Raw genomic sequence first — 41,949 nt, 5'->3', positions numbered from 1 at the left:
CGGTTCCCGCCAGAAGAACCCGCGCAGCCTGGCCGGCCGGTGTGAGGACCGCGACTATCGCGTCGCCGATCTGGCCGGCGATCAGATAGTTCCACCCCCCGGCGATCGCGCCCGGGATGCCGGCGATGACCGGACCCAGGGCGGCAAGGTTGCCCGCTCCGGCTCTCAGCAGATACCGGAGATTGGCGATCTGGTTCTGGGTGACCTTGATGATGATCGGCGGCGGTTCCGAGACGGCGAGGCGCCCGATGTCGGCCAGGTTGCCTGCGGTGTTCCCGATGAATTCGCCCCAGGTCCGGAAAGGATTGACAAATGCGGTCGAAATGACCTGGGTGGAAACCACTTCCGTCGCCGCAATCGGAGGTGGAGTCGGGGGTGGATTGAGGGGAGCCGTGCTGACACTCCCTGCGTAGAGGGCGCCGGCGGTGAGGGCGGCCATCCCGGTCGTGAGTAAAGGGCTCAGGGCGCGACGCATAGGGATTCCTCGGGCGAGTGACGGTGTGGATGCTCGGTCAGGTCGCCCGGAATGTGCGGCAGCATGTCCGAATTGTCGGCTCAGATCTATCACAGCGTGACCAGACTCTTGGCTCATTCTCAGGAGTCGGTGTAGCGAGTCGACTCGGGTGTGGGACCGAACGGGCTCGTGGATGGTCGGCCCGGGACGGTTACGGCAGCGCAACGACCAACCGCCTTATCCCTGCTCATTCGGCCGACGTGGGCTATGTTCAGTTTTACGACGCCGGACGTACTTCTCGCTCTGTGCGGGCATTCGCCGGCGGCGCGAAGGTGGCGGATGACGATGTCGTCGCCACTCTCGAGGACCGGCAGACGGGCGCCCAACGACCCGAGAAGGCGCTCCCTGCGCTACGCACCGACCTGCGGTGCACACCGGACCGACAAGGGAGCGAAACATGTTCCGCGCGGCATGGAATGAACAACACAAGCCCGTGTTCGTGACCGCCTCGGCGATCATCATCGGGCTGATCATCTTCTCGGTGATCTACTCGCAGAGTGCGGCCGATGCATTCGACAAGCTGAACACGTGGATCACCGACGGCGTCGGCTGGTGGTACATCCTCGTCGCCACGGTATTCGTGGTCTTCGCCGTGTACTGCGCGTTCAGTCGCATCGGCACCATCAAGCTCGGACGCGACGACGAAGAACCGGAATTCGGTGTGCTGTCGTGGTTCGCGATGCTGTTCGCCGCGGGTATGGGCATCGGCCTGGTGTTCTACGGCGTCGCCGAGCCCCTGTCGCACTATGTGAATCCGCCCGAGGCGCTCGGCGTCGCGGCGCAGACCGATGCGGCGGCCAACCAGGCGATGGACATCACGCTGTTCCACTGGGGTCTGCACGCCTGGGCTATCTACGTGGTGGTGGGTCTGGGCCTGGCATACATGACTTTCCGCAAGGGCCGTCCGCTCGCCGTGCGTTGGCTGCTCGAGCCGCTGCTCGGGCGTGAACGTGTGGAGGGGTGGATCGGGCACCTCGTCGATGTCGTCGCGATCGTCGGGACGATGTTCGGCGTGGCGACTTCGCTTGGCTTCGGCATCCAGCAGATTTCCGCGGGTCTGGAGTACCTGGGCTGGATCGAGATCAACAACTGGATCACCGTCGTGCTGATCGCGGCCATCACCGGACTGGCCATCTTCTCCGTCGTCACCGGCGTGACGAAGGGTCTGCGCTGGTTGTCGAACATCAACATGGCCGTCGCGGCGCTTCTCGCGGGCTTCGTGCTCATCCTCGGTTCGACATTGTTCCTGCTCCAGTCGTGGGTACAGAACATGGGCAGCTACATCGCCACGCTGCCGGACTTCATGCTGCGCACCGCACCGTTCTCCGACGACGGCTGGATGGGCGGGTGGACGATCTTCTACTGGGGCTGGTGGATCAGCTGGGCGCCCTTCGTCGGCATGTTCATCGCGCGGATCTCGCGTGGCCGCACCATCCGTGAGTTCATCTCCGGGGTGCTGTTGCTGCCGACGTTCATCAGTGCGATCTGGTTCACCATCTTCGGGGATTCGGCCATCCTCCAGCAGCAGCAGACCGGTGACATGACCGTGCCGGGTGCAGACGGTCAGCCCACCGTCGACGCCAGCACCTCGTTGTTCCAGTTGCTGGACACATTCCCTATCGCGGCAGTGTCCAGCGTGATCGCCATCGTGGTCGTCGTGATGTTCTTCGTGACCTCCTCGGACTCCGGCTCGCTGGTGATCGACATGCTGGCCACCGGCGGCAAGATGGAGACCCCGTGGGTCACCCGCGTGTACTGGGCGGCACTGGAAGGCGTCGCCGCAGGCGTGTTGCTATTGGTCGGTGGCACGAGTTCATTGACCGCGTTGCGGACCATGTCGATCGCCACCGCGGTGCCCTTCTCCATCGTCATGGTGCTGACGGTCTTCTCGCTGCTTCGTGCGTTCCGCAACGACCTGGCGATCCGGCCGCAGTACCTGCATCTGGCACTGGCGGACGGGCAGCGCAGGCCAGGTGAACATCCCCACGAACGGCATGGGCCCCCGATCGCAGCGACGTTCGCGGGGCTACCGGGAGGCGTTGCCGAACATCACGACACACTGCTCGTGGCCGCGCATGAGGTACCGCACCACGCCATCTCCGTTGATCCCGACACCGGCTCCTTCGCGGTCACCAAGGAGATGCGGTGGGAGCAAGCGGACGAGGCCGAGTCGCCGTCGAGCCCCGGCGGCCAGGAGGAGCAGCCGCCGTCCTCGCAGCCCTGAGTCCTATGTGAGTCCTACGGCCCGTCACCCTGGCAGACCTGCCGGGGTGACGGGCGTTTTCACGCGTCGATGCCGAGCGCGTCGGCCAGTTCGTGAAGTTCGGCCTCCATCTCCGGGACCAGCTGCCAGACGTCGGGCACCAGTTCGCGATCGGCGGTGAACCCGAAGTCGAGCCGATCGCCGTAGCTGAGCAACGTGAGACTCAGGCCGACACCGTCGAGGAGCACGTTGACCGGATGCTGGGAGACCACCGGCGCACCGGCGCAGTACAGCGGAGACGCCGACCCGGGGACGTTCGAGATCGTCACGTTGAACGGCGGATTGATCCAGCCCGCGGCGGTCGTCATGGAGATCACCCGCGCGGTGCGCGCGAAGAGTGCCGGCGGCACGGTGTGGTTGGCGTCGCGGAGCAGCTGCGCAGGGATGGCGCGGTGCCGTTCCTTCGCCGACCGCATCACCTCGCCCGCCCGCTTCAGCCGGGCGAGGACATCGGACTCATCGGTCGGGATCGCGACCATGAGCGACGAGATCTGATTGCCGTAGGTGTTGGGTTGCGCGGAATCCTTGGTCCGAACCGACAACGGCACCAACGCGACCAGGGCGGTGTCCAGGTCGTCGCCGCGGGCGGTCATGCGCCGGCGCAGTGCCCCGGCGGACAGCGCCACGACGACATCGTTGACCGTCGTACCCGGATTCGCATCCTTGACGGCCTTGATCAGCGGCAACGAGAGGGAACCGTAGGCGAACCGACGATGCGGCGAGATCTTGCCGCCGAAGGAGACCTTGGGGGCCTGCGCCGCCGCTGGTCGCTCCAGCGTCCGTCCGTCGCGGTTACGCGTGGCGATCCGGGCGGCCCGATCCGCGGCACCCGAGAGCAAGCCGGTTCCGGGCAGACTCCGCATCGTCGGGAGCTGATCGATGTGCCGTAGCGTCGCCGGCAGTGCCTTGATCATGCGGACCGGCTGCATCGGCATCGACAGCACCGCGCGGCCCAGCAACTCCAGGTCGCTGGGGTCGTGGCCGGCACCGCCGCGCGGGACATCGGCGTCGGTGGCCTCGCGCAGCCGCCTGTGCGGGGTCGGTTCGATGATCGCGCTGAGCAACTGGATTCCGGATACGCCGTCGATCGCACTGTGGTGCAACTTGGTCAGCATCGCGACCTGGCCGCCCTCGACGCCGTGGATCAGATGGACCTCCCAGAGGGGACGGGCCCGATCGAGCGGGCGCGAGGCGATCTGGCCGACCGCCTCGGCGAGCTGTTGCGGGGTTCCGGGTGCCGGGAGTGCCACCTCCCAGATGTGCGAGTCGGGATCGAAGGACTCGTCCTCTACGAAAACCGGGTAGTCGAGGCCGAAAGGCACCTCGCGGACCCGCCAGCGGAACGGCGGCAGATTCTCGATCCGGCTCGCGATGTGGTCGCGGATGAGCGCGCCGTCCACTGGGGTGCCGTCGACGGTTGTGCCCTCCAGGATGGTGAGCTGGCAGACATGTGAGTGAGTGCGTCCGTCCTCGACGGCGAGGAACTGGGCGTCGACGCTGCTGAGTCGTCTCATCGGGTGGCTCCCTGAGTGCAGATGGCGGCTTTGGTCTTGTGCATGGATTGCAATTCCTCGCCGAAGGCAACGGCGAGCCCGGGCAGGTCGTCGACGATCTTCCGATCACCGACCAGGCCGATGTGCAGCCGGTCGCGGTAGCTGTACACGGTGATGTTCAGGGCGAGGCTGTCACTGATGGTCGAGACCGGGTACTGCTCGTGGACGGGGTGGCCGGCGAGATAGATCCCGGACCGAGGTCCGGGCACATTCGAGATCAGCACGTTCGCGGCCGGGGCGAAGGCTTCGCTGGACGCCATGCGGGTGACCATGCGCATCGCCGGCCCGAAGACGACCGGCGGAACCAGGTCGTTGGCATCGCGCATCAGTGACGCCGGGACGGTGTCGTTGCGTTGTTTGGCGTCCTGCATTCCCTGGCGGCAACGCTTCAGTCGGAGAAGGGTGCTGGCTTCGTCGGTGGGGAGTTCGGCGATCATCGTGCCGACCTTGTTGCCGTATCGTCCGGATTCCTTGGCGGTGCGCACCGACACCGGCACGGCAGCGACCAGAGGCTGGTCCGGCAGTTCGCCGCGTCCGTCCAGCCAGCGCCGTATGGCACCGGCGCACAAGGCCATCACGACGTCGTTCACGGTGTAGTCGAGGTCGCGGCGGATCTGCGTGATCTCGTCGAGCGGGAGGCTGGTCAGCGCGACGTTGCGATGCGGCGTGATACGGCCGTTGATGTGCAGCCGAGGTGCCGTGATCGACGGTGCCGGGGCGGTCGTACCGGATGCCCTCCCGAGCAGGGAGACGTTACGGAGCATGCTGCCGATCGGACGGATACCGGGAATCGACCGCAACGTGGCCACGTGGTCGAGGTTCGTCAGTGTGCGCCCTGCCGCGCCGATCGCGTTCAGCTGTCGTTGCGGTGTCGCCGCGATGCCACGGGCCAGGAGTTCGAGCTGGCCGGGTGCCCGCTCGGCACGGGGACGGGGTGCCGGCGCGATCGCGCGGCCGGCCGCGGTGTCGTCGAACAGCACGGTCATGATCTCCGCGGCGGACATCCCGTCGACGGCCGCGTGATGCAGTTTGATCAACAGGGCCACTTTGTCACCGACGAGACCGTGGATCAGGTGGATCTCCCACAGGGGGCGGGACCGGTCCATCGGATGGGCCGACAGCCGGGCGACCTGGGACTCCAATGCGGCCTGATCGCCGGGTGCGACGACCGCCAACTCGCGGACATGGAAGTCCAGGTCGACGTCACCGTCTACCCAGTAGGGGTGACCGAGGCCGAACGGAACCTCGGCCAGACGCCACCGCAGTGGCGGCAGCAGGTGCAGCCGTTCGGCGATGAGATCCTGGATGTCGGTGCGGGTCAGTCGGGTTCCGTCAGGGCCGGTCGCCGACAGGATGGAGAGACTCGAGACGTTGGCGGTGCTTCGGCCGTCCTCGGCGGCGAGGAAGAACGCGTCGAGGCTGGTCAGGGAGCGCATGAGACCTTCCGGATCGGTGGGGGAGGGTGGAGGTCACTGTGTGCCGTCTTTCACTGAGATGCGCACTGTGATGTAGATACTGTGCCGGAAGGTACGGAGAAACTCTTGGCATTAGAGGACAGGCCTTTGACTACAGGGGACGATTGTGCGACCCGACACGCCGAGCGGCCCGGAGTGGGCGGCTGAGACCTGATCGGAGGCGCCGATCAGTCAGCATGGTCACCCATCCGAGGTCGTGTCGGCTCCGAACACCGGGTGCACAGGACCCCGCAGCGGGTCGTAACCACGGACTGGTGTGGAGGTCGGCGATGCGTTCGATGGATGTGGGGTCGGATTCCGAGATGGTCGAGTCGCTGGCCCGCGCTCGCGGTGCCGAGGACGTCGGTCTCGTCGACGACATCATCGCGAATCGGCTCGACCGGCACGCGCATGTGCTCACCTCGGTTGGCGACGAGCTGTCGACGGTCGTGGCGGTTCTGCGCGACGCCGCGGCACGCGGAAAACGACTCCGTGCCTCGTTCTGCCTGTGGGGCGCCCGCGGCGCGGCCGACGGAGAGCTCGTCCCAGGGGCGGTCGAGACCGCGGCAGCCATCGAGCTGTTCCACCTGGCCGCTCTGGTCCACGACGACATCATGGACAACAGCGATGCCCGCCGCGGCCTCCCGACGGTGCATCGCAGGTTTGCCGACGAGCACACGCGCGACGGGCGGCACGGCGACCCCGATGGCTTCGGCTCGGCCGTCGCGATCCTGGCCGGGGACATGTGCCTGGCGTGGTCGGACGATCTGCTCGCCACCGCGGTTGTCGACATCGACCGGGATATCCGGCACGCGACCCGGATGATCTGGTCGCAGATGCGCGACGAGGCGTTCGCCGGTCAGTACCTCGACATGCTCAGCCAGACGATCCCGGCCACATCGATCACCCGGGCGCGGACCGTCCTACGGTTCAAGAGCGCGCGCTACACCATCGGCCACCCGCTGGGTATCGGTGGAACCCTGGGAGGTGCCTCTCCCACGCTTGTCGGGCAGTACGACGCCATCGGCCTATCCGCCGGTGAGGCGTTCCAACTCCGCGACGACCTGCTCGGTGTCTTCGGCGATCCCGCGATCACCGGCAAACCGGCGATCGATGACATCAGGGAGGGCAAACGAACTCTGCTGGTGGCACTGGCCGAGAGGAGCGCGAGCCGGACGGAACGTCGCCTGCTGGCGGACTGCCTGGGCAATCCGAACCTGACCGAGGACCAGCTGTCCGCGGTGCGCGAGGTGCTGTCGGCCAGCGGTGCGGTCACCGTGGTAGAGGACCGGATCGCACGCCTCGCCGACGAGGCGTTCGCGACGGTGGACGAACTGGAGGTCGACCGGGTCACCCGACAAGCGCTGACATGCCTGATCGATCGATGTCTGTGGCGTCAGTCGTGACGGCCGGTGGAAGCCCGCACGCCCGAGAGTCGCCGCGCCACGCCGGGGACCGGCCCGGGGCCCGGTTTCGGCTGCACGCCGCGCCGGCCCCACCACACCCACCACATCATCGACTGGGTGACCACGCTGTAGCCGAACAGGAAGTCCTCGATGGGCGCATGGCCGATTCGCCACCCGACGATCGCGGTGTCACCGTAGAGGAACACGCCGCGGGAGGTGAGCCATTCGTTGGTCAGAAACTGGAAGAACAGCACGATCGCGTAGGCGGTCCAGTACGATCTGCGCGTCAGCAGCCGTGTCCGGAGAATCCACAGGTCGGCCGCGACGGTCACGGCGACACCCAGCAGCGAGGCAACGGTGTGTGTCATCAGGAATCGTTCCCCTCGGATGCCGGTGTCTGTGCGGTTGGCTGCCGTGTCCGCGTCGAGTGGTCGGGTTCGTCCCCAACCCGCCAGCCCTTCACACTGCGCACCGCCTCGAGTGTGAGCACGGAGGCGATCGGGACCACGACGAAAAATCCCCACTCCTCCAGCGGGAGTCCGCCGGGCAGCACGACTCCGAGTGTCTGGGTGAGGTCGAAGCTCCAGTGCCCCGCATGTGTGGCCGCGATGTCCCAGGCGACGAAGGGAACCGCCACGCATACGATGGTGAGGACCAATCGGATCGGCTTGGCGTACACCCTGGTGCGCAACGCCACTTCGAGCGGCAGCGTCGTCGCGAGGACGAAGACCAGCATTGCCGCATACGTGAGTTCCCGCATTCCGCCATTGTTGCCGAAAACATCGCCGACGAAAAGGTCGCCACCGAAGAAAATGACTCCGAAAACTACACGGACACAAAATGATTGCGAGACCGGGCGATGACTTCACCGGTCGTTCAGCTGCGCGTATGGGGTGTCGACGACGTCCTGCCCGCGCTACGACGTGTCGCGTTCGGGCGCCGTGGGCTGCGGGGAATGCCCGGACTGCGTTTTGCGAAGCTACTCGGCACAGGGTCGGCGCGCACCTTCACGCTCCGCGACGCCGACCTGCGGCACTGGGCGCTACTGACGGTGTGGGAGGACGACGTGTCGGCGAGAAGCGCAGAGCAGTCAGATTTCCTGCGCGACTGGTGTGCGGCCGCGCGCTCGCAGCTGACGGTGACGATGCGGCCGCTGACATCGCGGGGGTGCTGGTCGGGAACCGAACCCTTCACTCCCGCAAACCATCTCGGGTCGGAGACGTGGTCCGGACCGGTGGCCGCGATCACGCGCGCCCGGCTACGGCCCACCCGGATGATCGCCTTCTGGCGAGCCGTTCCACCGGTGGCGGCGGAGCTCTCCCGGCAGCCGGGGGTGCGTCTTACCCTCGGTATCGGTGAAGCCCCGATCGGCCTGCAAGGAACGTTCTCACTGTGGGATTCGGCGCAGCAGCTCACCGATTTCGCATATCGATCCCCCGAACACGTGGCGGTGATCCGCCGCACGGCGGCGGAACGGTGGTACGCCGAGGAGCTGTTCGCACGGTTCGCGGTGCTCGACGTCGAGGGCAGCTACGAAGGGGCGAGGTGATGAGTTCGATCGAAGGACGCCGGACGTGGGGGAGAGCGCCATCCGGTGTGCGGGCCATTAGGGGCACCCCGCGGCTGCGGGTCGTCGCGGGGGTGCTACTCGGCACGAACATCCTGCTGCAGATGGCCTTTCCGTTCACCGCCGGTGGGACCCTCGCGATGACCACGATCAGTGTGTTCCTGCTCGCCGGTGCGGCGCTCACCGATGCCGCGGCGAGCGTCGGTGTGCGTGCCGCAGTGGCGCTTCTGGCCGTCGCCGGTGGCGGCGGGCTGCTCGCCGAGGCCGTCGGTGTCCGGACCGGATATCCCTTTGGCGGCTACGACTACACCGGAACTCTGGGCGCGGAGGTCATCGGAGTGCCGGTGGTGGTTCCGCTGGCCTGGGTCATGATGTCGTGGCCGGCCCTGGTCGTCGCGCGCCGCCTCGTCGGTGGACGCGCGCGCTGGGCAACGGCGCTGGTCGGCGCCTGGGCGCTGACCTCGTGGGATGTCTTCCTCGATCCCCAGATGGTCGATCTCGGTTACTGGCAATGGGATCGGCCGTCCCCGGCGCTGCCCGGAGTCGAGGGTATCCCGCTCACCAACTTCGCAGGGTGGTTCGTGGTGTCGCTCCTCATGGTCACCATTCTCGACCGTCTGGTACCCCGAGACCCTCGCCCGCCGACCCTGCGGACCGACGCCGTGCCGGTCACGGCATACCTCTGGACCTACTTCTCGTCGGTGATAGCGCACGCGGTGTTCTTCGGTCGACCCCCGGTCGCGCTGGTGGGAGGCGTCGTGATGGGAATCGTCGCGGTGCCGCTGGCGATCTCGGTGTTCCGCGAGGTCCGGGAGGTCCGTGGTGCGCGCGCGTAGTCTCGGGCAGGCCGCGGTGTGGGCGGGAACATGCATCGCGTTCGCCTCCCTCGCGCTGACCATCGACAACGCCCGCCGCATCCGCGTCCCCGACCGCGACGTGATTGCCCAGCCGGAATCCTTGGCGGTTCTGCTGCCCGTGCGCAACGAGATCGACAATGTGCGACCCTGTCTCGCAGCGACACTCGCCGCCGTCGAACGGTGGCCGGGGCCGGTTCGGGTGATCGTGGTCGATGACGAGTCCACCGACGGCACCGGCCGTGCGCTCGCGGAGATCTCGGCCACCGATTCGCGTGTCGAAGTCCTCACCGGTGCCCCCACTCCGGACGGATGGCTCGGAAAGCCCTGGGCCTGTGAGCAGTTGGTCCGGCACGCGGACTCCACCGGGGACCCGCCGGAGGTGTTGGTCTTCGTCGACGCCGATGTCCGTCTGCGGCCACATGCGCTGGTCGCCACCATCGCGCTGATGCGGGCGGCCAACCTGGACCTCGTGTGTCCGTTCCCGCGGCAGGTCCTGGCGGGACCGGCCGAGCGCCTGGTGCAGCCGCTGCTGCAGTGGTCGTGGATGAGTACGCTTCCGCTGGGGCCGGCCGAACGCTCGGCACGCCCGAGTCTGTCGGCGGCCAACGGCCAGCTCCTCGCGGTGGACGCCGCAACCTATCGGGCGGCCGGCGGGCACGCCGCGGTCGCCGGGGAGGTCATCGAGGACATCGCGTTGTTGCGTGCCGTCAAGGCCGCGGGAGGACGGGGCTTGGTGGCAGAGGGGAGCGGAGTCGCGGACTGCCGCATGTACGACGGGTGGCGAGAGATCCGCGCCGGCTACCGCAAGTCGCTGTGGACGGCGTTCGGGTCGACCGGCGGCGCCGCGGCGGTGATGGCGGTGATGGCGCTCGCATATGTGGTCCCACCGATCGCAGCAGTGCGGGGCTCCCGGATCGGTCTGATCGGATACTTCTGCGGCGTCGCCTCCCGGGTGGCGGTCGCTCGACGCACACGCGGGCACGCGTGGCCGGATGCTCTGGCGCACCCGGCGTCGGTGCTGGCGCTCGTCGCACTCACCGCCGATTCGCTGGTCGCACGATGCCGGGGCACTTTGCAGTGGAAGGACCGTTCGCTGGGAGCCCCGGGGTGAGCCGGATCGTCATCGTCGGCGCGGGCGTCGGAGGACTGGCGGCCGCGGTGCGTCTGCAGGCACTGGGACATCGGGTGACCGTGTTCGAGAAATCGGACACCGTCGGAGGCAAGCTGGGCGTGCTCGAACACGACGGCTTCGTCTTCGACACCGGGCCGTCGCTGGTGACCATGCCGCAGGTGTTGGAGGAGTTGTTCGCCGACACGGGTCCTCCGTTGTCGGACTCTCTCACGTTGCGCCGGCTGCCGATCGCCGCCCGCTACCGTTTCCCCGACGGTGCGCAACTGGACATGCCGGGCGACATCACCGAGATTCCCGCGGCGCTCGACGCCGCCCTCGGCAGGGGGCGGGGTGCGCAGTGGTCGCAGTTCCTCACCCGTGCCGAGAGGATCTGGGACGTGACCCATCAGCCGTTCCTGGAATCCCCGATCAGCATGCGGGACATGCTCGTCGGGGCGGTGCTCCGGCCCGCGGACGTCGCGGCCCTCGCGCCATGGCGAACGCTGCGCGCTCTGGGCCGCCACTGCTTCGACGACCCGCGGCTGGTGATGCTGCTCGACCGGTATGCCACCTACACCGGTTCGGACCCGAGACACGCGCCGGGCGCGCTGGCCGCGGTCCCATGGGCCGAGCAGCGCTGGGGATCGTGGTACGTCGAGGGCGGATTGGGAATGATCGCCGTCGCGCTGCGCGACCGTCTCGTCGCTCTCGGCGGCACACTCGCCCTCGGCTGCGAGGTCACCGAAATCTCCACCCGTGCAGACGGACACGTGGACGGGGTGGTGGCTGCCGACGGTTCCCGACACCGCGCCGACATCGTCGTCGCCAATGCCGATGCCGCACAGGTGTACGGACGACTCATCCGCACCACACCGGCGCGGCGCGCGGCGCGCGCACTTCGCCGGACCACGCCGTCCCTGTCGGGTTTCGTGCTGCTGCTCGCCGTCGACGATCCGCCCGCAGGCCAGCCGCACCATCAGATCCTGTTCCCGTCGGACTATGACGCGGAGTTCGACGCGGTCTTCGGTCGCGGAGGTGCGCCCCGGCCCGTCGACGACCCGACCGTGTACATCTGTGCCGCAGACGATCCCGCAGTCGTCCCCGGAGCCGGCACCGCTGCCTGGTTCGTCCTGGTCAATGCTCCGCGCCACGATCCCGGTGGCGGCACCGACTGGGACACAGAGGGTCTCGCCGATCACTACGCCGATCGGATCCTGCAGATCATGGCCGAGCGCGGCGTCGACGTGCGCAACCGGATCCGGCACCGCATCGTGCTCACGCCGGCCGAGTTGTCCCGGCGCACCCTCACCCCGGGCGGCTCCATCTACGGCACGTCGTCGAACGGCCCACGCGCTGCGTTCCTCCGGCCCGCCAACGCCTCCGACGTCCCGGGGCTCTACCTGGTCGGCGGGTCGTCCCATCCGGGTGGTGGTCTGCCACTGGTGATGCTCTCGGCGAGGATCGTCGCCGACCTCATCGGCCCCTCCTGAGCCGACCGATCATCCGGCCGAGGACGGTCCCGGCGAGTGATCCCCGCGCAGGCGTTTGCGGATCAGTTCCGCGCTGATGAGACACATGGGCAGACCGATCCCCGGTCGGGTGGCGCCACCGGCGTAGAACAGGCCCTCCACTTTGCGAGATCGGTTCGTGGCCCGCAGGAATGCGCTCTGCCGCAAGGTGTGTGCAGGGCCGAGTGCGCCGCCTGACCAGGAATTGAGGTCCGTGACGAAGTCACCCGGACCCGTGGTGCGGCGGACGACGACGCGGTCGGCGAGGTCGGGGATGTCGGCCCACTTCGCGACGAGTTCGATCGCGCGATCGGCGGTCTGCTCGACCGACGGGTCGCCCTGTCCGTCGATACCGCCGCGGCCGAGAGCGGGGTCGGGCGGCACCGGCACCAGGATGAAGAGGTTCTCGTGGCCCTCGGGTGCCACCGAGGAGTCGGTCGCGGACGGGCGACACACATAGAGTGAGGCGGGGTCCGGTATCGCGGTCGGGGTTTCGAAGATGGCGTCGAAATTGGACTTCCAGTCCGCGGTGAAGAACAGCGAGTGGTGCCCGAGCTCGGGCAGCGCGCCACGAACGCCGAGGAAGACGAGCACCGCACCCGGCCCGGAGACCCTGCGATCCCACCATCGCTGCGGGAAGGTCTGCAGCGCCGGTGATAGCAGTCGTGTTTCGATGTGGTGCAGGTCTGCGGCCCCGATCACCACGTCCGCGTCGATCGTGCGCTCGGAACCATCGACTGTGCGCTGGGACGCGTCGATCGTGCGCTGGGACGCGTCGATCGTGCGCTGGGATGCGTCGACTGTGCGCACGCGGACCCCGGTGACCTCGTGGCGCCGCCGCGAGAGCTTCCGCCCGAGGTGCGGCCGGGTGAGGATCGCGGTGGCCTCCGACGAGGTGTGCAGACGTGCCCCGTGCTGTTCGGCCAGCCGCACGAGGGCGTCGACCAGCCGGCTGAAGCCGCCGTCGGGGTAGCGCACCCCGTCCTCGAGGTCCAGCCAGCTCATGAGGTGGTACATCGCGGGTGCGCGTTCCGGGGAGGAACCGAGGAACACCGCCGGATAGCCGAGGATCTGGCGCAGCCGGCGGTCGGTGAAGCGGGCGGCGACGAACCCCTCCAGACTCTGGCCGAGCAGTACCGCCAGCGTCCGGGCATGCCTGATGACCTCCGGGCTGAGGAATGCTGCGGGTTGGTCGAAATTCGTGTACAGAAAGCGTTCGACCGCGATGGCGTAGGCCTCGCGTGCCGAATCGAGGTAGGACCGCAGTGCCGCCCCCGCACCTGGTTCGATGGCGTCGAACATCGCACGGTTGGGTTCGGCGCCGCCGCGCACGTCGACGCTGTCGGGATGATCCTCGAAGAACACCCGGTAACCGGGATCGAGGTGAACGAGGTCGATCTGCGCGTCGGTCGAGGTGCCCAACAGACCGAAGAAGTGGTCGAACACCTGAGGCATCAACCACCACGACGGTCCCGTGTCGAATCGGAACCCGTCGCGCTCCCACGAACCGGCGCGCCCACCGAGGTCGGCATTCTTCTCCACGAGGTCGACGGTGTGACCGTCGGCGGCGAGCAGCGCCGCGGTGGCGAGTCCGGCGACACCGCCGCCGATCACGACCACGCGTTTCGGACTCGGGTTCACGCGGGTGTTCCTTCCGACGGGAGCGTTCGGGGGCAACCGCGGCGCCACGCGGCGGCCGCCGCGATGCGGGCCTTGACCGGTGTGGGCACCCGGACGCGATTATCGGCGGCGTGCGCCGCCGGTGTGGCGCGCAACCGTGTCGACAGTTCGGCGAACAGGTCGTGGGCGGTGCAGACCGCGATCCGGCTGCCGCGCGGGAGCCGAGGGATCGTCTCGGCCGCGGCGGCGAGGTCCTTGTCGATGTCGTCGAGCCATCGGACCCAGGCCGCCTCGGAGGGATTCTTCGGGTCGAGTCCGGTGAGGTATCGCCGGCCCAGATCACCGCAGTCGACACCGAAGTCGCGGAGGAAGTTGACCTTCTGGAAGGCCGCCCCGAGATGGCGGGCCCCCACGGCCAGCTCGTCGTAACGGGTGTCGCGGTCGGGTTCGGCGGCGAGGAAGGCGCGCAGGCACATCAGTCCGACGACCTCGGCGGAACCGTAGATATAGGTCGCCAGGCTGGCGTCGTCGTGGTCCGTGCGGTCGATATCGGTGCGCATCGAGGCGAAGAACGGCCTGGTCAACGACGTGTCGATGCCGGTGCGCCGGGCGGTTCGGACGAAGGCATGGACCACGAGGTTGGTGCTCGATCCGCGGTCGAGGGCGTCGTGCGTCTCGGTCTCCAACTCGTCGAGCGCGACACGCCGGGCCCGACCATCCTGGTCGGGCCGCGGGGCGTCGACGATCTCGTCGGCCACTCGGACCAGGGCATAGATGTTGCGTACGTCGGTGCGGATCGAATCGGCCAGCAGTCGCGAGGCCAGGCCGAACGACGACGAGTAGGAAGTGATCACCAGCGCAGCGCTGGCCTCGGCGACCCGGTCGTAGCGCTCGTACGGTGCTGCGAGGTCCATACCCCTCCCACGGCGCTTCACAGTGCTGCCCTCCGGGGATAGGCGTCGGCCGCCGGACCCAGGGCGTGCACCTGTTCGACGAACCACGGACTGAGCAGCCAGGGGGTGCGGTGGGCGATCGCCCAGATGTCGTCCACCGACGCCCAGGCGCACTCCATCACCTCGTCCGGGTTCGGTTCGACGTGTCCGAGTGGCCTGGCCAGGAACACCGGACAGATCTCGTTCTCGACCACACCGCCGGCATCGACTGCCCGGTACCGGAAGTCCGGCAGGATGGGCCGGACGTCGTCCACGTCGACGCCCAACTCCCGCCGCGAGTAGCGATGCAGCGCGTTCTCGGCGGTTTCTCCCGGTCGGGGGTGCCCGCAGAACGAGTTGGTCCACACCCCGGGCCATGTCTTCTTGCCGAGCGCCCGTCTCGTGATCAACAGTCGCCCGTTCTCGTCGACGAGGTGGCATGAGAACGCATAATGCAGTGGCGTGTCGGGCCCGTGCACCGCTACGCGGTCCGCGGTGCCGCAGGCATTGCCGTCGTCGTCGACGAGTACCACCAGGTCCTGGTCCATCGTCAGCTCGCTCCATCCTCGGTCGGGACGTGGTTGATCTTCTCCGGAATTCACCAGGTCTTCGTTGCCGACGCCAACTCGGATGGGACGGATCGGTTCATCGCGAGTATCGAGGCAACTTCGGGCCTCCGTGCCCAGGATTCCGCCAGGTCTACGACTCTGCCAGGTTCCGACCGAAGGCGTGCATCACCCAGAGGTGGAAGGGTGCCTGCGTCACCCGGTATATGGGCCAGGGCAGCGCGGGGACGAAGGCGTGGACGGCGGCCAGCACCTCCGGGCCGGTGTGAAGGCGACGAAACTCGAAACGGCCGGGGGGGTCGACCCGCGCCGCCAATGCCCCTCCCGTGATGTGGAAGAGTTCGCGTCCGTTGTCGCTGCGCTCGGTGTTGCGTGTCAGCTCCAGCATGGACAGGGGTGGCCCGAAGGGACGCACCAGCCCGATGTCGAGCGAGCCATCGGTGAGGGCTGTGACGCGCAGCCACGGCCGCAGGAACACCACGATCCACTGGGCGTAGCGTCGCGCGACCTCGGCCGCCCCTTCGTCGTGGGCGAGGCGCATGCGCTGCACACTGCAGACACGGCTGGGTCCGGGAGAGCGTGCCGACTTGCGCATCTCCGACAGCCGTGAGCCCTCGCGGCCGCGCTCGTGTGCCGCGCGTTCGGCACGCACTGCCTCGTCGAGCGCCTCGGCGATCGGTGTCGGTGTCAGTCGGTAGCGCTCGAACAGTCGGTGGTCGTGCGCGAGCATCGGATGGCGCAGGCTTTCGACCAGCGGCGCGGCCAACTGCCGGGGCGCTCCGGTCACGAGCCGCAACCACAGCAGGCTGAGGTGGACGGAGAAGAACGACACCGGCAGGAAACGTCGTCGCAGGCCGAGCTCACGGGCCGTCAACCCCATCAGGTCGACCCAGGTCACACGGTCCGGTCCACCCGCGTCGTAGGCACCCGCGGGCAGGTCGTCGTCGAGGATGCTGCGCGCGAGCAACTCGACCACGTCGCGCAGGGCCACCGGCTGCGCCATGGTGCGCGTCCAGCGTGGGCAGATCATCACCGGCAGGCGCTGCACCAGCCGTTCCATCATGTCGAACGATGACCCTCCGGGCCCCACCACCAGCCCCGCCCGCAGCGCCACCACCGGCACCGAGTGGGAGGCCAGCACGCGCTCCACCTCCAGTCGGCTCTCCAGGTGGGGGGACAGGTCGGTCTCACCTTCGGGCACGATCCCGCCCAGGTAGACGATGCGTCGCACACCGGCCGTGCGGGCCGCCCGCGCAAAATTGTCGGCCAGGAATAGGTCGAGGTCGGCGAAACTACCCTGGGTCAGGCGCGCTTGCGGAAGCATCGAGTGCACGAGGTAGACCGCCACGTCGGCGCCCTCGAGAGCCTCCTCGGTCTCGCGCAGCGAGAACAGGTCGCAGGCGCGGAAATCGATGCCGTCGTCGCGCGGACGGTGCGAACGCGACAGCCCGACCAGCTCACAGTCGCCGCGTAGCCGCTCGACCAGATGACGTCCCACGAAGCCGGTCGCACCGGCGATGGTCACTCTCATGTGGCGCCCGGCTTTCTGGCGAGGCCGCGCGTGCGCGCGTTGGTTTCCGACAAATAGGGCGACACGCGGCCAGCCTACTGGCGGCATCGACCTGGTGCTCCCACCAGCGCAGAACCACTCCGCAGGCCGGGACACGTCGATGATCACGTGGTGCACCAACTTCCCGGTCCACTGAGGGAAACTAGCGAGGGCCAGGGTGCGATGGGGCCGATGCGTGGGAGGTGTGGATGAACCTCGAGAAGGTCGTCTTCGGCTTCTTCGTGCTGCTGGCCGCCACATTGAATTTCGGGTTCTTCCTCGGTGACCTCGACGACCCGCAGGTACACAACGTCTACGAGCTGTACGCCGCGGTGGTGATCAATCTCATTGCGACAGTGCTCAAATTCGGTGACCGTACCCAGATCGGGGCGGTGCACCTGGCGACCAGTCTGGTCGCCGACCTGCAGCTCATCGCCGCGGCGCTGGTGTGGGGTTACGCCACCTACGTCTCGAGCGACGGCGTGACACCGGAGGCGATGTCGAGTGTGGTGTCGCTGTCCGGCGGTGCGCTGCTGGCCAACATCGTCTCGGTGGTGCTGCTCGTCGTCGAGACCATGTCGTTCCGCCGTCGGTAGCGGGTGCGCTGGTGGCCAACCCGTTGCTCGCCTTCTGGCACCACCTGCTGGGCGCCGACGATCGGGGAGCCGGCCTGCATCCCCGCCGCGTGCCTCGGGCCTCGTCCACACAAGCGTCGGAGACCATCTTCCTGGTGCTGCGCCGGATGCGGGCGCCGCTGATATTGCTGATCTCGATCTTCGCGATCAGCGTGCTGGGACTGACGCTGATCCCCGGTCAGGACGCAGCGGGCCGGCCATCGCGGATGGGCTTCTTCGACGCGTTCTACTTCATGAGCTACACGGCCTCGACGATCGGATTCGGCGAGATCCCCAACTCGTTCACCTACGGGCAGCGGATGTGGGTGACGATCACGATCTACCTGACGGTCATCGGCTGGGCATACGCGATCGGGTCGTTGTTCGCGATGGTGCAGGACCGTGCCTTCCGGCAGGCGTTGGCCCTCCAGCAGTTCCGCCGCAAGGTATCCCGGCTGCAGGAACCGTTCCTGTTGATCGTGGGATACGGGCAGACCGGGGAGTTGCTCGGCCACGCGTTCGACGAGCTGGGGCGGCGTCTCGTCGTCATCGACATCTCCGGAGACCGGATCGACGACCTCCAGCTGGGCTCGTATCGAGCCGACGTGCCAGGCCTCGTCGCGGACGCACGTGACCCTGGTCATCTCGTCATCGCCGGCCTCGGGCATCCGTCCTGCGAAGCGGTTGTCGCTCTCACCGACGACGACGAGGCGAACCTCGCGGTGACGATGACCGCGGCCCTGTTGCGCCCCGACTTGCCGATGGTGGCTCGGACCAGCTCGTCGACGACGGCCGAGCGGATGCGGGCCTTTGGGGCCCCGCTGGTGGTCAATCCCTACGACGTGTTCGGCGACCACCTGCGACTCGCGTTGCGTGCGCCCTCCTCCTATCGGCTGCTGACCTGGCTGGAGAGCGGGCCGGGGGCGGAGATGCCCGCGCTCGGTCAACCGCCGGGATCGGGCACGTGGGTCGTGTGCGGTTCCGGATCGGTCGTGTCGGAGCTGACCTCGGATATGCGGGCCGAGGGCCTCGACGTCGCGATCGTCGAGCCGGGCGCCGCCATCGGCGATGCCGCGGAACCGGCAGCGCTGGGGGAGACGGACCTGCGACACGCCATCGGTTTCGTCGCCGGCACGGACAACGACACGACCAACCTCTCGCTGGTGGCCGCGGCACGGCAGGCGAATCCGAGTCTGTTCATCGCTGCCCGGCAGAATCGCCCTGCCAACAACCCTCTGTTCGCCGCGATGTCGCCCGACGCACTGCTCGTGCCCACCGACGTGGTGGCCCATGAGGCATATGCGCTGCTCAGTACCCCGTTGCTGCGACGGTTCCTGTCGGAGATGCCCGACCGGGGCGACGAGTGGGCCGCCGGCATGATCGACCGGCTGAGCAGGCTGGGAGGACGACACCTGCCGATGCTGTGGAAGGTCGCGCTCACCGCGGGGGAGGCACCCGCTGTTCAGTCCTGGCTGGCGTCGGGTCGGGCGCGACTCGGTGATCTCATTCGGGAGCCCACCGAGCGGGCCGAACAGATATCCGTTGCGGTATTGCTGGTACTGCGCGGTGACGAGTGCACTCTCGCTCCCGACGACGACTTCGTCCTCGCCGCCGACGACGAGATTCTGTTCGCGGGCCGTCCCACCGCCCATCGGGCGCTGGAGAGCACCCTGCTCTTGGATACCGTCGGGGAGTATGTGGTCTCGGGTAGACAGGTGCCGTCGAGTTGGATCTGGCGTCGGCTCGCGCGCGATTCGAGCCGACGCGACGTCAACTTGCCGGGGTGATGGGCCCAACAGAAAGCCCCGGTCAAGTCGACTTGACCGGGGCTTTCCCGATGTCCTCGGTGACTCGGGCCGTGGGCATCACATCCGCTGATACCGCGGTTGGCTGCCTGCGAGCCAAGCCTCAGATGACCAGTCCCAACGCCAGCACCACGATCAGTCCGGTTACCGACAGCAGGGTCTCCATCAATGACCACGTCTTGAAGGTCTGACCGACGGTCATCCCGAAGTACTCCTTCACGAGCCAGAAGCCCGCGTCGTTGACATGCGAGAAGAAGACCGAGCCCGCACCGATGGCCAGGACGACCAGCGACACCTCTCCAGAACTCAACCCGTCGACGAGGCCGAGCATCAGCGACGACGCGGTGATCGTCGCGACCGTCGCCGATCCCGTCGCCAGCCGGATGAGAACGGCGAGAACCCAGGCGAGCAGGAGGACCGAGATGTTCGCATTCTTCGCCCAATCTGCCAACAACGTGCCGATGCCCGTGTCGACGAGGACCTGCTTGAACCCGCCACCGGCCGCGACGATGAGAAGGATCCCGGCGATCGTGGGGAGCGCTGCGCCGGTGCATGTGGAGATCGTCTCGCGGTTCATCCCGGATCCCCGTCCGAGGGTGAACATCGCGACGACCACGGCGATCAGCAGGGCGACGACGGGGGTACCCAGAACGCCGAGCACCTGCCGCACCAGCGTGTTCTCGTCCTCGACGAAAATCTCCGCCAGCGCCTTGCCGAGCATCAGTGCGACCGGCAGGAGAACGGTGAACATGGTGATCGCGAAACTGGGCCGCCGCGTCGTGGGGCCGTCCTCCGGATTCGCGTCGAAGGTGTGGGGAATGGGTACCGTCACGCATCGGCCGGCGAGCTTGCCGAACAGCGGTCCGGACACGATGATCGTCGGAATCGCGACGACCACGCCGAGTGCCAGGGTCGTGCCGAGATCGGCCCCCAGCGCGTCGATGGCGACGAGCGGTCCCGGGTGCGGCGGCACGAAACCGTGCATCGCGGAGAGACCGGCGAGCGCCGGAATACCGATCGGGATGAGCCCCAGCCCTGAGCGTCTGGCCACCAGGTAGATCACCGGCATCAACAGCACCAGCCCGATCTCGAAGAACATGGGCAAGCCGATGATCGCACCGACGAGCGCCATCGCCCAGGGCAGCATCCGTGGGGATGCGTGGCCGACGATGGTGTCGACGATCTCGTCCGCACCACCCGAATCGGCGAGCAACTTGGCGAACATGGCGCCGAGTGCGATGAGGATACCGACGCCCGCAGCCGTCGCACCGAAACCGGTGGTGAACGAGTCGAGAACGGTCGGGACGGACTCACCCGCGACGATGCCGACGGTGGCCCCACCGCCGATCAGCGCCAGGAACGGATGCACCTTGGCGATCGTGATCGCCACCACGATGACGGCGATACCGGCGAGTGCGGCGAGGACCAGTTGCCAGCCCCCGGCAATGGGCTCGGGCAGATCGGTGCCTGCCGCGAGGAGTGTCAGGCCCGAGGTGGGCAGCGCGGTGGTCACTTCTCGCCCCCCTTCTCGTAGGCGGCGAACGATTCCGCGACGATCGCGTCGACACTCTGGTCGACGTCCACGACCTGGCCCCGTTCATCGGAGCCGAGCGGCTCCAGGGTGTCGAACTGGGACTCGAGCAGCGCGGCGGGCATGAAATGCCCTGGCCGGGAGGCTTGGCGATGGGCGATGACCTTGATCGGGCCATCGAGGTGCACGAAGAACACGTCGGGGGCGAGAGCCCTCAGACGATCTCGGTAGGAGCGCTTGAGGGCCGAACAACTCATCACGCCACCGTCGGGGTGATCGGCCAGCCACTGCCCGATCGCGTCCAGCCACGGCCGGCGGTCATCGTCGTCGAGCGGATGCCCTCCCGACATCTTGGCGATGTTCGCTTCCGAGTGAAATACATCCGCATCCGCGAACGGGACCCGCAAACGCTGGGCCAAGGCTGCGCCCACGGTCGACTTTCCCGACCCGGATACGCCCATCACGACCACTGGTGACCGCATCTGCACTCCTCTCATGTTTGTGCTTGTGGTCACAGAGCGTGCCTCAAAAGTATGACTATTGCAAGAAGGAAATCTAAAACGTACGCATATTCGACATTCGGCTCGGGAATGAGAAGATGAATCCGTGAGTCACGACACACCAGGAGTGGGCGCGCGGCACGACGAGATCCTCACGACGATCGGACAGCGCATCGTGTCCGGCGAGTTGCCCACCGGCGGGGTGATCACGCTGGACGGGATCTGCGCCGAGCACGACGTCTCCCGCACGGTGGCCCGTGAGGTGATCCGGGTGCTCGAGTCGATGGGTCTGGTGGCATCGCGGCGACGAGTGGGCATCACCATCCAGCCGCGAACGGAGTGGAGTGTGTTCGACCCGCGCCTGATCCGTTGGCGGCTCGACGGTGCCGAGCGGAACGAGTTTCTGCAGACCCTCTCCGAACTGCGACGCGGCTTCGAACCCGTGGCGGCAGCGCTCGCCGCGGAACGGGCGGACGAGCATCAGTGCCGCACACTAGCCGCAGCGGTGTCGGACATGGCCGTCCATGGACGTAGCGGCGACCTGGAGTCATATCTTGCCGCCGACAAGGTCTTTCATCGCACCTTGCTCGAGGCGAGCGGCAACGAGATGTTCCGCTCGCTGGCCGACGTCGTCTACGAAGTACTCGCCGGGCGTACTCACCACGGCATGATGCCGACGACCCCCAACCCACACGCCATCGCGCTCCACGACGACGTCGCGCGGGCCGTCCGTCTCGGCGATCCCGTCGCCGCGGAGGCGGCGATGGGATCGATCATTCACGAGGCGGCGGCGGCCGTCTCCGACGACGACGCACCCGCCTCATGAGCTGGTGTGATAGCAGGAAATTGCGTCACTAGGGGAGCGTGAACGGCTCGTAGCAGTCGTAGGTGTCGTGCGTGATTACCAGGCCGTCGGTGACGGTGACGAATCCGGCCATGTGGGCGACGATCTCGGCATCGCCGATCCGTCCCCGCCAGACCGAGCGCACCGCGGCGCGGTCGTCGGAGGCGAGTACCTCCTCGATCGCGATACTCTGCGCTGCCAGGCGTTGCTTGCCGGCCAGGAAACCGGACACCGTCTCCTCGAGGTTTCGGACGTGGCCCTGCGGGGCGATCGGGTTGGGAAGCTCGGTGAACACGGCATCCGGGTGCAGGATGGCGCGCAGATCATCCTCTGTCGAGGAGAGGTCGCCGACGATGGCGAAGTAGCGACGGACGATTTCCCCTGTGGTGTTGACTGATTCAGCCATCGGGCCATTGTACTGACGTGGGTTCGGGCTGAACGCTTCGTGATTCGACGTGGTAGCGCCTATCGCCGAGCGGATCGTTCTCCAGGGCCGGGCCGCGAGACCCGAGACCGGAACGGCTGTCGAGATGGACGGGTTGCGCGAGCCGGTCGGCCACCACCAACCAGGCCGCCACGTTGGATGCCTTGCCCAGGTGCGACGACAGGATCTCGACGTTCTCGGCGCCCGCACCGGCCGCCGGCACACAGTCGGCCGGCGCGAAGATGTGGTCGAACCGCGACCACAGTGCTGTCGTGGGCACCGAGAGTGTCCCGCGCGCCTGTTGATGGTCGTCGGAGTACCAGCGGTGCGTCAGCGGGGTGCCGAGGGTGATGACCTGACGAACCAGTTCGGGTCGATCCAGCGCGGCCTCCGCCCAGGCCCGGCACCACGAGCACCGGGTGCTGCGCGCCGCGGCGCGGCACCGTCACCAGGGCGGGCAGGCTCGCGGTGACCAGCCCGACCTCCGCGATCGTGCGTGGGGGTTCGACGAACCCCCAGGTCGCGCGGCGTATCCACCGGTTCACCGGCTCACTGTAATCTTTTCGGCGACAACATCATTCACTGTTTCATTTGTCTTCGGAGCACCGCTTTCCGGTGTCACGGGAGCCGTGTCGAGATGCGTCGTTGCGTACTGGGCGTCGACGGCGGCCTCGAGTTCGGCCAGGGCGTCGTTCATGTAGTCCACCAGCGGCCACAGGTCGCCGACCAGCTCCGGTGCACCGATGAAACCGAAGCAGATCTTGTCGACGTAGCTCTGCAGGGTGATGTTGAGGCCACCGCCGATCGACAGAAACGACGCGGGCCAGTAGCCGAGCACCCGTACCCCGTTCATCGTCGCGGGCTTCGACGGGCCACGCACGTTGGACACCACGAGATTCCACGGAGCGCGAGAGTAATTCTCCGGCAGTCGAATCCACAGCTTGGTCATCCAGCTGAGCAGATCCTTCGGCAGGAAGTTGCTGGCCTCGCGGATCAAATGGGTGGGCAGACCGTCGAAGGAGTTCTTCGCCCTGGTCAGATCCCGGGTGACCACCCGCACGCGCTCGATCGGATCATCGAGTTGCGTCGGGAAGTCGCTGAACATCATGTGTACGTGATTCGACCACGGCACCTCGATGTCCTCGTGCCGCAACGACACCGGCACGCAGACACACAACGGCTCGTCCGGGCTGCCGCCGTGCTCCTCGAGGTAGCGCCGCACCGCGCCGGCGCAGATCGCGACGACCGTGTTGTTGAGGGTGGCGCCCATCCGCTTGCCGACCGCCTTGACCCGCGCCAGCTCCATCTCGGAGAACACGAAGTGCCGGGAGCTCGACGCCCGTGCGTTGAACCGGGTGCGCGGCGGGAACCAGGTCTCGAGATACGGCTGGACCTCGTCGGCACCACGACGACGACGGAAGAAATTGACCGCCGAGGTACCCACGCGACCCGGCGCCCCGGGCAGCACCCTGGTGACCAGACCGGGCACCGTGGTCAGGCCGTCCTCGGGATAGCGCGTGACCACCCACTTGCCGAACCGATAGGTCAGCCGGGTCATGGTCAGCGGACGCTTCAGGATCCCGGTCACCGCGCGGACCGCCATTTCCGCCTCTCCGAAGAGCGGTTCGGGCAGTGGTGCCGTGCGCGTCCGGTCGATTTCCATCGGCTCGGTCGGCTCGTCGGAGAACAGATCCCAGATGCGCGGCATCGTCGAACCGTCGACCATCCCGTGATGGATACGGAGCAGCATCGCGACGCTGCCGTCCGCGAGGCCGGTGATGATCCACAGGTCCCAGAGCGGACGGTCGGAGCGCAGCGGGAAACCCATGATGCGCGAGACCTCCTCGGCGAGGGCCGCGTCGTCGGCCGGTGCGGGGAGTTCGACGGTCCGGAGATGATCGTCGATGTCGATGCGGCCGGGGTCGGCGAGGTAGCCGTAGTCGAGGCCGAGCGGTACGTTGCGGACCACCTTGGTCATCGGCGGGATGAACGGCAGCCGCTCGGCCAGGCGCTTGCGCATGAAGGCCTCGTCGGGGCCGATTTGTCCGTCGGCGGGCGGTTCGAAGCGGACCAGCCCGCCGAGCACGGAGTTGGTGGTCTGGGTGTCGAGGGAGAAGAACATCTGGTCGAGACCGGTGAGCTGCTGCATGGAATTTCCCTGTCGTTGTGCGGGTTTGGCGAGTCAGATGGCGTGGATCGATTCCGTCAGCCGGAACTTCTGCACCTTGCCGGACGCATTGCGGGGCAGTTCGTCGGACAGGATCAGGCGGTTGGGCAGCTTGTATCGGGCCAGTGATCGGGAGCAGTGGTCGCGCAGCTGCTCGAGTGTGAGATCGGCGTCGGGGCGCAGGACGACCACGGCGGTCACGGCCTCACCCCATCGCTCGTCCGGCACGCCGATCACCGCCACGTCGGCGACCGCCGGGTGGGTGTAGACGGCGTTCTCCACCTCGGCCGGTGACACGTTCTCACCGCCGGTGATGACCATGTCCTTGACACGGTCGACGATGGCGTAGAAGCCCTCCGCGTCACGCACGCCGATGTCGCCGGTGTGGAACCATCCGTCCGCGTCGTGCGCCTCCGCGGTGGCGTCCGGACGGTTCCAGTACCCGGGCGAGACGTTGGGGCCGCGCAGACAGACCTCCCCGCGGACACCGGACTCGGTGATCACGGTGCCGTCGTCGGTGCGCAACTGTACCTCGACGAAGAGCGGCGGACGGCCGGCCGATCCGATGCGGCTCAGGGCATGTTCGGCGGTCAGGAAGATCGCCGCCGGCGACGTCTCGGTGAGGCCGTAGCCCTGAAGCACCCCGATCCCGCGGTCGGCGTACCGCCGGAGGAGCGCCTCCGGTACCGGAGCCCCGCCGCAGATGACGACCCGCAGCGACGAGAGGTCGCGACCGGCGAAATCCGGCCGCGCACAGATCGCGTTGAGCATCGCCGGCACGACGAACATCGTGGTGATCGACGAGCGTTCGACCTCGTCGAGCACCGCCGACGCGTCGAACGATCGATGGATGCGCACCTCGCCGCCCTTGAACAGCGTGGTGAAGACGGTGACGTTGAGTCCGGCGATGTGGAACATCGGAGCGACGACGAGCGTCACGTCGTCCTCGCGGACGTCGTAGAGGTGTTCGAGATTGATGTTGTTCCAGAACAGGTTTCCGTTGGTCAGGATGACGCCCTTGGGGCGTCCGGTGGTGCCCGAGGTGTACATCAGGATCGCCGCGTCGTCCTCCTCGGCGGTCCGTGCCGGAGCTTGCGCGGCGACCAAAAGCTCGGCCATGCAGGTCCAGCCGACGGCGTCGGTGCCGTCGACACAAACCCGGGTCGCCGAACGGGAGTCGATGGCATCGAGGACCGGGCGGTGGGCGCTGTCGGCGACGATCGCCGCCGGCTCGGAGTCGGCCAGGATGAAGTCGATCTCCGGAGCGGCGAGCCGAAAGTTGAGCGGCAGGAAGACGGCACCCAACCGGTTGGCGGCCAGGAAGGTCTCGATCAGCGCGGGCTGATTGGCGCCGAGGAAGGCCACCCGGTCTCCCGCCCCGACGCCGGCCGCCGCCAGGCCTCCGGCCAGTCGCTCGACCCGATCGAGCAGTGCGGCGTAGGTGACCGTGATGCCTTCGAAGGTGAGTGCGCGGCGGTGCGGCGATCGGTCGGCTCGCGCGGCGAACCATGCGCTGATGCTGACGTCGGGGCGAGACATGAAGAGCTCCTTGGTTTCTCGTTGCAGTGGTGGAATCAGACGGACGCGGAACGGACCTTCGCGGTGCTGTCCGCGTCGAGGCGCAGGCCGACCTGGCTCTCGATTTCCATTGCGTCGAGCGCATGGTCGCCGCGGTAGGTGCGATGCAGCGCGATCACCGCGAGACCGGCGACGGCCAGCACGACCGCGTAGACGAGGTAAACCTGCGGCGGGGTCAGACCGTGCGAGAGCATGAACGCGGCGATGTTGGGTGCCAGGAAGGCGACCACCCGTCCGAAGCCCATCATCAGGCCGACCGCCGAGGCGCGGATCGCCGTCGGGTACACCGACGGGCTGATCGCGAAGTAGGCGGCCACACCGCCGTTGGCCGCGAGGCCGACCAGCACGGCCAGTACCAGGACCAGGCCGGTGTGATGGAAGGACGTGCCGAACAGGAAGAACGCGGCGGTTCCGATGAACATCACCACCGCGGTGACGATGCGCGGATGCAGACGCAGCGAGAAGGCGGCGAACAGTAGTGCGCCGGCCACGCCGCCGGCGGCCACCAGAGCCTGCGCGGTGATGCCGATCGTGTCGTCACCGGTCGAGGCGGCCACCAGCTTGGCGGTGAAACTGTTCGCGAAGTAGAAGGCACCGATCAGCAAGGCGTACGAGATGAACAGCAACAGGGTGCGTTTGAGCATGATGCCACGCCACATGTCCTTGCCCAGCGATGGCTTGATGACGTGCGCGGTGGGTTCGGGCAGTTCATGCCCGCCGCCGAGACCGAGGCGGACCCCGATGCGGTTGTACGCCTTGATGGCGCCCCGCGGCTGCTTCTCGACGAGGTAACTGACCGATTCGGGCAGGGTGAAGTAGGCGACGACGGCGAGCACAGCGGTGACGATCGCCGAGAACAGGAACGGGCCGTGCCAGTCGAAGTGGTGGATCAGCCAGATCGAGAGAAATCCGCCGATGGCCGCGCCGAGCGGGAAGCCGACGCCGTAGATGCCCATCACGCTGCCGCGCCGGGCGTCCGAGGCGTACTCGGACACCAGCACGTTGATGCTCGGCACGATGCCACCGAGGAATATGCCGGCGAGGAACCGGAAGAGCAGGAACACCGTGAACGACGGCGCGAGGCCGGAGGCCACCATGCCGAGCACGATCAGCACCAGTGACACGAGGATGTGTCGTCGTCGTCCGAACCGGTCACCCATCGGGCCGAAGAGGACCGCGCCGATCCCCATTCCGAGGGTGCCGATGGATGCGACCAGACCGGCCTGCTCCAGGGACAGCCCCCACTCGGCGGTGAGCGCGGGGAGGGTGAACGCGGTCACGAGGATCTCGTAACCGTCGATGAGGGTCAGCATGATGCAGATCCCCACCACTGACCATTGGTACCTCGTCATGGGGTTCTGGCGGATGGCGTCCCGGAGTTCCATGAGCCCTGTCCTTCTTCTCGGTCGCACCGGATGCGGCGGTGAGACGTGTGATGGTCACCGTCCGGCTGGAGCGGCTATGACTCATGACACTAGATTGTCCCAATATTGACAGTCAATAGTTTGACAACTTCTGTGTAGCAGGTCACGATGACCCGTGTGGTAGTTGACGCACTGACCGGACGTCCTCTGGGAGGATGTCGTCGAGGACTTCACGCAGCAGGAGGAATGCCATGACGTCGGAGTCGACGGCCGGTGAGGGTCGTACGGGGCGCCCCTCGTTCACCGACGAGATGCGCCGTCGTACCAAGGCCCGTTTCCCGGACCAGGATTACGAGGCCACTACGGCCGGCATCGCGCTGACCCGAGCCGCTCAGGCGCACGCCGTGGTCTCGGAGAAATACATCCACGGACGCGATCGACGATCGTGGCTGTCGTTTCGGGTGCTCTACGTGATCTGGCTGTTCGCGCCGATCAGCGCCCGCGACCTCGTCAACCTGTTGCAGGTGAGTCGACAGACGATGTCCAACATGCTCAAGGCGCTGGAATCCGACGGGCTGATCAATCGCACCGCCAGCACCTACGACGCACGTCTGATCACACTGGAGCTCACCGAGGCGGGATCACGGAGTCTCGAGACCTCGCTGATGCGCCAGTTCCAGCTCGACGAACGCGGTTTCGGTGTCCTCAGCGCGCCGGAACGGGCTCAGCTCGTCGAGATGCTCGATCGTGTCCGGGCCGAGATGGCGCGCATCAACAACGAGGGTTTCGACGCGCCGGGGAAGCCGGCGGAGGCGTCGAACAACCGCGACACCGCATAGGTGTTGTTCGTTTGTTCGTCGTCGATCATCGGACCGCCTCGCCTGAGCGACCGATCGCGCGCTCATGCCGGCGGAACGATGGCGTCGCACCCGGTCGTCGCGCCTTCATCCCAATCCTCAGATCACGGTGCGGCACAACAGTTCTCTGATCAACGCTCCGGTGCCGACAGAGCGGCCCTGACGCGCCGCCGCGCCGGTGAGGAGCACGGGGGTGGCATGGGCGGCGCCGCACGTGCCCTCTCAACGCAAAAACTGCCGGTGACCAGGCGGTTTGCGGTGCCCCCACCAGGGCTCGAACCTGGGACCTGCGGATTAAAAGTCCGTAGCTCTACCAACTGAGCTATAGGGGCCGTGCCCCGCGAAGCAGGGCGCCGACGAGTTTACAGGTCTCGTGGGCGATCGTGGGGAGGGGTCGGATGATGACGCCAGTGTCGGCAAAATCACAGTCGTCGCAGTCGCGACGGCAGCCTGCCACATTCGCGGGTTTTTCGGTCGATGGCCTGGTTTCTGCGCCTGGCCATCGGTGGCAATCATGCCCCGAAAACGATCTTGGCCTGCTGATTTGTGAATTGTCCGGCGTGTGTCCTAAGCTGAGTCGGCTCCCAACGGAGAACCGGCCCCCTTCGTCTAGCGGCCTAGGACGCCGCCCTTTCAAGGCGGTAGCGCGGGTTCGAATCCCGTAGGGGGTACGCTTGCCCAGCCCCCAGTGGGACGGGGGAGCACACAACAGAACATGGCCCTGTGGCGCAGTTGGTTAGCGCGCCGCCCTGTCACGGCGGAGGTCGCGGGTTCGAGTCCCGTCAGGGTCGCAATTTCTTGCGATTGGCATTCGGTTCGGGTGCCGTCCGGCCAGGTAGCTCAGTTGGTACGAGCGTCCGCCTGAAAAGCGGAAGGTCGCCGGTTCGATCCCGGCCCTGGCCACAATAAGAACCAGCTGGTGACAGCTGGTTCTTCTCGTTTCTGGAGTCGTTGCCGGAACAATCGGGCGTCAGACGGCGTCCCCGCGCTCGGCGGCCACCTCCGCACGGATCGCTGGGGCGATTTCGGCGCCGATCACGGCGGGGAACCGTGGGCTGTCGTCGCCGGAGAAGATGAACGTGGAGAAGCCGTGCTCGAGGGCCAGCTCGGTGAGTTTCTTCGCCCACTCGGAGGGCGGGAGGTCGTCGACGCCGCCCACGTTGAGCAGGCGCCGCACGTCGGTGGGGGAGCGACCGGCGGAAGTGGCGGCGTCGTCGATCCGGGCGTTCGCAGACCCCAGCGCCTCGCCGCCCTGCGCCCGGATCTGCCCGAGCGAGGGCAACCAACCGTCGGCCAACGTGCCGGTGACGCGCAGCATCGCGGGCTTGTAGGCGCCGACCCAGATACCGATGGGGTGCTTCGGGGCGGCGGGCTTGGCGCCGTGCAGGAAGTGGTACTCCCCGTCGACGTGGTTGGTGCCCTGACCCCAGACCCCGCGGATCACCGCGATTCCCTCGCGGAGAGCGGCCACTGCCTGCGGGGGCGTGAGGCGCCGGCCTCCCATCGCATCGATAGCGTCCCAGAACGCGCCCGCGCCGAGGCCGAGCTCCACACGACCTCCGGTGAGGGCGTCGAGCGAGGCCGCCGAGCGGGCGAGCACGGCGGGCGGGCGCAGCGGTAGGTTCGCCACGTTGGGGGACAGCGAGATCCGCTCGGTCCGCGCCCCCACGTACGACATCAGGGTCCATGTGTCGAGAAACCGCGACTGGTAGGGGTGGTCCTGGAACGTGGCGAGGTCGAGACCGTGGGTGTCGGTCGCGACTGCCAGATCCACCGTGCGCCCCGGGTCGGAGATGTCGGGGGTGATGAACGTGCCGAATTTCAGTTCATGTCCGTAATCCATTGTCATACCAGCCTTTCTTTGGGTGCCAGGAGCATGAGCAGCTCGGTCAGCTCGTCCATCTGCCGGTCCGTGAGGCGGGCGGTGATGAGCGATTCGATGTGCGCGGCGTGGAGTTCCTTCATGGCGGCGAAGGTCTCGCGGCCGTGCTCGGTGAGCGAGATGTCCTTGCGGCGGCCGTCGTAGCTACACGGCACCCGGTCGATGAATCCGGCGGACTCGAGCCGGCCGAGTAGACGGGTGACGCCGCTCTGGGTGAGCAGCAGGCGATCGACGAGGTCGATCGCCTGGATCGGGGTGCCGCCGGCGCGGTCGATCCACAGCAGCGCCTCGAACTCCGCGAGGCTCACGCGGTACGCGTTCTCCAGCGCCGTGGAGAACTGGGTGGACAGGTTGCCGTAGGCGATCAGGAGGCTGTGCCATACGTCGCCGGGTCTCATCGTTGCCTCCCGTGGCATCGGGGTGCGCGCCGTTGATGACACCCCTTAGATGCGCGCGCGGTCATTGAATCAAACCCCAATGTGCAGTCACTGTGCTGCGAACTCGCGCGGGTGCTCGATCCGGCCGTCGCCGTACATCGCGAACCGCGGAGCGTCCAGGTCGTACACCGGTGCCGTGTCGGGCCACGGCCAGCCGCCGAACTGATCGCGGCGGTAGTCGGCGAAGGCCTGCTCGATCTCCGCGTCCGTGTTCATCACGAAGGGGCCGTAGGACACCACGGGCTCGTTGAGCGGGGCGCCCTGCAGCACCAGCACGGTCGCCGGCACCGCCGACGTGGCCAGGGTCAACCGGCTGCGCGTGGTCTGGGCGAAGCCCTGGCCGTCGTGCACCGTCGTACCGTCGACCGAGACCGAGGCCTTCGCGTCGCCATGTACGTACAGCAAGCGCTCGGCGGCGTCCGAGTTCGTGGCCGGGATCTCGATCGACGAGTTCGGCTCGAGGTCGATCAGCCAGATCGCGACGTCAGAGTCGCGGCTCGCGGCCCAGGAGGCCTTCGGGGGAGCGAGCGGCGCCGTACCGTCGAACTCGCCGGCGATGACGGTGACCTTCGCACCCTCGGAGCCGGTGACCACGGGGATGTCCTCGTGCCATTGCATGGTGAACTCGGGGGCCGCGCCCTTGTTCGCGGCCGGCAGGTTCAGCCACAGCTGGTACAGCTCGAACGGGTTGTCGGCATCCTGGTTCACCAGCGGGAACATCTCGGAGTGACTCACTCCGCGTCCCGCGGTGACCCACTGGACGTCGCCGTCGCCGTAGCGTGCGCCGGCACCCGTCGAATCGGCGTGGTCGACGATGCCTTGGCGGGCGATCGTCACGGTCTCGAAGCCGCGGTGGGGATGCGCAGGGAAGCCGGGCACCCGGTGGCCGTGGTACATGCTCCACCCGGATGGGTGGTTGAAGTCGCTGCCGAGCGGGCGTCCGTCGAGGCCGGATGCGGGACCGCCCTGGGCGTTGCCGCGGGGGTACTTGTCGACGTGTCGACTCGCGAACAGGAACGGCCCGACGCCGCGCCAGGGCTTGCCCAGATCAACGACCGTTCCCAGGGCCGACTGCGTTGCAGTGTTGTTCGTGGACATGGTGTCCTCCTTCGTCTTCACTTGCTTGCTCACGCATCTAATAAGGCTGGCAGTCGTCCGCCTATTCCGGGAGGGCGCAGCGACCCAGGCCGATCTCGAATGCGATGCCGGGGAGTGGTCGAGCACCGTGTGCCGCTGCTCCTGTGGCGCGTTCGGGTGAACCTTGGCCGCTTTCGCCGCAGTGCCCGGAAACACCGAGCGCCCAGCGGACGGTGCGTGCTATGCATCCAGTGCAGATGGCACCGGTCCAGCCCGAGATCCCGAGCCCGAGATCCGAGGACCGGGGACCGGGGACTGGATGGAAGATCATGCGAAACGTCGCAGTCGCAATCGCATTTCTCGGCGCGGCGCTGGGTGGGCTGTTGGTCGGCTGCTCAAGCGCGGGACCTTTTCGGACTGCCGGGCCACCCTCTACCGTCACTGTCCGTCACACGGTCACCGCGGCCCCGCCGACGATCACTAATGCGGCGCCATCGTCGGCTTCCGATGCCGATGCCCACGGCTTTTTCGTCTTTGGGGAGGGCGCCCGGTGCCTCGGTGACGACAACGCCGAGATGTATATGCGAACCGAGAAGTCGGCACTGGTTGTCTGCCGCAGCGAGACGAACGATCTGTACTACCGCGGCTACCGAATGTCCGACGGCGCCACTATCGACCTGTATGACGTCTACCGTCAGCCGGGTGGATTCGTCGCCGTCAACGCCCCCGACAACGCGCGCTACGTGATCACCCGCGACGGATTCCAGCTCATCCAGAACGGCACCGTCGTCTTGAACGAATCGGCGGTCGAGGTCGGACCTGAACAGGGAGTGCAAGCGCCGGTCACGCAGGCCGCATCGATGGTCGTGCTCGGTTCGACGTCGGGGGTGGGCCCAGATGCGCGCGGGTACGGCACAGAGCAACCCGCGGTGATCTCGATGGGCTCGTGCCCCAACGCCATCTCGCAGATCGTTTGGCGGGACTGGGGCGCCTCGGTGGCGCACGGTAGTGGCCTGGGATGCGTGCAAACGGGACAGCCGCCGCGGTATGCGCTCGTCGCCTCCGACATCGGTATGTGCCAAGGGGTTCTGGCGTACCGAACGTTGCAGATCAGCACCAACCCTCCACAGGACATCTGTCATTGGTGACTTGGTCGTCCATTCGACGGACGGCTTCGAACCTGCTTAAATGACGACTTGATAAATCTTTCAATTGATGAATCGTAAGAACGAAGGATTCTTCAAGGGAGGCCCGACGTGTCCGAGCCGCTGTACAAGCTCAAGGCCGAGTTCTTCAAGACCCTCGGCCATCCCGCGCGCATCCGGATCCTCGAGTTGCTCACGCAGCGGGACCATTCGGTCGCGGAGATGCTGGGCGAGGTCGGCCTCGAGTCGTCGAACCTGTCCGCGCAACTCGCCGTGCTGCGGCGGGCCGGTGTCGTCGTCGCCCGCAAGGAGGGCAGCACGGTGATCTACTCGCTCGCCGCGCCCGACATCGCCGAGCTGATGGTGGTGGCGCGCAAGGTGCTGACCGGGATGCTGAGTGAGCACGTCGAGGTGTTGAGCGATCTGCGGGCCGGTAGCGCGGCCGACGAACGGTAGTCCGCGCGATGGGATGGTTGCGCAAGATCCTCGCCGTCGGCCGCGTCGCCGAACCGGCCGGCGAACCGCCGGTCAGGGCGGTGAATCCGCCTGCCGGGGTGCGGGGTTCACTGCAGATCCGGCACGTGGATGCCGGATCGTGTAACGGCTGTGAGATCGAGATCGGCGGCGCGTTCGGGCCCGTCTACGACGCGGAACGCTTCGGCGCGCGACTGGTCGCCTCGCCGCGCCACGCCGACGCCCTGCTGGTGACCGGCGTGGTCACCCGCAACATGGCCGACCCGCTGCGCAACACCGTGGCGGCGACCCCGAAGCCGCGCGTCGTCATCGCCTGCGGCGACTGTGCCCTCAACCGCAGCGTGTTCCGCGACGCCTACGGGGTCGTCGGTGCGGTCGGCGACGTGGTGCCGGTGGACGTGGAGATCCCCGGCTGCCCGCCGGCCCCCGACGAGATCGTCGCTGCGCTGCGGTCGGTGACCGGCCGGTGAGCGCCACGCTGGAGACCGCGCCGGTGCACGCGGGGCGCCCGGCTCGTCCCGGGAGCGATGCAGTGGTGGCGGGCCTGCTCACCTCGGTGATCGGGGTCCTTGGTCTCGGCATCGGGTTGGTCGGCGTGTTCGGTTCGCCCGCGCCGGTGCACATCGGCTGGCTCATCCCGTTGATCGGGGTCGACCTCGACGTCGACGCGTTGGGTGGCTTCTTCTTGGCATTGACCGGAGCCGTCGCGATACCGGTGGGCGTGTACGCGATCGGCTACGCGCGGCGCGAGCATCTGGGCCGGGCTCCGCTCGCGGTGCTGCCGCTGTTCGTGGCCGCGATGCTGGTGGTGCCGGCGGCCGGCTCGATCACCACCTTCCTGCTCGGTTGGGAGCTGATGGCGCTGACCTCGCTGATCCTGGTGCTCGCCGAACATCGGCGGCCGGAAGTGCGGTCGGCGGGCGTGTTCTACGCGGTGATGACCCAGTTGGGATTCGTCGCGATCCTCGTCGGGCTGATGGTGTACGCCGCGGCCGGCGGGGGAGATGTCTTCGCCGATCTCGGCTCGGTCGGCGAGGGCACGCGTACGGCGGTGTTCCTTCTCACCGTCGTCGGGTTCGGGTCGAAGGCCGGTCTGCTGCCACTGCACGCCTGGCTGCCCCGCGCCCACCCCGAGGCCCCCAGCCCGGTGTCGGCCCTGATGAGCGCGGCGATGGTCAACCTCGGCATCTACGGCATCGCACGCTTCGACCTGCAACTGCTCGGACCGGGACCGCGCTGGTGGGGGATCGTGCTGCTCATCGTCGGCGGGGCATCGGCGGTCTACGGGGTGCTGCAGGCCGCGGTCGCCACCGATCTCAAACGGCTGCTTGCCTATTCGACGACCGAGAACATGGGCCTGATAGTGCTCGCCATGGGTGCCGCGACTCTGCTCGCGGCGTCGGGCGCCGACGACGCCGCCTCGGTGGCGATGGCCGCGGCGGTGATCCAACTGATCGCACACGCCGCGTTCAAGAGCCTCGGGTTCCTCTCGGCGGGGTCGGTGCTCGCGGCGACGGGCCTGCGTGACCTGGACCGCCTCGGCGGTCTGGCCCGTCGAATGCCGGCGACGACCGTCTTGTTCGGGGTGGCAGCGCTCGGCGCGTGCGGGCTCCCGCTGGGTGCCGGATTCGTCGGGGAGTGGCTGCTGGTGCAGTCACTCATCCACACCGGACCGGCCGACGACGCCGTGGTGGCGTTGGCGGCGCCGCTGGCCGTCGGCGCGGTCGCCCTCACCACCGGCCTCGGGGTCGCCGCCATGGTCAAGGCATTCGGCATCGGATTCCTCGCTCGGCCCCGGTCCCGCGAGGCCACCGGCGCCGCGGAGTCGCCGGTCAGCATGATCGCCGGGATGACGATCGCCGCTACGGCGTGTGTCGTCGTCGCCGTCGCCCCGATCGTGCTGGGCCCGCTGCTGGGGCGGGTCCTCGTGACGATGCCGGCGGTGCGGACCGATGCGCCCGACCTCGGGACGATGCTGCACTTGCCGGGACTGTCCGGATCGATCGCGCCCGGCCTGATCGCCGCCGCGTTGCTGGCCACGATCCTGGTCGCGGTGGTTGCGGCGAGCTGGGGTTCGCGCCGTCGTCCGGAAACCGCCGACCTGCCGCTGTGGGCGTGTGGCGCCGAGGATCTCACCCCGCGCATGCAGTACACCGCGACCTCGTTCGCCGAACCGCTGCAGCGCGTGTTCGACGATGTGCTGCGCCCCGACACGGACACCGAGGTGACCCATTTCGAGGAGTCGCGCTATCTGGTGGAGAAGGTCGCCTACCGTGCCCGGGTCACCGACGTCGTGGAGAATCGGCTCTATCCGCCGGTGCTCCGGGCAGTTCAGACCTGTGCGCAGCTGGTCCGTCGGGCCCACACCGGCAGCGTGCACCTCTATCTCGCCTACGGTGCGCTCGGCGTGCTGATCGTGCTGGTGGTGGCGCGATGACCGTGACGACCTTCCTGGCGGGGGTGGCGCAGCTCGGCGTGGTCGTCGTCGGGGCGCCGGTGGTGATCGGCGCGATGCGGCAGGTCCGGGCCGCCTCCGAGGGCCGCCGTGGCGGCGGGGTGCTGCAACCGTGGCGGGACCTGCGCAAACAACTGCGCAAACAGCAGATCGACCCGCGCGGCACCACAGTCGTGTTCACGACAGCGCCTCTGGTCCTGGCGGGCTCGACGTTGCTGATCGTGGCCGTCACCCCGCTCGTGGCGACCGGCTCACCACTCGATCCGGTGGCCGATCTGTTCGCGGTCGTCGGTCTGCTATTCCTGGGGACCGTCGCCCTGACGCTGGCCGGTATCGACACCGGCACCGCGTTCGGTGGGATGGGCGCGAGCCGAGAGATCACCATCGCTGCCCTGGTGGAACCGACGATCCTGCTCGCCGTGTTCGCGTTGTCGATCCCGGCAGGCTCATCAAATCTGGGTGCGATCGTGGAGCACACGGTCGAGCACCCGGGGCGGGTGGCATCGCCGGCCGGGGTGCTGGCCTTCGTCGCGCTCGTCGTGGTGATCATCGCCGAGACCGGCCGTCTGCCCGTCGACAATCCCGCCACCCACCTCGAGCTGACCATGGTGCACGAGGCGATGGTGCTCGAGTATGCGGGTCCTCGTCTGGCGCTGGTCGAATGGGCGAGCGCGATGCGGCTCACGGTGCTGTTGGCACTGCTGGCCAATCTTTTCTGGCCGTGGGGTGTTGCGGGCGCCGACCCGGGTGTGCTCGACGTCGTCGTCGGTGTCGTCGCGGTGGTGGTCAAGGTCGCCGTGCTGGCCGTCGTACTCGCCGGTGCAGAGGTGTTCATCGCCAAGCTGCGCCTGTTCCGGGTACCCGAACTACTCGCCGGGTCGTTCCTGCTCGCGTTGCTCGCGGTGACGGCCGCCAACTTCTTCGGCGCGGGAGTGTGAGGAATGACCGACTACGCATCGCTACTGGATCTCGCCGTCGGCGGCATGGTGCTCGCCGCGGTCCTGATCGTCTGGCGGCGCGATCTGAAGGGGATCGTGGCACTGCTGGCCTGGCAGGGTGCCGCGCTCGCCGCGATCGCGGTGGTGCTCGGTGTGGAGGAGGACGAGCCGGTGCTGTTGGCCGTCGGCGGTCTGGTGTTCGTACTGCGTGCGCTCGCCCTGCCGTGGCTGTTGTCGAGGGTGCTCGGTGCCGAACCCAGCGACCAGCGCGAGGCGACACCGCTGGTGAACACCACCGCGTCGCTGCTGATCTCGGCGGGTCTGACCGTCGTCGCGTTCGGCGTCACACGGCCGCTGGCGGCGTTGGATTCCGACACGGCGGCGCGTGCGGTCCCGGCCGCGTTCGCCGTCATCCTCATCGCCTTGTTCGTGATGGTCACCCGACGACACGCGGTGTCGCAGGCCGCCGGGTTCCTGATGATGGACAACGGCATCGTCGCCGCCGCGTTCCTGCTCACTGCCGGCGTCCCGCTCATCGTCGAACTCGGGGCCTCGCTCGACGTGCTGTTCGCCCTGATCGTCATCGGGGTGCTCACCGGCCGATTGCGACGGGCGTTCGGCGCTGCCGACCTCGACGCATTGCAGGAGTTGCGCGACTGATGACGATTCTCGTACTCACTCCCGTTCTCGTGGCACTCGCCGCATCGGCGGCCGCGGTCACCGCCGGCTGGCGACGATGGACGGCGTCGTTGACGGTGCTGGCCGCGCTCACCATCCTGGGCTGCGGCGTCGCGCTCGGGTTCGGCTACGGGTCCGAAGAGCACCTCGCGCTCGGCGGACTGCTGCGCGTCGACGCATTGTCGGTCACCATGCTCATCGTCATCGGCGTCGTCGGCACGCTGACCACGTGGGCGTCCATCGGCTACATCGACGCCGAACTCGACCACGGCCACACCGATCCCCGCGGCGCCCGCACCTACGGCGCGCTCACCCCGGCGTTCCTGGCGGCGATGGTGGTTGCGGTGTCCGCCAACAACATCGGCGTGACCTGGGTGGCGATCGAGGCCACCACCGTCGTCACCGCATTCCTCGTCGGGCACCGACGGACCCGCACCGCGCTGGAGGCGACGTGGAAGTACGTGGTGATCTGTTCGGTCGGTATCGCGGTCGCGTTCCTGGGCACCGTCCTGCTGTACTTCGCGGCCCGACACGCCGGTGCGCCCGAGGCGCACGCCCTCGACCTCGACGTCCTGCTGGCGCATGCCGGTGATCTCGACCCCGACGTGACCCGCCTCGCCGGCGGGCTGTTGCTGATCGGCTACGGCGCCAAGGTCGGCCTCGCCCCGTTCCACACCTGGCTGGCCGATGCGCACAGCCAGGCACCTGCTCCGGTGTCGGCGCTGATGAGCGGTGTGCTGCTCTCGGTCGCGTTCTCCGTCCTGTTGCGGATCAAGCCCATCGTCGACGAATCGGTCGGCACCGGTTTCCTGCGTGCCGGACTGGTGATCACCGGTCTGCTCACCGTGGCGATCGCCGCGCTGATGTTGACCGTGACCACCGACCTCAAACGGATGCTCGCCTATTCGTCGATGGAGAACATGGGGTTGATCGCCATCGCCGCGGCGGCCGGCACCACACTCGCCATCGCGGCGCTGCTGCTGCATGTGCTCGCCCATGGCATCGGCAAGTCCGTGTTGTTCCTGGCCGGAGGGCAGATGCAGGCAGCGCACGGTTCCACGGCGATGGCCGACATCACCGGGGTCCTCGGCCGGTCCCGCCTGATCGGCACGTCGTTCGCCATCGGGATGATCGTGTTGCTCGGCCTGCCGCCGTTCGCGATGTTCGCCAGCGAGGTGTCGATCGCCGGCGCGTTGGCCGACGCCGGGCTCGCCGTGGTACTCGGCGTGGCGATGCTGCTGATCGCCGTGGCCTTCGCAGCGCTGGTCGGCCGCTCCGCACGATTGCTGCTCGGCACTCCAGACGGCGCGGCCCCAGCCATCGCGGTCCCGGCGACGATCGCAGGCGCGCTGCTGGCGGGCATTCTTGCATCGGTCGCGCTGGGCGTGACGGCCGGACCGCTCACCGACCTGTTCACCACCGCCGCCGAACAGCTGGGGGCGTCATGACCGAGATCCACCGGGTCCGGCACCGGATGGCCGCCGACGAGCGCGCGGACCGGGCCGCCGAACTACTGTCGGACGGTTTCCGGCTCGCCCTGGTCGCCGGCCACGACGACGGCGATCACCTGCGGGTGGTGTACCTGTTCCTCGCCGGCCGGCCGGATCGTCGGGTGGAACTCGAGGTCGTCGTGCCCGCCGACGATCCGCAGCTGCGGTCGTTGGCGGATCTGTCGTTCCCCGTCGGCCGCTTCGAGCGGGAACTGATGGATCTGTACGGCATCGCGCCGACCGGCCATCCGCGTCCGCGGCGGATGGTCGCGCACGCGCACTGGCCGGAGGGCTGGTATCCGATGCGCGCCGACGCGGGCTCGCCGCCCGAATTCGACCGGACCGGCGGTTTCCCGTTCCTCACCGTCGAGGGCCCGGGTGTCTACGAGATCCCGGTCGGCCCGGTGCACGCCGGGCTGATCGAGCCCGGACACTTCCGGTTCTCCGTCGTCGGTGAGACGGTGCTGAGGCTCAAGGCCCGGTTGTGGTTCGTCCACCGCGGCATCGAAAAGCTCTTCGAGGGACGCCCGGCGACCGGCGCCGTCGACCTCTCCGAACGGATCAGCGGTGACACATCCGCCGGTCATGCCGTCGCGCACAGCCTGGCGGTCGAGGAGGCCTTGGGCCTCGTGCTGCCCGACCGCGTTCACCGGGCCCGGGCACTGCTGGTGGAACTCGAACGGCTCTACAACCACGCCACCGATATCGGTGCGCTGGCCAACGACGTCGGCTTCGCATTGGCCAATGCGCACGCGCAACGCATCCGTGAACAGCTACTCCGGATCAACGCGCGGGTAACGGGGCATCGCCTGCTGCGCGGCGCGATCCGGCCGGGTGGTGTCACCTTGCGCGCGCTGCCCGACGTTGACGAGCTGAGATCGATCGCCGCGGACCTGGCGGAGGTGGCCGAACTGACGCTCGCGAACTCGGTGATCCTCGACCGATTCACCGGCACCTCGATCCTGAGCACCGACCATGCCGTGGAACTCGGCTGTCTCGGCTATGTGGCGCGCGCGAGCGGCGTGGTCACCGACGCCCGCTTCGACCACCCCGTCGTCGACCTACCGGTCACCGAGATCACCGCGCCCACCGGGGACGTTCTCGGCCGCTACACCGTGCGCCGCGATGAGTTCGCCGCATCGACCCGACTGGCCTGCGACCTCATCGAGACCGGTGACTGCGCCATCAATCACGACGCGGTCGTGCCGGCGCCGTCGGGGTCGGTGAGCGGGGTGGGCATCGTCGAAGGCTGGCGAGGGACGATCGTGCACCGCGTCGAGGCCGACGCGACGGGACACCTCACCCGCGCCAAGATCGTCGACCCGTCGTGGTTCAACTGGCCCGCTCTGCCCGTGGCGATGACCGACACGATCGTGCCCGACTTCCCGCTGACCAATAAGAGCTTCAACCTGTCCTACGCCGGCAACGACCTGTGAACCCGCCGTCGCCGATTCCGTCCTCAGGTCGATGACGATGACCAGCTTCCGACCCGAACTCGGGTCCGGTCGCGGTGCGACGGCGTTCGGTGGCTCGGTTCGGCCGAGGAAATCCGGACCCGCCAGGGGTATTTTTGTGCGAATGTCTTGACATATACTTTCCGCATGACTGTGCGAATCGGGATTGTCGGGTACGGGCTGGGTGGACGGTGCTTCCATGCGCCGTTCGTCGAGGCGGCCGAGGGGATAACGCTGAGCGGCATCGTGGCCAGGTCGCCGGCGCGGATCGCCGAGGCGCGTGCGGACTTCCCCGGTGTGCCGGTCTTCGCGAGCCTCGGCGAGCTCGTTGACTCAGGGGTCGACGCCGTCACGATCACCACCCCACCGCAGACGCGCCGAGATCTCGTGCTGGAGGCGATCGCGCGGGGCGTGCACGTGGTGGCGGACAAGCCCTTCGCTCCCGACGTGGCGACGGCCCGCGAGATGGTCGTCGCGGCCGACGAAGCCGGCGTGCTGCTCAGCGTGTTCCACAACCGGCGCTACGACGCGGATATTCGCACGCTGAGGAGCGTGCTGCCACGGCTGGGCGACATGTGGCGCGTCGAATCCCACTTCGACCAAGACGGTGCCAACACCCTCGAAGCGGGTCCGACCGGCGGGTTACTCCGAGACATCGGCGCACACGTCGTCGATCAGGTGCTGTGGCTGTTCGGCTCGGCAGAGCGGGTCGATGCCCATCTCGACTACGTCGACCTGCCCGAGGGACGCACCGACGCGGGTTTCGTCGTCAACATCACCCATCACAACGGGATCTACTCGACCCTGTCGTCGAGCAAGGTCAACCACCTCGAGGCCCGACGGTTGCGCGCGTTCGGCTCCGCGGGCAGCTATGTGTCCGACGGGACGGACGTACAGGCCCAGGCCCTCTTCGCGGGCAAGCGACCCATCGACGATCTCGGTGGGTGGGGATACGAACAGCCAGATCGTTGGGGTGTGTTACACACCGCCGAGGGCGCGGAACCGATTCCGTCCCTCCCTGGTGCCTATCAGGATTTCTACACAGAGTTCGCGGCTGCCGTGGCGGGCACCGGCGCACAACCCGTGCCGGCCCGGACTGCGCTGGGCACCATCGCCGTGTTGGCAGCAGCCCGGGAGTCCGCCGAAACGGGCCGCACGGTGGCGGTAGCGCCGACGGACTGACGTGTCGGCACCGTCGGCGGTCTTCGTGTGTCGGTGAGATGGGCATGCCGACGCGGGGCTTCGAGTGTGCCGGTTCACGCGCCGAGCTTGTCGATCAACCCTAGTAGGCTCGCCCGCGTGGCGAAGAAGAAGCACCGTCCTGGCCGAGGTAAG

General features: G+C 67.7%; 37 protein-coding genes, 4 tRNA genes and 1 pseudogene. 22 read left to right on the top strand and 20 right to left on the bottom strand.

The features are described from left to right. Positions 1-475, bottom strand: a pseudogene (locus tag GORHZ_RS26410) (hypothetical protein); the annotation flags it as partial. A gap of 436 nt (positions 476-911) precedes the next feature. On the opposite strand from GORHZ_RS26410, the gene GORHZ_RS26405 reads away from it, so the two are divergent. Further along, positions 912-2,738 (top strand): BCCT family transporter, encoded by a 1,827-nt coding sequence (locus GORHZ_RS26405; RefSeq protein ID WP_006338534.1) that lies wholly within the window; start codon positions 912-914, stop codon positions 2,736-2,738. Positions 2,739-2,797: 59 nt separating this feature from the next. Here the strand turns inward: GORHZ_RS26405 and GORHZ_RS26400 are convergent, their stop codons facing one another. Continuing rightward, positions 2,798-4,291 carry a WS/DGAT/MGAT family O-acyltransferase gene (locus GORHZ_RS26400; protein ID WP_006338533.1) on the bottom strand — a complete coding sequence of 498 codons (1,494 nt, stop codon included), beginning with the start codon at positions 4,289-4,291 and terminating at the stop codon, positions 2,798-2,800. Continuing rightward, a complete protein-coding gene (locus GORHZ_RS26395; RefSeq protein ID WP_006338531.1) occupies positions 4,288-5,766 on the bottom strand; it encodes a WS/DGAT/MGAT family O-acyltransferase in 1,479 nt (492 codons plus the stop codon). The genes GORHZ_RS26400 and GORHZ_RS26395 overlap by 4 nt, the downstream gene beginning before the upstream one ends. A 317-nt stretch (positions 5,767-6,083) precedes the next feature. Between GORHZ_RS26395 and GORHZ_RS26390 the strand changes: the two genes are divergently transcribed. Then, complete coding sequence (locus GORHZ_RS26390) at positions 6,084-7,190, top strand: polyprenyl synthetase family protein (RefSeq protein WP_245551521.1); 1,107 nt, start codon at positions 6,084-6,086, stop codon at positions 7,188-7,190. Here GORHZ_RS26390 and GORHZ_RS26385 read toward each other — a convergent pair. Then, positions 7,181-7,558: a lycopene cyclase domain-containing protein gene (locus GORHZ_RS26385; RefSeq protein WP_006338529.1), complete on the bottom strand. Its 378-nt coding sequence runs from the start codon at positions 7,556-7,558 to the stop codon at positions 7,181-7,183. The two genes, GORHZ_RS26390 and GORHZ_RS26385, sit on opposite strands and share 10 nt — an antisense overlap. Next, positions 7,558-7,950 (bottom strand): lycopene cyclase domain-containing protein, encoded by a 393-nt coding sequence (locus GORHZ_RS26380; protein WP_006338518.1) that lies wholly within the window; start codon positions 7,948-7,950, stop codon positions 7,558-7,560. The genes GORHZ_RS26385 and GORHZ_RS26380 overlap by 1 nt, the downstream gene beginning before the upstream one ends. Before the next feature lie 99 nt (positions 7,951-8,049). On the opposite strand from GORHZ_RS26380, the gene GORHZ_RS26375 reads away from it, so the two are divergent. Genes GORHZ_RS26375 through GORHZ_RS26360 form a run of 4 tightly spaced genes read left to right on the top strand, consistent with a single transcriptional unit; the run spans position 8,050 to position 12,215 of the window. After that, the gene (locus tag GORHZ_RS26375; RefSeq protein ID WP_006338516.1) at positions 8,050-8,739 is read left to right on the top strand and encodes a hypothetical protein; all 690 of its coding nucleotides are present in this window, start codon (positions 8,050-8,052) and stop codon (positions 8,737-8,739) included. Beyond that, the gene (locus GORHZ_RS26370; RefSeq protein WP_006338515.1) at positions 8,739-9,593 is read left to right on the top strand and encodes a carotenoid biosynthesis protein; all 855 of its coding nucleotides are present in this window, start codon (positions 8,739-8,741) and stop codon (positions 9,591-9,593) included. The genes GORHZ_RS26375 and GORHZ_RS26370 overlap by 1 nt, the downstream gene beginning before the upstream one ends. Further along, positions 9,580-10,725 (top strand): glycosyltransferase family 2 protein, encoded by a 1,146-nt coding sequence (locus GORHZ_RS26365; protein ID WP_040533630.1) that lies wholly within the window; start codon positions 9,580-9,582, stop codon positions 10,723-10,725. The genes GORHZ_RS26370 and GORHZ_RS26365 overlap by 14 nt, the downstream gene beginning before the upstream one ends. Continuing rightward, the gene (locus GORHZ_RS26360; protein WP_006338513.1) at positions 10,722-12,215 is read left to right on the top strand and encodes a phytoene desaturase family protein; all 1,494 of its coding nucleotides are present in this window, start codon (positions 10,722-10,724) and stop codon (positions 12,213-12,215) included. Before GORHZ_RS26365 ends, GORHZ_RS26360 begins: the two co-directional genes overlap by 4 nt. A gap of 9 nt (positions 12,216-12,224) precedes the next feature. On the opposite strand, the gene crtI is transcribed toward GORHZ_RS26360, so the two are convergent. The 4 genes from crtI to GORHZ_RS26340 all read right to left on the bottom strand — a co-directional run bounded on the left by crtI (position 12,225) and on the right by GORHZ_RS26340 (position 16,882). Continuing rightward, a complete protein-coding gene (crtI, locus tag GORHZ_RS26355; protein ID WP_006338512.1) occupies positions 12,225-13,874 on the bottom strand; it encodes a phytoene desaturase family protein in 1,650 nt (549 codons plus the stop codon). Beyond that, entirely contained in the window at positions 13,871-14,767 is an 897-nt protein-coding gene (locus GORHZ_RS26350; protein ID WP_006338511.1) for a phytoene/squalene synthase family protein, read from the bottom strand. The genes crtI and GORHZ_RS26350 overlap by 4 nt, the downstream gene beginning before the upstream one ends. Before the next feature lie 17 nt (positions 14,768-14,784). Continuing rightward, on the bottom strand, positions 14,785-15,333 hold the full coding sequence (idi, locus tag GORHZ_RS26345) for an isopentenyl-diphosphate Delta-isomerase (protein ID WP_006338507.1): 549 nt from the start codon (positions 15,331-15,333) through the stop codon (positions 14,785-14,787). Between the two features lie 151 nt (positions 15,334-15,484). Further along, positions 15,485-16,882 (bottom strand): NAD-dependent epimerase/dehydratase family protein, encoded by a 1,398-nt coding sequence (locus GORHZ_RS26340; RefSeq protein WP_006338503.1) that lies wholly within the window; start codon positions 16,880-16,882, stop codon positions 15,485-15,487. A 227-nt stretch (positions 16,883-17,109) separates the two neighbouring features. On the opposite strand from GORHZ_RS26340, the gene GORHZ_RS26335 reads away from it, so the two are divergent. Next, on the top strand, positions 17,110-17,496 hold the full coding sequence (locus tag GORHZ_RS26335) for a DUF6394 family protein (protein ID WP_006338501.1): 387 nt from the start codon (positions 17,110-17,112) through the stop codon (positions 17,494-17,496). 11 nt (positions 17,497-17,507) lie between these two features. Further along, on the top strand, positions 17,508-19,301 hold the full coding sequence (locus GORHZ_RS26330) for a potassium channel family protein (RefSeq protein ID WP_006338498.1): 1,794 nt from the start codon (positions 17,508-17,510) through the stop codon (positions 19,299-19,301). A 121-nt stretch (positions 19,302-19,422) separates the two neighbouring features. Here the strand turns inward: GORHZ_RS26330 and GORHZ_RS26325 are convergent, their stop codons facing one another. Then, the gene (locus tag GORHZ_RS26325; protein ID WP_006338493.1) at positions 19,423-20,832 is read right to left on the bottom strand and encodes a GntT/GntP/DsdX family permease; all 1,410 of its coding nucleotides are present in this window, start codon (positions 20,830-20,832) and stop codon (positions 19,423-19,425) included. After that, positions 20,829-21,332, bottom strand: coding sequence for a gluconokinase (locus GORHZ_RS26320; protein ID WP_006338487.1), 504 nt, complete (start codon positions 21,330-21,332; stop codon positions 20,829-20,831). Before GORHZ_RS26320 ends, GORHZ_RS26325 begins: the two co-directional genes overlap by 4 nt. A gap of 124 nt (positions 21,333-21,456) precedes the next feature. Here GORHZ_RS26320 and GORHZ_RS26315 point away from each other — a divergent pair, with 124 nt between their 5' ends. Further along, positions 21,457-22,176 carry a FadR/GntR family transcriptional regulator gene (locus GORHZ_RS26315; protein WP_006338486.1) on the top strand — a complete coding sequence of 240 codons (720 nt, stop codon included), beginning with the start codon at positions 21,457-21,459 and terminating at the stop codon, positions 22,174-22,176. Positions 22,177-22,204: 28 nt separating this feature from the next. On the opposite strand, the gene GORHZ_RS29765 is transcribed toward GORHZ_RS26315, so the two are convergent. The 5 genes from GORHZ_RS29765 to GORHZ_RS26290 all read right to left on the bottom strand — a co-directional run bounded on the left by GORHZ_RS29765 (position 22,205) and on the right by GORHZ_RS26290 (position 27,748). Beyond that, entirely contained in the window at positions 22,205-22,600 is a 396-nt protein-coding gene (locus GORHZ_RS29765; RefSeq protein WP_006338485.1) for a nuclear transport factor 2 family protein, read from the bottom strand. Further along, on the bottom strand, positions 22,593-22,898 hold the full coding sequence (locus GORHZ_RS26305; RefSeq protein ID WP_006338483.1) for a hypothetical protein: 306 nt from the start codon (positions 22,896-22,898) through the stop codon (positions 22,593-22,595). Before GORHZ_RS26305 ends, GORHZ_RS29765 begins: the two co-directional genes overlap by 8 nt. 261 nt (positions 22,899-23,159) lie before the next feature. Then, on the bottom strand, positions 23,160-24,767 hold the full coding sequence (locus GORHZ_RS26300; RefSeq protein WP_006338481.1) for a wax ester/triacylglycerol synthase family O-acyltransferase: 1,608 nt from the start codon (positions 24,765-24,767) through the stop codon (positions 23,160-23,162). A 33-nt stretch (positions 24,768-24,800) separates the two neighbouring features. Beyond that, positions 24,801-26,324 carry an acyl-CoA synthetase gene (locus GORHZ_RS26295; RefSeq protein ID WP_006338479.1) on the bottom strand — a complete coding sequence of 508 codons (1,524 nt, stop codon included), beginning with the start codon at positions 26,322-26,324 and terminating at the stop codon, positions 24,801-24,803. 35 nt (positions 26,325-26,359) lie between these two features. Further along, positions 26,360-27,748, bottom strand: coding sequence for an MFS transporter (locus GORHZ_RS26290; protein ID WP_006338478.1), 1,389 nt, complete (start codon positions 27,746-27,748; stop codon positions 26,360-26,362). 230 nt (positions 27,749-27,978) lie between these two features. On the opposite strand from GORHZ_RS26290, the gene GORHZ_RS26285 reads away from it, so the two are divergent. Next, the gene (locus GORHZ_RS26285; protein ID WP_006338477.1) at positions 27,979-28,566 is read left to right on the top strand and encodes a MarR family winged helix-turn-helix transcriptional regulator; all 588 of its coding nucleotides are present in this window, start codon (positions 27,979-27,981) and stop codon (positions 28,564-28,566) included. Positions 28,567-28,843: 277 nt separating this feature from the next. On the opposite strand, the gene GORHZ_RS26280 is transcribed toward GORHZ_RS26285, so the two are convergent. After that, positions 28,844-28,916, bottom strand: a tRNA-Lys gene (locus GORHZ_RS26280). A 266-nt stretch (positions 28,917-29,182) separates the two neighbouring features. On the opposite strand from GORHZ_RS26280, the gene GORHZ_RS26275 reads away from it, so the two are divergent. The 3 genes from GORHZ_RS26275 to GORHZ_RS26265 all read left to right on the top strand — a co-directional run bounded on the left by GORHZ_RS26275 (position 29,183) and on the right by GORHZ_RS26265 (position 29,487). Further along, a tRNA-Glu gene (locus GORHZ_RS26275) sits at positions 29,183-29,255 on the top strand. A 46-nt stretch (positions 29,256-29,301) separates the two neighbouring features. Continuing rightward, a tRNA-Asp gene (locus GORHZ_RS26270) sits at positions 29,302-29,375 on the top strand. 38 nt (positions 29,376-29,413) lie between these two features. Next, positions 29,414-29,487: transfer RNA gene (locus tag GORHZ_RS26265), tRNA-Phe, on the top strand. A 67-nt stretch (positions 29,488-29,554) separates the two neighbouring features. Here GORHZ_RS26265 and GORHZ_RS26260 read toward each other — a convergent pair. From GORHZ_RS26260 to GORHZ_RS26250, 3 genes are all read right to left on the bottom strand, one after another. Beyond that, positions 29,555-30,433, bottom strand: coding sequence for an LLM class flavin-dependent oxidoreductase (locus GORHZ_RS26260; protein ID WP_006338476.1), 879 nt, complete (start codon positions 30,431-30,433; stop codon positions 29,555-29,557). After that, complete coding sequence (locus GORHZ_RS29760) at positions 30,430-30,864, bottom strand: MarR family winged helix-turn-helix transcriptional regulator (RefSeq protein WP_006338475.1); 435 nt, start codon at positions 30,862-30,864, stop codon at positions 30,430-30,432. The genes GORHZ_RS26260 and GORHZ_RS29760 overlap by 4 nt, the downstream gene beginning before the upstream one ends. 87 nt (positions 30,865-30,951) lie before the next feature. Continuing rightward, positions 30,952-32,001 (bottom strand): pirin family protein, encoded by a 1,050-nt coding sequence (locus GORHZ_RS26250; RefSeq protein ID WP_051999092.1) that lies wholly within the window; start codon positions 31,999-32,001, stop codon positions 30,952-30,954. A 554-nt stretch (positions 32,002-32,555) separates the two neighbouring features. On the opposite strand from GORHZ_RS26250, the gene GORHZ_RS26245 reads away from it, so the two are divergent. From GORHZ_RS26245 to GORHZ_RS26205, 9 genes are all read left to right on the top strand, one after another. Continuing rightward, positions 32,556-33,128 carry a hypothetical protein gene (locus GORHZ_RS26245; RefSeq protein WP_157205369.1) on the top strand — a complete coding sequence of 191 codons (573 nt, stop codon included), beginning with the start codon at positions 32,556-32,558 and terminating at the stop codon, positions 33,126-33,128. A gap of 108 nt (positions 33,129-33,236) precedes the next feature. Then, positions 33,237-33,581: an ArsR/SmtB family transcription factor gene (locus tag GORHZ_RS26240; protein WP_006338468.1), complete on the top strand. Its 345-nt coding sequence runs from the start codon at positions 33,237-33,239 to the stop codon at positions 33,579-33,581. Positions 33,582-33,589: 8 nt separating this feature from the next. Then, positions 33,590-34,069 (top strand): NADH-quinone oxidoreductase subunit B family protein, encoded by a 480-nt coding sequence (locus GORHZ_RS26235; protein WP_006338466.1) that lies wholly within the window; start codon positions 33,590-33,592, stop codon positions 34,067-34,069. Positions 34,070-34,092: 23 nt separating this feature from the next. After that, positions 34,093-36,036, top strand: coding sequence for a proton-conducting transporter transmembrane domain-containing protein (locus tag GORHZ_RS26230; protein WP_169330699.1), 1,944 nt, complete (start codon positions 34,093-34,095; stop codon positions 36,034-36,036). After that, entirely contained in the window at positions 36,033-36,992 is a 960-nt protein-coding gene (locus tag GORHZ_RS26225) for a respiratory chain complex I subunit 1 family protein (protein WP_006338457.1), read from the top strand. The genes GORHZ_RS26230 and GORHZ_RS26225 overlap by 4 nt, the downstream gene beginning before the upstream one ends. Positions 36,993-36,995: 3 nt before the next feature. After that, positions 36,996-37,652: a hypothetical protein gene (locus GORHZ_RS26220; RefSeq protein WP_006338455.1), complete on the top strand. Its 657-nt coding sequence runs from the start codon at positions 36,996-36,998 to the stop codon at positions 37,650-37,652. Then, entirely contained in the window at positions 37,652-39,118 is a 1,467-nt protein-coding gene (locus GORHZ_RS26215; protein WP_006338453.1) for a proton-conducting transporter transmembrane domain-containing protein, read from the top strand. The genes GORHZ_RS26220 and GORHZ_RS26215 overlap by 1 nt, the downstream gene beginning before the upstream one ends. Before the next feature lie 26 nt (positions 39,119-39,144). Then, the gene (locus GORHZ_RS26210) at positions 39,145-40,596 is read left to right on the top strand and encodes a hydrogenase large subunit (protein WP_373279636.1); all 1,452 of its coding nucleotides are present in this window, start codon (positions 39,145-39,147) and stop codon (positions 40,594-40,596) included. A 165-nt stretch (positions 40,597-40,761) separates the two neighbouring features. Beyond that, positions 40,762-41,796, top strand: a complete 1,035-nt coding sequence (locus tag GORHZ_RS26205) for a Gfo/Idh/MocA family oxidoreductase (protein ID WP_006338449.1) — start codon at positions 40,762-40,764, stop codon at positions 41,794-41,796. The last annotated feature ends 153 nt before the right edge of the window (positions 41,797-41,949 follow it).

The organism is Gordonia rhizosphera NBRC 16068, assembly GCF_000298195.1.
GTDB classification, from domain to species: Bacteria; Actinomycetota; Actinomycetes; order Mycobacteriales; family Mycobacteriaceae; genus Gordonia; species Gordonia rhizosphera.
This window is presented reverse-complemented; position numbering and strand designations above follow the sequence as displayed.

Bases quoted from the DNA above. Each gene is read 5' to 3' on its own strand.
- GORHZ_RS29765 (WP_006338485.1), bottom strand. From the start codon at position 22,600: ATGGCTGAATCAGTCAACACCACAGGGGAAATCGTCCGTCGCTACTTC.
- GORHZ_RS26215 (WP_006338453.1), top strand. From the start codon at position 37,652: ATGACGATTCTCGTACTCACTCCCGTTCTCGTGGCACTCGCCGCATCG.
- GORHZ_RS26335 (WP_006338501.1), top strand. From the start codon at position 17,110: ATGAACCTCGAGAAGGTCGTCTTCGGCTTCTTCGTGCTGCTGGCCGCC.
- GORHZ_RS26395 (WP_006338531.1), bottom strand. From the start codon at position 5,766: ATGCGCTCCCTGACCAGCCTCGACGCGTTCTTCCTCGCCGCCGAGGAC.
- GORHZ_RS26340 (WP_006338503.1), bottom strand. From the start codon at position 16,882: ATGAGAGTGACCATCGCCGGTGCGACCGGCTTCGTGGGACGTCATCTG.
- GORHZ_RS26245 (WP_157205369.1), top strand. From the start codon at position 32,556: ATGTATATGCGAACCGAGAAGTCGGCACTGGTTGTCTGCCGCAGCGAG.
- GORHZ_RS26320 (WP_006338487.1), bottom strand. From the start codon at position 21,332: ATGCGGTCACCAGTGGTCGTGATGGGCGTATCCGGGTCGGGAAAGTCG.
- GORHZ_RS26300 (WP_006338481.1), bottom strand. From the start codon at position 24,767: ATGCAGCAGCTCACCGGTCTCGACCAGATGTTCTTCTCCCTCGACACC.
- GORHZ_RS26400 (WP_006338533.1), bottom strand. From the start codon at position 4,291: ATGAGACGACTCAGCAGCGTCGACGCCCAGTTCCTCGCCGTCGAGGAC.
- GORHZ_RS26250 (WP_051999092.1), bottom strand. From the start codon at position 32,001: ATGTCCACGAACAACACTGCAACGCAGTCGGCCCTGGGAACGGTCGTT.
- GORHZ_RS26390 (WP_245551521.1), top strand. From the start codon at position 6,084: ATGGATGTGGGGTCGGATTCCGAGATGGTCGAGTCGCTGGCCCGCGCT.
- GORHZ_RS26375 (WP_006338516.1), top strand. From the start codon at position 8,050: ATGACTTCACCGGTCGTTCAGCTGCGCGTATGGGGTGTCGACGACGTC.
- GORHZ_RS26295 (WP_006338479.1), bottom strand. From the start codon at position 26,324: ATGTCTCGCCCCGACGTCAGCATCAGCGCATGGTTCGCCGCGCGAGCC.
- idi (WP_006338507.1), bottom strand. From the start codon at position 15,333: ATGGACCAGGACCTGGTGGTACTCGTCGACGACGACGGCAATGCCTGC.
- GORHZ_RS26405 (WP_006338534.1), top strand. From the start codon at position 912: ATGTTCCGCGCGGCATGGAATGAACAACACAAGCCCGTGTTCGTGACC.
- GORHZ_RS26220 (WP_006338455.1), top strand. From the start codon at position 36,996: ATGACCGACTACGCATCGCTACTGGATCTCGCCGTCGGCGGCATGGTG.
- GORHZ_RS26205 (WP_006338449.1), top strand. From the start codon at position 40,762: ATGACTGTGCGAATCGGGATTGTCGGGTACGGGCTGGGTGGACGGTGC.
- GORHZ_RS26370 (WP_006338515.1), top strand. From the start codon at position 8,739: ATGAGTTCGATCGAAGGACGCCGGACGTGGGGGAGAGCGCCATCCGGT.
- GORHZ_RS26210 (WP_373279636.1), top strand. From the start codon at position 39,145: ATGGCCGCCGACGAGCGCGCGGACCGGGCCGCCGAACTACTGTCGGAC.
- GORHZ_RS26290 (WP_006338478.1), bottom strand. From the start codon at position 27,748: ATGGAACTCCGGGACGCCATCCGCCAGAACCCCATGACGAGGTACCAA.
- GORHZ_RS26380 (WP_006338518.1), bottom strand. From the start codon at position 7,950: ATGCGGGAACTCACGTATGCGGCAATGCTGGTCTTCGTCCTCGCGACG.
- GORHZ_RS26235 (WP_006338466.1), top strand. From the start codon at position 33,590: ATGGGATGGTTGCGCAAGATCCTCGCCGTCGGCCGCGTCGCCGAACCG.
- GORHZ_RS26225 (WP_006338457.1), top strand. From the start codon at position 36,033: ATGACCGTGACGACCTTCCTGGCGGGGGTGGCGCAGCTCGGCGTGGTC.
- GORHZ_RS26385 (WP_006338529.1), bottom strand. From the start codon at position 7,558: ATGACACACACCGTTGCCTCGCTGCTGGGTGTCGCCGTGACCGTCGCG.
- GORHZ_RS29760 (WP_006338475.1), bottom strand. From the start codon at position 30,864: ATGAGACCCGGCGACGTATGGCACAGCCTCCTGATCGCCTACGGCAAC.
- GORHZ_RS26285 (WP_006338477.1), top strand. From the start codon at position 27,979: ATGACGTCGGAGTCGACGGCCGGTGAGGGTCGTACGGGGCGCCCCTCG.
- GORHZ_RS26350 (WP_006338511.1), bottom strand. From the start codon at position 14,767: ATGGACCTCGCAGCACCGTACGAGCGCTACGACCGGGTCGCCGAGGCC.
- GORHZ_RS26260 (WP_006338476.1), bottom strand. From the start codon at position 30,433: ATGACAATGGATTACGGACATGAACTGAAATTCGGCACGTTCATCACC.